This window comes from Chromobacterium sp. Rain0013, assembly GCF_015291765.1.
GTDB lineage: Bacteria > Pseudomonadota > Gammaproteobacteria > Burkholderiales > Chromobacteriaceae > Chromobacterium > Chromobacterium haemolyticum.
The window spans coordinates 338,481-396,151 of record NZ_CP031514.1; the positions used below are offsets into that span (position 1 = coordinate 338,481).

At 61.3% G+C, this 57,671-nt stretch carries 47 protein-coding genes, 2 tRNA genes, 3 rRNA genes, 1 other RNA gene and 1 riboswitch (2 of these 54 cut by a window edge); of the genes, 13 read left to right on the plus strand and 40 right to left on the minus strand.

The genetic code is table 11. From position 1 onward, the window contains the following. The 4 genes from DXT74_RS01695 to DXT74_RS01710 form a co-directional block, all read right to left on the minus strand. Positions 1–96: the 5' end (the start) of a hypothetical protein gene (locus DXT74_RS01695; protein ID WP_194427159.1), read on the minus strand. Its footprint begins 291 nt before the window's first position; 96 of the gene's 387 nt are visible here — the first part of the coding sequence; it begins with the start codon at positions 94–96; its stop codon lies off the left edge, out of view. 329 nt (positions 97–425) lie between these two features. Continuing rightward, positions 426–1,379: a prolyl aminopeptidase gene (gene pip / locus DXT74_RS01700; RefSeq protein WP_194427160.1), complete on the minus strand. Its 954-nt coding sequence runs from the start codon at positions 1,377–1,379 to the stop codon at positions 426–428. Between the two features lie 39 nt (positions 1,380–1,418). After that, on the minus strand, positions 1,419–2,228 hold the full coding sequence (locus DXT74_RS01705) for a sulfite exporter TauE/SafE family protein (RefSeq protein WP_194427161.1): 810 nt from the start codon (positions 2,226–2,228) through the stop codon (positions 1,419–1,421). Next, entirely contained in the window at positions 2,222–2,686 is a 465-nt protein-coding gene (locus tag DXT74_RS01710; protein ID WP_194427162.1) for an EVE domain-containing protein, read from the minus strand. Before DXT74_RS01710 ends, DXT74_RS01705 begins: the two co-directional genes overlap by 7 nt. 128 nt (positions 2,687–2,814) lie before the next feature. On the opposite strand from DXT74_RS01710, the gene DXT74_RS01715 reads away from it, so the two are divergent. Then, on the plus strand, positions 2,815–2,988 hold the full coding sequence (locus tag DXT74_RS01715; protein WP_162835138.1) for a hypothetical protein: 174 nt from the start codon (positions 2,815–2,817) through the stop codon (positions 2,986–2,988). Between the two features lie 4 nt (positions 2,989–2,992). Here the strand turns inward: DXT74_RS01715 and DXT74_RS01720 are convergent, their stop codons facing one another. The 8 genes from DXT74_RS01720 to DXT74_RS01755 form a co-directional block, all read right to left on the minus strand. Beyond that, on the minus strand, positions 2,993–3,325 hold the full coding sequence (locus DXT74_RS01720; RefSeq protein ID WP_194427163.1) for a DUF1294 domain-containing protein: 333 nt from the start codon (positions 3,323–3,325) through the stop codon (positions 2,993–2,995). Next, a complete protein-coding gene (locus DXT74_RS01725; protein ID WP_051002646.1) occupies positions 3,316–3,933 on the minus strand; it encodes a 5-formyltetrahydrofolate cyclo-ligase in 618 nt (205 codons plus the stop codon). The genes DXT74_RS01720 and DXT74_RS01725 overlap by 10 nt, the downstream gene beginning before the upstream one ends. A gap of 10 nt (positions 3,934–3,943) precedes the next feature. Next, positions 3,944–4,127: non-coding RNA, 6S RNA (gene ssrS, locus DXT74_RS01730), on the minus strand. A 31-nt stretch (positions 4,128–4,158) separates the two neighbouring features. Beyond that, positions 4,159–4,470: a cell division protein ZapA gene (locus DXT74_RS01735; protein ID WP_019101793.1), complete on the minus strand. Its 312-nt coding sequence runs from the start codon at positions 4,468–4,470 to the stop codon at positions 4,159–4,161. Then, a complete protein-coding gene (locus DXT74_RS01740) occupies positions 4,467–4,676 on the minus strand; it encodes a hypothetical protein (protein ID WP_043638301.1) in 210 nt (69 codons plus the stop codon). Before DXT74_RS01740 ends, DXT74_RS01735 begins: the two co-directional genes overlap by 4 nt. Positions 4,677–4,697: 21 nt before the next feature. After that, on the minus strand, positions 4,698–5,570 hold the full coding sequence (locus tag DXT74_RS01745) for a cobalamin-binding protein (protein ID WP_194427164.1): 873 nt from the start codon (positions 5,568–5,570) through the stop codon (positions 4,698–4,700). Next, positions 5,567–6,100, minus strand: a complete 534-nt coding sequence (gene cobU, locus DXT74_RS01750) for a bifunctional adenosylcobinamide kinase/adenosylcobinamide-phosphate guanylyltransferase (RefSeq protein ID WP_043638311.1) — start codon at positions 6,098–6,100, stop codon at positions 5,567–5,569. The genes DXT74_RS01745 and cobU overlap by 4 nt, the downstream gene beginning before the upstream one ends. 18 nt (positions 6,101–6,118) lie before the next feature. After that, on the minus strand, positions 6,119–7,960 hold the full coding sequence (locus tag DXT74_RS01755; RefSeq protein ID WP_194427165.1) for a TonB-dependent receptor domain-containing protein: 1,842 nt from the start codon (positions 7,958–7,960) through the stop codon (positions 6,119–6,121). 180 nt (positions 7,961–8,140) lie between these two features. Further along, positions 8,141–8,385, minus strand: a riboswitch (cobalamin riboswitch). A 149-nt stretch (positions 8,386–8,534) separates the two neighbouring features. Between DXT74_RS01755 and cobT the strand changes: the two genes are divergently transcribed. The 4 genes from cobT (at position 8,535) to DXT74_RS01775 (ending at position 11,447) form a co-directional block, all read left to right on the plus strand. After that, positions 8,535–9,578, plus strand: a complete 1,044-nt coding sequence (gene cobT / locus DXT74_RS01760) for a nicotinate-nucleotide--dimethylbenzimidazole phosphoribosyltransferase (RefSeq protein ID WP_194427166.1) — start codon at positions 8,535–8,537, stop codon at positions 9,576–9,578. Continuing rightward, on the plus strand, positions 9,575–10,177 hold the full coding sequence (locus DXT74_RS01765; protein ID WP_043638319.1) for a histidine phosphatase family protein: 603 nt from the start codon (positions 9,575–9,577) through the stop codon (positions 10,175–10,177). Before cobT ends, DXT74_RS01765 begins: the two co-directional genes overlap by 4 nt. Further along, on the plus strand, positions 10,165–10,893 hold the full coding sequence (gene cobS / locus DXT74_RS01770; RefSeq protein WP_081555241.1) for an adenosylcobinamide-GDP ribazoletransferase: 729 nt from the start codon (positions 10,165–10,167) through the stop codon (positions 10,891–10,893). The genes DXT74_RS01765 and cobS overlap by 13 nt, the downstream gene beginning before the upstream one ends. 89 nt (positions 10,894–10,982) lie before the next feature. Then, positions 10,983–11,447, plus strand: coding sequence for a GNAT family N-acetyltransferase (locus DXT74_RS01775; protein WP_114152665.1), 465 nt, complete (start codon positions 10,983–10,985; stop codon positions 11,445–11,447). A gap of 34 nt (positions 11,448–11,481) precedes the next feature. On the opposite strand, the gene speB is transcribed toward DXT74_RS01775, so the two are convergent. From speB to recQ, 19 genes are all read right to left on the minus strand, one after another. After that, positions 11,482–12,447, minus strand: a complete 966-nt coding sequence (gene speB / locus DXT74_RS01780; RefSeq protein ID WP_194427167.1) for an agmatinase — start codon at positions 12,445–12,447, stop codon at positions 11,482–11,484. A gap of 150 nt (positions 12,448–12,597) precedes the next feature. Beyond that, positions 12,598–13,377: a YoaK family protein gene (locus tag DXT74_RS01785; protein WP_043638328.1), complete on the minus strand. Its 780-nt coding sequence runs from the start codon at positions 13,375–13,377 to the stop codon at positions 12,598–12,600. Between the two features lie 146 nt (positions 13,378–13,523). Continuing rightward, positions 13,524–14,339 (minus strand): SPOR domain-containing protein, encoded by an 816-nt coding sequence (locus tag DXT74_RS01790; RefSeq protein WP_194427168.1) that lies wholly within the window; start codon positions 14,337–14,339, stop codon positions 13,524–13,526. After that, a complete protein-coding gene (locus tag DXT74_RS01795; RefSeq protein ID WP_194427169.1) occupies positions 14,336–15,052 on the minus strand; it encodes a type III pantothenate kinase in 717 nt (238 codons plus the stop codon). The genes DXT74_RS01790 and DXT74_RS01795 overlap by 4 nt, the downstream gene beginning before the upstream one ends. Next, positions 15,049–16,014 carry a biotin--[acetyl-CoA-carboxylase] ligase gene (locus tag DXT74_RS01800; protein ID WP_043638347.1) on the minus strand — a complete coding sequence of 322 codons (966 nt, stop codon included), beginning with the start codon at positions 16,012–16,014 and terminating at the stop codon, positions 15,049–15,051. Before DXT74_RS01800 ends, DXT74_RS01795 begins: the two co-directional genes overlap by 4 nt. Next, entirely contained in the window at positions 16,011–16,511 is a 501-nt protein-coding gene (gene rfaE2 / locus DXT74_RS01805) for a D-glycero-beta-D-manno-heptose 1-phosphate adenylyltransferase (RefSeq protein ID WP_194427170.1), read from the minus strand. The genes DXT74_RS01800 and rfaE2 overlap by 4 nt, the downstream gene beginning before the upstream one ends. A gap of 138 nt (positions 16,512–16,649) precedes the next feature. Next, entirely contained in the window at positions 16,650–17,054 is a 405-nt protein-coding gene (locus DXT74_RS01810) for a type IV pilin protein (RefSeq protein ID WP_194427171.1), read from the minus strand. Between the two features lie 11 nt (positions 17,055–17,065). Beyond that, positions 17,066–20,959, minus strand: a complete 3,894-nt coding sequence (locus tag DXT74_RS01815) for a pilus assembly protein (RefSeq protein ID WP_194427172.1) — start codon at positions 20,957–20,959, stop codon at positions 17,066–17,068. A 17-nt stretch (positions 20,960–20,976) separates the two neighbouring features. Then, entirely contained in the window at positions 20,977–21,531 is a 555-nt protein-coding gene (locus DXT74_RS01820; RefSeq protein WP_081862664.1) for a PilX N-terminal domain-containing pilus assembly protein, read from the minus strand. Further along, entirely contained in the window at positions 21,528–22,481 is a 954-nt protein-coding gene (locus tag DXT74_RS01825) for a PilW family protein (RefSeq protein WP_194428025.1), read from the minus strand. Before DXT74_RS01825 ends, DXT74_RS01820 begins: the two co-directional genes overlap by 4 nt. Further along, positions 22,481–22,972: a type IV pilus modification protein PilV gene (gene pilV, locus DXT74_RS01830; protein WP_194427173.1), complete on the minus strand. Its 492-nt coding sequence runs from the start codon at positions 22,970–22,972 to the stop codon at positions 22,481–22,483. The genes DXT74_RS01825 and pilV overlap by 1 nt, the downstream gene beginning before the upstream one ends. Then, complete coding sequence (locus DXT74_RS01835) at positions 22,969–23,568, minus strand: GspH/FimT family pseudopilin (RefSeq protein WP_081862667.1); 600 nt, start codon at positions 23,566–23,568, stop codon at positions 22,969–22,971. The genes pilV and DXT74_RS01835 overlap by 4 nt, the downstream gene beginning before the upstream one ends. A gap of 234 nt (positions 23,569–23,802) precedes the next feature. Continuing rightward, a 5S ribosomal RNA gene (gene rrf, locus DXT74_RS01840) occupies positions 23,803–23,917 on the minus strand. A gap of 122 nt (positions 23,918–24,039) precedes the next feature. After that, positions 24,040–26,928: ribosomal RNA gene (locus tag DXT74_RS01845) — 23S ribosomal RNA — on the minus strand. 257 nt (positions 26,929–27,185) lie between these two features. After that, positions 27,186–27,261 (minus strand) — tRNA-Ala (locus DXT74_RS01850). Between the two features lie 105 nt (positions 27,262–27,366). Further along, positions 27,367–27,443: transfer RNA gene (locus DXT74_RS01855), tRNA-Ile, on the minus strand. 87 nt (positions 27,444–27,530) lie between these two features. Continuing rightward, positions 27,531–29,066 (minus strand): 16S ribosomal RNA (locus DXT74_RS01860). The 16S, 23S and 5S rRNA genes sit together here with 2 tRNA genes alongside, the layout of an rRNA operon. 435 nt (positions 29,067–29,501) lie before the next feature. Continuing rightward, positions 29,502–30,719 carry a bifunctional glutamate N-acetyltransferase/amino-acid acetyltransferase ArgJ gene (argJ, locus tag DXT74_RS01865; RefSeq protein ID WP_194427174.1) on the minus strand — a complete coding sequence of 406 codons (1,218 nt, stop codon included), beginning with the start codon at positions 30,717–30,719 and terminating at the stop codon, positions 29,502–29,504. Positions 30,720–30,803: 84 nt separating this feature from the next. Further along, entirely contained in the window at positions 30,804–32,609 is a 1,806-nt protein-coding gene (recQ, locus tag DXT74_RS01870) for a DNA helicase RecQ (protein ID WP_043642320.1), read from the minus strand. Positions 32,610–32,768: 159 nt separating this feature from the next. Between recQ and DXT74_RS01875 the strand changes: the two genes are divergently transcribed. From DXT74_RS01875 to DXT74_RS01895, 5 genes are all read left to right on the plus strand, one after another. Continuing rightward, positions 32,769–32,999: a hypothetical protein gene (locus DXT74_RS01875; protein ID WP_194427175.1), complete on the plus strand. Its 231-nt coding sequence runs from the start codon at positions 32,769–32,771 to the stop codon at positions 32,997–32,999. Continuing rightward, the gene (locus DXT74_RS01880) at positions 32,992–33,474 is read left to right on the plus strand and encodes a surface-adhesin E family protein (protein ID WP_194427176.1); all 483 of its coding nucleotides are present in this window, start codon (positions 32,992–32,994) and stop codon (positions 33,472–33,474) included. Before DXT74_RS01875 ends, DXT74_RS01880 begins: the two co-directional genes overlap by 8 nt. A 125-nt stretch (positions 33,475–33,599) precedes the next feature. Next, positions 33,600–34,382: a ParA family protein gene (locus DXT74_RS01885; RefSeq protein WP_043642438.1), complete on the plus strand. Its 783-nt coding sequence runs from the start codon at positions 33,600–33,602 to the stop codon at positions 34,380–34,382. Between the two features lie 45 nt (positions 34,383–34,427). Then, positions 34,428–37,016, plus strand: a complete 2,589-nt coding sequence (locus DXT74_RS01890) for an ATP-binding protein (RefSeq protein ID WP_114153468.1) — start codon at positions 34,428–34,430, stop codon at positions 37,014–37,016. Continuing rightward, entirely contained in the window at positions 36,991–37,884 is an 894-nt protein-coding gene (locus DXT74_RS01895) for a response regulator (protein ID WP_081555956.1), read from the plus strand. The genes DXT74_RS01890 and DXT74_RS01895 overlap by 26 nt, the downstream gene beginning before the upstream one ends. 54 nt (positions 37,885–37,938) lie before the next feature. Here DXT74_RS01895 and DXT74_RS01900 read toward each other — a convergent pair whose 3' ends face one another. Next, on the minus strand, positions 37,939–40,209 hold the full coding sequence (locus DXT74_RS01900; protein ID WP_194427177.1) for a DNA internalization-related competence protein ComEC/Rec2: 2,271 nt from the start codon (positions 40,207–40,209) through the stop codon (positions 37,939–37,941). Positions 40,210–40,533: 324 nt separating this feature from the next. Here DXT74_RS01900 and DXT74_RS01905 point away from each other — a divergent pair, with 324 nt between their 5' ends. Beyond that, entirely contained in the window at positions 40,534–41,121 is a 588-nt protein-coding gene (locus DXT74_RS01905; RefSeq protein ID WP_019104296.1) for a phage tail protein, read from the plus strand. Positions 41,122–41,201: 80 nt separating this feature from the next. Then, the gene (locus DXT74_RS01910; protein WP_043642328.1) at positions 41,202–41,534 is read left to right on the plus strand and encodes a hypothetical protein; all 333 of its coding nucleotides are present in this window, start codon (positions 41,202–41,204) and stop codon (positions 41,532–41,534) included. 91 nt (positions 41,535–41,625) lie between these two features. Here the strand turns inward: DXT74_RS01910 and DXT74_RS01915 are convergent, their stop codons facing one another. The 6 genes from DXT74_RS01915 to DXT74_RS01940 all read right to left on the minus strand — a co-directional run bounded on the left by DXT74_RS01915 (position 41,626) and on the right by DXT74_RS01940 (position 55,277). Continuing rightward, complete coding sequence (locus tag DXT74_RS01915; protein ID WP_081555958.1) at positions 41,626–42,162, minus strand: GNAT family N-acetyltransferase; 537 nt, start codon at positions 42,160–42,162, stop codon at positions 41,626–41,628. A gap of 197 nt (positions 42,163–42,359) precedes the next feature. Next, positions 42,360–44,468 carry an HlyD family efflux transporter periplasmic adaptor subunit gene (locus tag DXT74_RS01920; protein ID WP_231138253.1) on the minus strand — a complete coding sequence of 703 codons (2,109 nt, stop codon included), beginning with the start codon at positions 44,466–44,468 and terminating at the stop codon, positions 42,360–42,362. A 2-nt stretch (positions 44,469–44,470) separates the two neighbouring features. Beyond that, entirely contained in the window at positions 44,471–45,802 is a 1,332-nt protein-coding gene (locus tag DXT74_RS01925) for an efflux RND transporter periplasmic adaptor subunit (protein WP_194427178.1), read from the minus strand. A gap of 7 nt (positions 45,803–45,809) precedes the next feature. Then, positions 45,810–46,571: an efflux RND transporter periplasmic adaptor subunit gene (locus DXT74_RS01930; RefSeq protein ID WP_194427179.1), complete on the minus strand. Its 762-nt coding sequence runs from the start codon at positions 46,569–46,571 to the stop codon at positions 45,810–45,812. Then, the gene (locus DXT74_RS01935) at positions 46,568–48,091 is read right to left on the minus strand and encodes a TolC family protein (protein WP_194427180.1); all 1,524 of its coding nucleotides are present in this window, start codon (positions 48,089–48,091) and stop codon (positions 46,568–46,570) included. Before DXT74_RS01935 ends, DXT74_RS01930 begins: the two co-directional genes overlap by 4 nt. Positions 48,092–48,143: 52 nt before the next feature. Continuing rightward, the gene (locus tag DXT74_RS01940) at positions 48,144–55,277 is read right to left on the minus strand and encodes an Ig-like domain-containing protein (protein ID WP_194427181.1); all 7,134 of its coding nucleotides are present in this window, start codon (positions 55,275–55,277) and stop codon (positions 48,144–48,146) included. A gap of 464 nt (positions 55,278–55,741) precedes the next feature. Between DXT74_RS01940 and DXT74_RS01945 the strand changes: the two genes are divergently transcribed. After that, complete coding sequence (locus tag DXT74_RS01945) at positions 55,742–56,524, plus strand: class I SAM-dependent methyltransferase (RefSeq protein WP_194427182.1); 783 nt, start codon at positions 55,742–55,744, stop codon at positions 56,522–56,524. Here DXT74_RS01945 and DXT74_RS01950 read toward each other — a convergent pair. Together DXT74_RS01950 and DXT74_RS01955 are read right to left on the minus strand one after the other, a co-directional pair. Next, positions 56,496–56,849: an antibiotic biosynthesis monooxygenase gene (locus tag DXT74_RS01950; protein ID WP_194427183.1), complete on the minus strand. Its 354-nt coding sequence runs from the start codon at positions 56,847–56,849 to the stop codon at positions 56,496–56,498. The two genes, DXT74_RS01945 and DXT74_RS01950, sit on opposite strands and share 29 nt — an antisense overlap. After that, positions 56,846–57,671, minus strand: the 3' portion of a protein-coding gene (locus DXT74_RS01955; RefSeq protein WP_194427184.1) for a cytochrome. Its footprint extends 281 nt past the window's final position; 826 of the gene's 1,107 nt are visible here — the last part of the coding sequence; its start codon lies off the right edge, out of view; its stop codon occupies positions 56,846–56,848. Before DXT74_RS01955 ends, DXT74_RS01950 begins: the two co-directional genes overlap by 4 nt.

Genomic DNA, 57,671 nt, shown 5'->3' on the forward strand with positions numbered 1-57,671 from the left:
CTGGCCGGCAAACGGCAAGCGCGCTTCGTCGCTGTAGGCAGAGGCGGCGGCGGGAATCGCGGCCAAGGCGGCGGCGCAGAGCATTATCGCTTTCATGTCCATCCTTGAGTTATCCGGGGAAAGTGGAAAGTTGGGTTCGACTCCTGCTGCGGCTAATTAGTTGCTCAGCTTAAGGGCCGCTCCCCTCCCTGATGCTGCATTGCGCCGACTCAAGCACGGCCTGAGTCGGCGTGGCTTGCCTCAGCCATGAAACTGAGTTGTGTTAGCCACTCCAAAAACCTGTTTACGATCTGCTGCGCGTCGGCGGGATGAATAGAAAGGGGCATTGAAAACCCCTTCGAAATACTCATGTACCCTATGTACACTCCGCTTTCTCAGCGGTTTTCGCCTTGTCTCACCTTAGCTCGGGAGATCGTAAACACACTCTAAACCCGGCCGGCCAGATGGGCGTCGCGGAAACGCTCCAGTTGCCGCAGCAGCGCGTCCAGGATGTCCGGCTCCCACAAAGAATGGCCGGCGGCCTCCACCAGTTCGTAGTGGGCTTGCGGCCAGGCCTGAGCCAACCGCAGCGCGGTGACCGGGGGGCAGACCACATCGTAACGGCCTTGCACAATGGCGGTGGGGATATGGCGAATGCGCGCAAGCCCGGCCAGCAAGGCGCCCTCCGGCAGAAAGACGCGGTTGACGAAGTAATGAGCTTCCAGCCGCGCCAGCGACAATGCCACGTATTCGCTGCCGGCGCGTTCGGCGGCCTCGGCGTTGGGGCGCAGCGCGACGCAAGCGCCCTCGTAACGTCCCCAGGCGCGACAAGCCGGCAGGTGCACCGCCGGGTCGGGATCGGTCAGACGCCGGTAGTACGCGGCCAGCAAGTCTCCGCGTTCAGCCTCCGGGATGGGCGCGACGAAACGCTGCCACTCCTCGGGAAAGAACTGGCCCATGCCGTGTAGGAACCAGTCGATCTCGCTGCGCTCGCCCAGGAAGATGCCGCGCAGGATCAGCCCGCTGACACGGTCCGGATGCGCCTGGGCGTAAGCCAGCGCCAGCGTGCTGCCCCAGGAGCCTCCGAACACCAGCCAGCGCTCAATGCCCAGATGCTCGCGCAGCCGTTCGATGTCCGCCACCAGATGGGCGGTGCTGTTGTCGCGCAACTCGCCGCGCGGCGTCGAACGGCCGCTGCCACGCTGATCGAACAGCACCGCGCGGTAAAAGCCGGGGTCGAACAACTGACGGCAGGCCGGCACGCAGCCGTCGCCCGGTCCGCCGTGAAGATAGAGCGCCGGATAGCCCTGCGGCAAACCGCATTGCTCCCAGTACATCGCATGCAAGCCATCCAGCGGCAACATGCCGCTGGCGAACGGTGCTATAGGCGGATACAACATGGCCTCTCCATACGGGGAACAAGGGAAAACGCGCCGCGCTCAACCGCGCAGCAGGTTGTATAGCATCTCGCTGGCCATTACCGCCATCAAGGCGGCGAACACCTGCTTCAAGCGGGTCACCGGCAGCTTGTGCGCGGCGCGCGCCCCCAAGGGGGCCATCAACACCGTCATCAGCATCAGCGCCAGCATGGCCGGCAGATAAACGAAGCCCAAGGCGCCAGCCGGCAAGCCGGTCGCGCCCCAGCCGCTATAAAGGTAGCCGACGGCGCCGGATACGGCGATGGGCCAGCCCAGCGCCGCGCTGGTGGCGATAGCGGTGTGCACCGGCACATTGCACCAACTCATGAAAGGGACGCTCATTGAGCCGCCGCCTATGCCCACCCAGCTGGAGATCATGCCGATCAACCCGCCAGCGCCCCATTGCCCGGCCGGGCTCGGCATTCCGCGGCTGGCTTGCGGCTTGAGGTTGAAGAACATTTGCACCGCGACCAGGTAGGCGTAACCCACAAAGAACCATTTCAGCGCCAGCCCGGAGATCGCACCGGCCACCAGGCTGCCCAGCAAGGTGCCGATCACCATCGCCGGCGCCATCGCCCTCACAATGCGCCAATCCACCGCGCCCTTCTTATGATGGGCGCGCACGCTAGACAGGCTGGTGAACACCATGACCGCCAGCGAAGTGCCCACCGCCAGATGCTGGGCATGATCGCCGCCCAACTGCGCGGCGGACAAGACGCCCAAAACTACCGGCACAATGACCAGGCCGCCGCCGACGCCGAGCAATCCGGCCAGGAAGCCGGCCACCGCGCCGCAGGCCAGCAGGGCCAGAATCAGCGGAACACTCAGCATGCCAGCAACTGTTCAGTGATATAGCGCCACTCGTCCTCGCTCAACGGGGTGATGGACAGCCGATTGCCGCGCTTCAGCACCATCATCTCAGCCAGGGGCGGGTGTTGACGCAGCTCCGCCGGCGACAGCAGCCGGGTCTTGCGCAGAAAACGCACGTCCACCGCCAGCCAACGCGGCGCGTCGGGTGAAGACTTGGGGTCGTAGTAAGGGCTTTCCGGATCAAACTGACTGGAGTCTGGATGAGCGGCGGCGGCGATTTCCGCCAGACCGGCCACCCCCGGTTCCGGACAAGACGAATGCCAGAACAGCAGCCGGTCCCCCACTTGCATGCCGTCGCGCATGAAATTGCGCGCCTGGTAATTGCGCACGCCGGTCCACTCGAACAAGCGTTCGGGCTCCGCGGCGAGATCGTCGATCGAAGTATCGTCCGGTTCGGACTTCATCAGCCAATATCGCATGGGCAATGTCTGTTAATTAGTCAGGGAAAGGGTTAACGCTTGCTCAATCTTACTGGAAAGATTGCCGTTTATGCTGACATTGGCATCCCAAGGGGATATGGCGATAACTGAAAGAAAGGATGAAGGCGATGAATACCCGTGCCAAACAATGTCTGCTGGGACTGGCGCTGGCCGCCGGCTTAAGCGCTTGCGTAGTAGAGCCGCCCAGGGTGGCCGTCAGGCCGGTGGTGGTCAGGCCGGCCCCGGTGGTGGTGACGCCGGTTTACGGCTATTACTACGGCGGCCGCCACGACTGGCGCTGATCGCTCAATGTGTCCGCAAATACAGCCAGCCGCCCAGCGCGGCCAGATTCAAGGCCGCGCCGCACCAGAACAAAAGCCGGAACGGCTGCTTGACGGTTTTATGGCGGAACAGCCTGCGCGCCATCAGCCCGCCCGGCCAGCCGCACAACACACCCAGCCACAACAGCCTGACCTCAGACGTGCGCGGCCCGCCGCGCTCCGCCGCCCGCTTGTCCCGCCAGTACAAAACAAAGCACAGCAGGCTCAGGCTCAGATACAGCCACGCCACCGCCCATTCCAAACGCCCCAGCAGAGCCAGCGCCGGCAAAACGGCCAGAAAGACGACGGCTAGGGGCATAAGGGCAGCCTGCGCAGGCCGGATTCGGTCAACAAATAATCGAGCCGGACGTCCCACGCTTCGCGCGGCACCCGCTCCACGCGTTGGCAATCATAGGCCACGCCCACCAGCAAGGGCTTGCCGAACTGGCGCGCGCGCTGGCGGAAGGCCAGCGTGGTGTCGTAGAACCCCCCGCCCTGGCCCATGCGATAGCCATCGTCGTCAATCGCCAGCAGCGGCACAAACAACACGTCCAGCCGTTCCGCGCGCAGCGCCGGGCCATCGTATTCGACGATCCGGTAACGCGGATGCAGATACCAGCGGTCCGCCGCGCCCAAGCGGCTGAACCAGAGCCGACGGCCGCGCCGCGGGATCTGCGGCAGATAGACTTCCGCGCCGCGCCACAGCGCGGCGCTCATCAGGACCTCCAGATCCAGCTCAGAACCGGCGGCCAGATAAGCGCCCACGCGCTTGCCGCGTTTGAGCAGCCGCGAGGCATGACGGGCGATCGCCCTCATCGCCTGCAAACGATAGCCAGGGCTCAGCGCCTGGCGCGCACGGCGAATCCGCCTGCGCAATGCGGGCTTGTCTAGGGAAACCGGATCGGAAACAAAGGAAAGTGCGGTCATGGCAGAGGGGGGAGCCCCCGCGAGTGTCGTTCGGGCAAAATTCGCTTGTACCCTGTTTCCAGGGAGGGCCGCCTGCCAGTCATTTCGGGCGCATCCTCAAGAGGACGCGGCACGCCCATGACTCACGCTAGCAGCCTGAAGCGAACGCATTGGTACAAAGGAATTGTGTGCCTTCACAAACACCGCAGGGGGTACTGACCTTGGTGTTCGCCAGCTGCTCTGCGTTTAAAACAGCGCTTGCTGGCTTTCGCGAAGCGCTTGGTCGGCGGCTTCGCTCATACTGCGTATTTTACGCTGAAACGCCGCCATCTCCAAGCCCTCTCCCACTTTTGTCTTCAACAAATCGTGGGCGATGTTCAGCGCGGCCATGATGGCTATCTTGTCGGCGTCCATTACCTTGCCATGCTGCTGAATCATTTCGATCTTGCCGGCCAGCAGACGCACCGCCTCTTGCAGCGTTTCCTTTTCTTCCGCCGGGGTGCCAATGGTGAAGGAACGCCCCAGCAGTTCGATTTCAACCTGAGCCACGTCGCTCATTCCGCATCCTCCGACGCCTTGGGCAGGCGCTCGACCAGAGCCGCCACCCGCGCGCGGGTTTCGTTGACTTTGAAGTTCAGCTCCGCATTTTCCCGCAGCGCTTCGGACAGCGCTTCGGCAAAACGGCCGTTTTGTGTTTCAAGTTCGCGAATGCGCGCCACCAACGCCGTCACCCTCGACTCGAGATATTCCAGTTCCTTGTCCATGGCGGCGAGGATAGCCGGCGCTCACTTGGCCGTCAAACCCAGCCGCTGCCGCGCTGTGTCCAGCGCGAGACACAAGGCCTCCGCGCCGTCCACCAGCCGCGGACCGGGCACGACCATGGCGTCGCCCGGCAGGGCGAACAGCGCGTCTTTGGCCACAGCCGGCAGCGTTTGCCAACGCCGCCACATCCGCAGGCTGGCTTCGTCTCCAGCCAGAATCACCTGCGGACGCGACGCCACCACAGTGGCGGCGGACACTTGCGGCGCGGGTTGCCGGACATCGCGAAACACATTGACCCCGCCGCACAGGCGGATCAGCGGGCCCATGAAGCTCTGATCGCTGACGGTGAAGATAGGCGTCTGACTAACTTGGTAGAACACCCTCACCGGGGCGCGCTCGCCGTAACGCCTGCGTAGATCCGCCAAGCGCTGGCGATATCCCCCCGCTGCCTTGGCGGCGCTCTCGTTAACGCCGGCCAGCCGTCCCAGCGCCAGCATTTCCTTGGCCACGTCGTCCGGCTGCAAGGGATGGCTCAGATAAACGGGAATGCCCAGGCCGCGCAAACGCTCCAGTTCACGCGGCGCTCCACCGTCGCGCCAGGCCACCACCAGGTCCGGCCGCTGACGCATGATCTCCTCCAGACTGAAGCCGGTGAAGCTGCCCACCCGCGGCAAGCGCTTGGCGGCGTCCGGGTGGTCGCTATACTCCACGGTGGCCACCAGCTTGTCGCCAGCGCCGATCGCGTACAACATTTCCGTGGCGTGCGGCACCAGGGTCAAAATCCTTTGCGCCGGCTGCGCCAACGTGATGGTCTGGCCGCTGCCGTCCTGAGCGCTGACCGCCGCCGTCGCCTGCAGCGCGCTCAACAGCAGCGTCAAACCCAACAACCGTCTCATGCCTCCCCTTTCAACACCAGCGGCAAGCCGCAGGCCACCAACGTCACCCGCCGACAGGCCGCCGCCACCGCTTGGTTCAAGCGCCCCAACTCGTCGACAAAGCAACGAGTCTGGGCATTGGCCGACACCACGCCCCAGCCGATTTCATTGCTGACCAGCAGCACCTCGCCCCTCGTCTGCTCCAACGCGGCCAGCAACTTAGCTCGCTCCTGCTCGAAACCGACTGCGTCGAAACCGCCGTCCTCATCGAAAAAACGCATCAGCCACATGCCCAGACAGTCGATCAGCAGCAGGCCGCCGACCGCGTCATGGCGCAACAACTCAGCGGCCAGCCCACGACCGGCCTCCGCTTGCGACCACTCGGCCGGACGCCGCCGGCGATGATGCTCGACGCGGGCGGCGAACTCGGCGTCGCCGCCGCGCAGCTCCGCCGTGGCCAGATAGCAAACCGGGCCTGGATGGGCCAGGGCCAAGGTTTCGGCGTAGCGGCTCTTGCCGCTGCGCGCGCCGCCGGAGATGAGGTGGGGCATACTCCCTACTTTTCTGCGCTATTGCGCCTGATATGTCACACCGATATAACCGCCCAAACCACTAGTGTTGTAACCATAAGCCGTGGTGTAACGCTTCTCGAAGATATTGCTCAGGCGCATTGTCGCCGTCCACTCCTTGGCCAAACGATAGTTGGCGAACAAATTGGTCAATGAGTAACCTCCCAAAGTGACAGGCGCAGATGGGAAAGGCCGGTAATCTACATCCGGCCGCTTAGCGCTAGCCTGCCATTCAAGCCCAGTAATCGCTTTACCCCAATCATAGGCAGCGCTCATCTGCGCAAATGCGCGCGCACGACGTTGCAATTGCAGATGGCTGCTCTCATCGATCGGGTCCTGATACGTGGCCGAACCGGCAAGATCCCATGAGCCGTATGTCGCAGCGCCAGACAAAGTGACGCCACGAATATGAGCATCACGATTGAGGGATTGCTTTTGCTGATAAACAATCAGATTTTCGATTCGATTATCAAACAAAGACAACTCCACGCGACGGCCTTTCCCAAGCCACTTCAGGCCCAGTTCGATATTGCGCGAAGTCTCGGGCTGCAGGAGCGGGTTGCCGTAGTTAGGCCAATACAAGTCATTGAAGGTGGGCGCCTTATAAGCTGTTCCGTAGCTTGCTCGTGCGGTCAGCTCATCGCTAAGGCGGTAACCATAAGCCAATTGCCCTGTGGTCTTGCCACCAAACTGGGAATCCTTATCATTGCGCAGATTAGCCTGCACTAAATGATGACCAAACTCTCCAGAGTAACCGATAAACCCGGCATTATTGGTACGTTGGGTCACAGAGTAACCATTCGGCAAATAAGTCGACTTACCATCAACATTCTGCTGGGTATGCACCGCACCAGCCAAGAACGTACCGATACTCGTCTTGATATCGTTCTGCCAGAACCATTCATTCTGGCGAGTCTCTATCAAGCTGTCTCGGTTCACCATATCACTGCCAATCCAAGTTTCCTGGCGATCAACCGTGTGGCTGAAACGTAAAGTACTGGCCCAATGGTCCATCAACGCATTTTTGGATTGGATGGTAAAACCATTTTGACGGCTTTTCTGCAAATCCTCGCCAACAAGCGATTGGTCATAATCGAACTTGCTAAAAGTCTGGAAAGCACGCACCGTCAGATCATGACCCGGCAACAGTGTTTGGGTGACATTGGCGCTATAAGAAAGGTTACGATACGGATCCCGGTCTGGGTTGTAGTTGGAACTGTCTCTGTTAGTGGCGGAAATCCCTTCATTCATTTCATGGTTTAGATTCAGGCTAAAAGCGGTATTCTCGACTTTACCGCTAACCCCAGCCCCAACCTTCACCAAACCATGATCGCCAATACCAAAACTGGCATTCAACTTGGGACTGCCTTTGCCCTCGCGGGTAAATATCTGGATCACCCCTCCAATCGCATCCGCGCCATACAGACTGGAACCCGACCCTCTCAAAATCTCTACTTTCTCGATCTGTTCGAGAGGAATGTTCTCAACTGCGCTGACGCCTGTTGTGGCCGAAACAATACGCACTCCGTCCACCAACACGACAGTCTGATTGGAATTGGCCCCACGCATGAAAATACTGGATGGCGCGCCACGCGCTCCTGTACTGACAATCTCCAAGCCCCCTTGACGCGATAACAATTGAGGCAAGCTGGTTGCAGCTGATTGTTCGATCTGTTCGCGCGTGATCACACTCACGTCGGACAAGGTCTTGGAAATCTCCTGCGGCTGGCGCGTGGCGGTCACCACTACCGGATCGCCGGCGAACTCGGGCACATTGGCGGCGTAGGCCTGGCCGGCGCAAGCCAGCGAGACCAGCAACGCGCATTGTTGGGGCTTGAACATGAAACACACTCCACTTTTATGATCTGGCCGCCGTGGCGGCATTGTTAGGAAGAGTGCGAAGAAGGCATGAAAAGGGGGACGCCGCGGCAGAGCGCCGGGCAGTCTGTCGGATCGCCTCCCCGCGATACTCCAGTGCGGCCGCCTTCCGGGCGGCCATAGCGCGCGCGAGCGTTGTCTCCATGATCGCGCATGCCAGCAGGCCGGTCTCCGGGCTGGGCCTTGCGGCGATGCGCCTTCCCATCCCATGGACAGTGGCCATTGCATCGCCTGGGCGTTTAGGTTCAAGAGCTCGCGAATCAAACGCGACGCTATTGAACAGCTTCATACGCCAGGCCTTACCGTTGCGGGGGCAGCGCCGGTTTTTCACCGGCTTCCCGTTTCATCCGCGCCATTGAGACGCGGACACCTGCTAGGCTCAGGATTATACCGGAGAGCATCCCGACGGGATGGTGCCAAAAGAAATATGTTTAGTTAGGATCAAATCGCCCATCGGCTGCGGGTTGCCCCCGTGCGCGGCTATCGCTTAAAGTCGCCGCTGAATCACTTTCTCACCCAGGCTGGAGCTGGCCATCTCATGACATTCACCGACACCTTTCGCGCACCCGACTTCGCCGCCTATCAAGCCGCCCGCGCCCGCCAGGCCACACTGACCAAGCCGGCGGGCAGCCTGGGCAGGCTGGAAGAGCTGGCCTGCCGCTTCGCCGCCTGGCAGGGCAAGACCTGCCCGGACGCGCTGCGGCCGGCCATCACGGTGTTCGCCGGCGATCACGGGGTAACGGCGGAAGGCGTATCCGCCTATCCATCGGTGGTCACCGGCGAGATGGTGCGCAATTTCGCCAATGGCGGCGCGGCCATCTGCGTGCTGGCGCAAAGTCTGGACGCGCGCCTGGAGGTGGTGGACGCCGGCGTGCTCAGCGACGTCTCCTCGCTGCCCATCGTCCACGCCAAAGTACGGGCCGGCACCGGCAATCTGGCCAGGGAGGCCGCGATGACGCCGGCTCAGGCCGAGGCCGCGCTGGAAGCGGGCCGGCTGGCCGCGCGCCGCGCCTTGGCCGGAGGCGCCAATCTGCTGATCGCCGGCGACATGGGCATAGGCAACACCACTGCGTCCGCCGCGCTAATCTGCCGGCTGGCCGGCTTGCCGCCGGAACGCATCGTCGGCCGCGGCACCGGCCTGAACGAGGCCGGCCTGGAAACCAAGCGCCAAGTGGTGCGCGCCGCGCTGGCCCGGGTCGCCGGCCGCGAGTTGTCCGCCCTGGAAACCCTGGCCGAGCTGGGCGGCCTGGAAATCGCCGCCATGGCCGGCTTCTACCTGGAAAGCGCCGCGCAAGGCGTGCCGGCGCTGGTGGACGGCTTCATTGCCAGCGCCGCCGCGCTGTACGCGCAGGCGCTGGAGCCGCGCGTGGGAGATTGGCTGCTGGCCAGCCACCGCTCGGAGGAAACCGGCCACCTGCTGGCGCTGCACGCGCTGAAACTGGAGCCGGTGCTGGATCTGGGCATGCATCTGGGCGAGGGCTCCGGTGCCGCGCTGTGCGTGCCCTTGCTGCAAATGGCCATCCGCCTGCATAACGAGATGGCCACCTTCGCCGAGGCGGGCATCACCGGGAAAGCGGAATGAACCCCTACACGCTGACCCTGCTGCGCCACGGCGAAATCGACCATGAGGGCCGCTTGATCGGCAGCAGCGATTTGCCGCTGAACGCTGCGGGGCACATGCAAATGGCGCAAAGCTGGCAACGCATTTGCGCGCTGGCGCCGGTCACGGCGATGGCCAGTTCACCCTTGCAGCGCTGCCGCGAATTCGCGGTCCGGCACGCCTTGCATGGCTCGTTGACGCTGAAAGTGGACCCTCGGTTCGCGGAAATGGACTTCGGCGACTGGGACGGCATGGACGTACAGGTTCTGGCGCAACGCTATCCGGACTGGCGCGCCAAGCTGGCCGCCGGCGAACTGACGCCGCCCGGAGGCGAGCCCTACGAAGCTTTCCGCACTCGGGTACTGGCCGGCCTGTCCGAATGGATGACGACGGCCAACGGCAGCCACCGGGTGCTGGTGACCCACGGCGGCGTCATCACCACCTTGCTGGCGGAACTGCTAGGCGCGGATTTCTCGGTGGCCAAGCTGATGACGGTGCAGCGCGGCGGCTTTGCCCAATTGTCCATCCTGGAAGGACATCCGGCCTACCTGATGCGTCTGGAAGCCCCGTGCGCGGACTGATTCTGGCGCTGCAATTCCTGACCCGCCTGCCCACGCCTCAACTGCGCGAATTCAAACAGGAATGGCTGGCAGACAGCGCGCGCTGGTTCGCCGCGGTGGGCCTGATCGTCGGCGCGCTGCTGCTGGCGGCGCTAAGCCTGGGCCGCCTGAGCGACCCCTGGCTGGCGGCGCTGTTGGCGCTGTTGATGTGGACCTGGGTCACTGGCGGCCTGCACTTGGATGGCCTGGGCGATCTCGCCGACGCGCTGGGCGCGGCGCACCGCTCGCGCGAGCGTTTCTTTGAAGTGCTGAAAGACCCTCACGTCGGCAGCTTCGGCGCGCTGGCGTTGATCCTGGCCATCGTCGCCAAACTGGTCTTGCTGATGCTGCTGGCCAAACAATCGGCGCCGGCTTGGGGCCTGCTGCTGATTCCCGCCTGGTGTCGCTGTTTCGCGGTGTACTGGTCGGCCAGTCTGCCGGCGATCGCACCCGGCAGTGGCGAACGCTTCGCCTGGCGCCGCCACTGGCCCAGCCTGGCCATCAACGCGACGCTGCTGGCAGGGCTGTCGGCCTGGCTGGCTCCATCCTTATTGCTGGCGCCGTTGGCGGCGCTGGCTTGGCGTCGCTTCCTATTGCGCAAGCTGGGCGGCATGACGGGCGATTGCCTGGGTGCGGGTATAGAGCTGTGCGAAATCGGCCTCTTGCTGCTGCTGACGGTCCGCTGGCCAACGCTCTAGCTACGCTGTAAAGATTCCGCCATTTCTCTGTCATCCGGCGGAGATTCCCCGCGTGGATACTGGCGGCGTCTTCATCGCACGGAGCCGCCATGGCCCACCTGGAGATCAGCTGCGAGCGCGGCCGGCTGGACCGCGACATGATTCTGCGCTTCCTGACCCAGACCCACTGGGCGCAAAACCTGACTCGGGCGCAGCTGGACAAGGCCATCGAGCACTCTCTGGTATTCGGCGCCTACAGCGGGCAGCGGCAACTGGGCTTTGCCCGCATCGTCACTGACTACGTTAGCTTCGCTTATCTGTCTGATGTGTTCGTGCTGGCCGAGGCCCGCCGTCTGGGCGTCGGGCGCGCTTTGATGGAGGCTGCGCTATCCCACCCCGATCTACAGCAACTGCGCCGATTCCTGCTGGTGTCGCGCGACGCGCGCCCCTTCTACCGCCGGCTGGGCTTCACCGAGCTACACGACGGGGAACGCTATATGGAACTGCGGCGCGAGCAGGGGACCATACCGACGCGCGCGTGGTCCTGGTGCCGTACAAGTAAAAACGCCGCTTGATGAGAGCGGCGTCCTTACATGCAGAAAAGCTTGCTTACAGCGTGCCGGCCAGCTTCTTGTTGCGCATCAGGCACAGCATGTCACAGGCCAAATGCGCGGCGGCGATGGCGGTCACTTCGCTGTTGTCATAAGCGGGCGCCACTTCCACCACATCCATGCCGACAATGTTCAAATCACCCAGATTGCGGACGATCTTCAAGGCCTGGGCGCTGCTGAGGCCGCCCGGAACCGGGGTACCGGTGCCCGGCGCAAACGCTGGGTCCAGACAGTCGATGTCAAACGTCAGGTAAACCGGGCTGTCGCCGATAACTTCCTTGATGCGCGCGATGGTGGCATCCACGCCTTTATCGTGTACCCAGGGCGCGTCCAGCACATTCATGCCCATGAAGTCGTCGTTCCAGGTACGGATGCCCACTTGCACCGATTTCTCAGGATCAACCAAACCCTCTTTCACCGCTTTGTAGAACATGGTGCCGTGGTTCAGGCTATCTGGTTCATCGTCCGGCCAAGTGTCGCAGTGAGCATCGAAATGCAGCAGCGCCAGCGGCTTGCCGTATTTCTCGGCGTGCGCGATCAGCAGCGGGTAGGTGATGAAGTGGTCGCCGCCGAAAGTCAGCATCTTGGCGCCGGAGGCCAGGATGGTGCGCGCGTGTTCTATGATGGAGGGCTTGATGGTCAACGGATTGTGCGCGTCGAACCAGCAATCGCCGTAGTCGATCACGGCCAGGTCGTCGAAGGGATTGAAGCCCCAGGGGAAGGGACTCAACTCGGCCAGCTGCACGCTGGCGGCGCGGATAGCCTGCGGGCCCAGCCGCGCGCCGGAGCGGAACGTGGTGGACAGGTCCAGCGGAATGCCGGACACCACCACGTCGGCGCCGGTCAGGTCGCGGCTATAGTTGCGGCGCATGAAGGACAGCACGCCGGCATAAGTGTTTTCAATGGAAGAGCCGTATAGGCCCTGACGGCGGATCGCGCCGTCGCCGAAAATGGTTTCGCTCATGAATACTCTCCGCGAGAGAGTACGCCGGGCTCAGGCGTCCCGACGATTACCGTCCATCTTGCACAGCCGACGGCTTGAGGCTGCCGCCCCCCTTGGGGCGGAACCCCGGAGTTTGCCGCGATGCGCGCGCCCGCACAAGAGCCAATCGAATCAATGGCTTTCCAGCTGGATGCGCCACAACCGGAAACGCAGCCGAACGTCGTACCAGACCGGGCGCAAGCCCAGCAAAAACAAGAGCAGCGCCAGCGGCAGGGTGAAACTGTATCCCATATGCTTGAAGCCCAGCGCGCCCACCACGCCGCCGCCGAAAAACGACAGCAGGATCAGCAAATAAGTGCGCAGTTTGACGCGGTTGGCGCGCACGTCCTTGACCTTGGGCATGCTTTCACGGCCGTAGTAGCTGAGCTTGGCCAGTTCTATGCCGATGTCGGTGGCGATGCCGGTCATGTGGGTACTGCGCAACAGGCCGCCGGATAGCTTGGTAACGATGGTGTTGTGCATGCCCATGATGAAGCAGAGTAGCATCACGGTTAATGGGGTGAAAAAGCCCTTGTGCAAAGAAAGCGCGGCCCCCAGCAAGCCAAACAACAGCAGCAGGCCGGCCTCCTCCATCATGGACACGCCGTAGCCGCCGCGCAGCCGCTGCCGGCGCGCCCAAAGGATCAGCCAGGAGCTGTGCATGGCGCCGGCGATGAAGCACAGCAGCATCACCAGCAGGGACAAGCCCAATGTCACCTCGCCCAGCGCAAACTCGTCGGCCATGCCGGACACGATCCCGGACATGTGCGAGGTGTAGCGGTGCACGGCGAGGAAGCCTCCGGCGTTGAGCGCGCCGGCGATGAAGGCCATGGACCATCCCAAATGCCGCAAGGTGTGGTCGTTGAAACGGCCCCGGTCCAACAGCCGGGTGATGTTGGTTCGTCTGGACATATCCTGCTGACAGAATGAACAACGGCGGCCAATGGCCGCCGCTATCTGAGAAATGAAGACACTGCGCCTGCGCCCTGCCGCGGGCGATGCTTGATAGTGCATCGCCGCGTCGGCGCTGGCAAGCAGTCAGATCAAGACTAGCCGCCTCATCCGCAGGATTTCAGGCCGATTCCCGGGGTCAGCCGCTTTTGCAGCGCCTTGAGCTTGTCGGCCTGCTGCGCGTCCAGCGTCTTGAAGCTCAGCGTGGTCTTGCTCGCCTTCTGCCCCTTTTGCTGCACCAGCGCCTTGTCGTAGCCCGCCGCCTTCAGTCGCGCGGCCAAGCCCTTGGCCGCCTCTTCCTTGCCGAACAGGCCCAGCGACAGGTGGCCTTTGAAATCGTCGCTTTTGACGATGTAGTTGTCAAAACCCTTGCCTTTCAGCTCCGACGACAGCGTCGAAGTCTCCGCCTGGGTCGCCAACGGCGGGTAATAGACCCAGAAGCGCCCGCCTCCGCCGGCCTCCTCCTTGCTGGCTTCGCTCAACTGGCCGGCCTTGAGTTTGAGTTGAGGCACGCCGCCCTTGACTCTGGCCAGCAGCTTTTCATCCAGCGGCCCCCATTGCAAGCAAGCCGCTGCGGTTTCCGCCGGCTTGGCCGCTTCGGGCTTGGCGTCCGCGTTGCCCGGTTCAGGCTTGGCGGCTTCCGCTTTGGCAGCCGCTGTTTTCGGCGCGGACGCTTCCTGAGCTTTCTTGGCCGCCGCGGGCTTGTCCGCTTTGGGCGCGGAGGATTCGCGCAAAGGCTCCGCCGCAGGAGCGGAGGCGGCCGGCGCGGAGACGGCGTTCGGCTTCCAGTTGGCCGGCAGCAGTTTGACCAACTCCGGGCTCACTTCCTGCGCCCGCACATCCGCCGGCGGACGCTGCTTGAACAAGCCATACATCGCCACCAACAAATTCAGCACCACGACCAAGGCTAGAAACCACTTCATTTTTTGTCGGCCACTCTTAATAAGCCCAATAACACCAGATTATCCACGATCTCGACCGGCCCGGCGAGCCAAGGCGCCAACTTCGCGGCGTCGCCGCCGGTCAGCAGCACCCGCACCGGGGCGCGTCCGGTGCGCGCTTGCAATTGCCGGCGCTGGGCTTCCACCGCGCCGGTCAGCGCGTATACCGCGCCGCTGGCCAAGGCGTCTTCGGTCCCTTGCGGGAACGGCGTCACCACACCGGCGGAGCGGTCCAAATTGGCGGTGTTCCGCGCCAGGCTGCTCAACATCAGATTCAACCCGGGCACAATCAACCCGCCCAGATATTCGCCCTCCGCCGTCAAGGCTTCCACGGTCAAAGCGGTGCCGGCGCAGGCAACGATCACATCACACTGATGCAGTTGCCGCGCGGCCAGCACCGCCAGCCAGCGGTCGGCCCCCTGCTCGGCCGGATTGCGGTAAGCATTGCGCACATCGCCGAAACCCGCCTCCGCGCGCACCCAGCGCAAGGGGCTGGGCGCCGCCACCGCCAAGGCTTTAGCCACCTCGTCGCGGGCCACCGACGCGCCCCAAGCTTCCGTAATCGGCCATTGCCGCCAGACTTCGGCCAGGCTGGCGATCTCGCCGTGCTCCACCGCGTCCTGCGCCAACCAGCCGCGTCCATCATGCACCGCCCATTTGACCCGGCTATTACCGGCGTCGATCAACAACTTCATGCCAGCTTCCTCAAACTGACCTCGCCGGCGTGATAGGTCTTCATCCCGTCGACGGTGTCCACCAGCAAGGCGCCGCTCTCAGCCACGCCTCGGGCTATGCCCTGTACCGGATCGCCATGGGAAAAACTCAAACAGACCGGCGCGTCCTGGTGCGCGGACAAACTCATCCACTCCTGGCGCAAGGGCATAAAACCATGGCGGTCGAAGTCGCTCAGCACGCGGTGCAATTCGTTCAGCAGCTCCGCCAGCAGCGCGCTGCGCGCCAGCTTGACGCCTGCCTCGGCCAAAAAGGCCACCGGCTGGTCCACTTCGCCCGGATCGCTCACATTCATGCCGACGCCGATCACCACCGCGGTCGGCCCCAGCGCATCGCCGGACAGCTCGATCAGGATGCCGGCCAGCTTGCGTTCGTCCAACAACACATCGTTCGGCCACTTCAAGGCCACCGGCGCGCCCAAGCGCCGCAACGTCCGCGCCAAGGCCACCCCCACTGCCAAGGAAAGCCCGGCCAACTGGGACAGACCGCGGTCGAAACGCCACAGCAGGGAGAAGGTCAGGCCCGAGCCCAGCCGAGCCTGCCAGCGTCGCCCCAGCCGGCCCCGGCCGGCTGTTTGCAGCTCCGTCGCCAACACCAAGCCATGCAAGCCGCCGCTGGCGGCGCGCGCCAACAGTTGGGAATTGGTGGAATCCGTACGCTCCGCCACCGCCAGCGTGAAGGTGTCGGCAGCCGCTTCGTCCAGGCCATCGCGGATAGCCGCCACGTCCAGCCATTCAAACGGCGCCGCCAAGCGATAGCCCTGGCCGCGCACGCTGAACACGGTGACGCCCAAATCCTGCTGAATGGCGTGCACCGCTTGCCAGACCAGGGTGCGGGAACATCCCAATTCGCCGGCGATGTCCTCGCCGGAATGGAAGCGACCGTCGGCGAGACGGCGCAACACCGCGAAAGCGTGCTCGCTCACTGCTTGGCCTCGTTGGCCCGGATCTTGTGCAAGGTAGCGGTGGTGGAAGTATCGAACAGGAAAGGTATGGAATGCACCGAGCCGCCTCGCGCCAGCGTCTCGGCGCTGCCGACGATTTTATCCGGTGTCCAGTCGCCGCCTTTGACCAGCACGTCGGGGCGCACCAGCTCGATCAGTTGCGCCGGGGTGTCTTCGTCGAAACAGATCACCAGGCTCACGCTTTCCAGCGCGGCCAATACCGCCGCTCGGTCGTCCTGATGATTGATGGGCCGGTCGTCGCCCTTGCCCAGGCGGCGCACCGAAGCATCGGTGTTCAGACCCAGCACCAGGCTGGCGCCCAAGGCGCGCGCCTGCGCCAGATAGGTCACATGCCCGCGGTGCAGGATATCGAAGCAGCCATTGGTAAAAACAATGGGGCGCGGCAAGGCCGCCAGCTTTTGTTGCAATTGCTCTGCACTGCAGATCTTATTTTCAAACAATGGGGCCGGATACGACATTCGTTTCCCTGAGACAATTTGGTGGGCCCGAGCAGCGTAGGTCAACACACACGCACACCCTGCGGACAGCATCCCTATAATTGAAATGCCACCAAGGATACCATTCGCGGCGCCACTTCCCCAACCGCAACACCTACTTTAACGCCAGCAATTGGCTACCGTGCCGCTGGCGGCCCCTCTATTGCCTAAATTATCTAATGTCAAATTCCCGCAAGAGTCATTTTGCAAAGTCGCGCTGGGTACTGCTGTAATGGTAAACGCAGTACCAGAAGACTGGAGGGCCGTACTGATAGTGTATGCAGAGACTCCGGACGAGATATCTACCGTTGCACTGGACTGTGAAGCGTTATAGCTATTGTTCATTGTGAACCAACGCTCCTGCTCCTGCGCCATCTGCAGCATGGTGGACTCAGCTTGTGCCCGCCTCCCGCGCATGACATAACTGCTATATGACGGATAGGCGATTGCCGCCACAATACCGAGAATAGCTACCACAATCATCATCTCAATCAAGGTAAACCCAGCCAAACGCCTCGTCGCCATCAAGAATACCCCTACCAAGTTTGAATGATTTCCCGCCAGGATAAACGGCCGAAAGAACCACTAAATGTATTGACTCGGACACAGCCGCCCTTGCCGCCTGAACCTGCTGTGCAAATCCACTCATAGCCGTTTTGATCGATCAATCTCAAAGGAGTCCCTCCCGTCACGCCACTGCTGTCTCCTGGCCGGAATCGGCCGGCAGCCTGATCACTGCTGTTGATCACGCCATCGCCATTGGTGTCGAACACAGGGGTCGAGCTCATACCTCCACTAAATATATTAACCTCGGTCACCCAGGATGTCCCGCCATTGGTACAACCGGTAGAATCCGGAATGATGCTATTAAAACGCACAGTCTTGGTACCCCTCAGCAGCGGCTTCGCCACCACTCTCTCATTGGCCGTCAATTGAATATACCAACCATTGCTACTACTACTCATTGCCGTGGACGAGGTAGCGTTGAAGGTCCCCCCTACCGTGCCGCTCAGTTGAGAGCCTATGGTCTGCTGCAACAGACTGCCGGTAATTGGATTAGTTAAGGCAAGCCCAGTATCGCGTACTCCATACAAAGCCTGAGTCCCCACAGTGCGATCGCTGTCGGATAAGAACTGGCCAGTACCAAACAACACCAAGTAGCCTTTCTGACTATCCCGGGTGACCACCGGGGCCGCCGTGATCGGCTGACGCACCCCCAATGCCTGAGTCGAACCGGAGGTGGTAACTGAATAAGCGGAGATCAGCGGCAGACATGCCGAGGAGCAGACACTGTTGTAGTTGCCCGCAGTTCCCCAAGCAGAGATGCCCCAGCTGGAAGGGGTGGCCGAATTCAGATTAAACTTCCATAAATTGCCGTTGATATCACCAGCATAAACAAAGTCCACCATGCCGTCGCCTGTAGTGTCCACTGCCGTCGGGCTGCCCATGGCATTTGGACTCACGCTCTGCCCTGACTGATTGGGAACATCAATGCGAAAATAATTGCTTCCTCTCGCCCAAGCTTCTCCTTGTGCTTTATCTAGATACAAAACGAAAATGGATGCCAAGCCACCGCTACCTGTCTGATTGTAGCCATTACCGAAGATTACCGCCGGGCGACCATTCTGTAGTTTGACGATTTGTGGATTTCCAATTGTCTGTCCCAGATTGGGATCATCTGCGCTCGTGAACTCCCACAATACGCTGGACGCCCCCATACTACCTGGCAGGGTAATATCAAGCGCATAGACACTATTGCCTCCCGCCCCAGTTGTGCCCACCACCACAGTGCGAGCCTCAGCAACAGTCAGCGCCGAGCCAGATGACGATAAAGTAAAACAGACATCCCTGGCATTTGGCGTGCCGTCGTTGTAATACTGATGCACATAAGATGGGGAGGTCAGGCTAGGTAGATTAGCGAAAATCCCACCAGGTAGATAAGCAAACCGTTCGTTGCCGCTCATATCGAAACCGTGCAAGAAGCCATCATTGGCTGCCACCATTACCATCGCTGGTCGCGAAAAGATGGCGGCACGGTCAGTCGCTTGCGTGCTGCTGTTTGCCGCAAACGCGCAGTCTGCGGGGTCCTGAGCGGGGGCAGCCATATAAACCGGGGATGAATTGACGATATCACCCAAGCGATAGTTTCGAGGACGAAACTGCGGTGATGAACCTGTCGCTTCATTCGTCTTGTCACCACGCAGGTAGCTGACTCGAGCAGCCCCTTGAGCGTCTGTGCTGTTCAATGCAAGCTTCTGTGCATTTGTCGCCGCCAAACCGCTAAACCAAGCACTGTTGAAAGTCGCACCCAAGCGTGCGGCAACGTCGTAGGTCAACACTGTGCGGCCAGCCAAATTACTGTTTAGCTGTGTCTCCAGAGTATTTTTCGCTCGCCAGCCATGACTCGAGTCCTGTACTAGAGTTGGGGCGGAAAACGCATTGGCCTGGACAATCTGATAAGCGATTAGATCGCCATGCCAGTCAGTCGAGTCAAATGATGACTGGAACACATAGGCAGAAGAAAATACTTGAGAGCCGCTGGAAGTAGTCGACAAACCAGCCAGCGTCGGATCAGTTGCCGCGGAAATCGAAGCAAACGCAGATTGCAAAGCCGTGGTCATCCGAGAGGGATCACTAGCTTGGGCAAAATTTTTAGGAACACCATTAGGGTACGCAGCGATACTGGTTGCCCCGCTAGGATCACTTGTCCATTCTGATCGGGTACCTGGTGTCTGCGTACCATCGGTGTCAGTAAAGCCACCATATTTTGCTGCCAGATAAAATGGGTTGGTAGTTTGGGTCTTTGCATTCCCATTTTCCACTACATCTATCATGAAAGCATTAACGGTTTGTTTGCCGGTCAGGTCCGGGCGCAAATCGGTGACATTTCCCCAATAGGCCAAGCCAGCGATAAATGGCGGCGAATTAGTCGAACCGGTATTGATACTGGACAGATTGCTCACACCCTCCTGATTGCCAATGGAGTTTGTCCACGCGGTAACCCCTGAGCCACTACCACTCACAGGCGGTGACCCCATATTGGACGCGGCATCGTCATTGGGTGGTCGCAAAGGTGACGTCTGATTACCACTCGGCACGGGCCAAGCGGAACCGGGCAAATCCACATCACCATGGGTATTGGTATCACCAATATAAATAATGAAATTCTGTTGACATGAATTGACAATAGGGTCATCCCAGTCCGTTATAACTGGAAAATTATCCTTCATCGCAGCAGTCAAGCTACCACTATAAGCAGAGTAATTACCTATTTTACGAAAATAACGCAAAGCAGCATAATAGAGCTCTGCGGCTGGGTCGTAGGTTTTATAGCCATTATTATCACCAAACTTATTCAAATAATTAATCACCCCGCTATTAGCAACACTACTGCCGGTAGCATCTGTAACATCAGGATTTACCGCAAACACCCCATTGACATTACTCCATTCAGCCCCTAAGGTGAAAATATTGGAGGAGGTCGTCGCAGACGTTGATGAGGAAGAAATGCCAGGATATTTCATTCGCGCTCGCAACACCCCACCATCACGATTGTAATTAGCATCAATCAAATAGCTAAATACACTAAAGCGCATATCCCCGCCGTACTGCTGAATTAAACCTTCCGGCTTATAATTACTTCCATACCCTGTGCAGTTATCTTCTATACCATTACCGTACTTCGAAGTCAGACCTAAGCTCGAGTATTGAGAATTGCTCACACCGCTAACTGTAGTGCACACCTTAGCCATCACATTGAACGTACCCAAAGTAGTCCAAGTGGTGCCATTGTTAGAGCCCTCCACCGTAGTGGACCAGTTAAGGCTGGTAAATCTCAGTTGCGAATAACTATATGGACTCAATGACGAAACATTGGTCGTTAGCTTGCGTACAGTATTGAAACCATAACCCTGGTTTTGTCCAGAAACAATCCGGGCGCCGCGCAACACGGTCAGGCTGGCCGTATCTCCCGCGGTATAATCTGTCGCTGTACCGCTGGTTCCTAAAGCTCGATTGCCCCCAGTCAAGGTCTGTCGAAAAACATCAATCGCCGACATCGTCGCCCAGTTCAAAAGGCTACCGCTCCAATTACTACCGCTACAGGTACGATTCGTCGCGTTATTCACCAGAGATACCGGATAAAAGTACCCCGGTGTAGAACCTGACCCCGCTTGATAGGCATAACACTTGTACTGATCAAAATACCCTTTATGGTCCTTGCTCAATTCCGTGCTATCAAAAGTCCGATTAGTATAAGCTTCCCCAGCTGTAGGAAACTCTACCGACAAGCCCAGCAATACATTGGGGCCATAGCGCCCCCCCACCCCCGCTAGAGGCACTTGTGACACACTAATAGCTGCGGCAGCAGGCCAAGCCAGCCAAAAACCGCAAAACCCCAGCCCTCTTAACAACTTGCCACTTAGCGCCATGCCTCATTACCCCACTATCAAAAGGGTCGGTACACGCTTTCAAGCGTGACATTAATTTGCGGGTTCATACCGAAACCGCGACTGGTAATTCGGTACTGCACACTTTGCCCACCCGTTTGAGCAGTCAGATCTTCGCCCGGCTTGATTGCGGGAAATACCTCAACCACATAACGTGGCGCCTGCAAGCTGGCACTGGGTGGGCTCCAACTACTGCTATCTATCGCCTTGGTCACCGTATCTGTCGCACTACTCAAACGGCTATTTAGCAGTACATGCATCGGGCCGCTTGCGGATGGAAGACATAGACCATTGGCGGAACTCGCCGTTGTGCAATCGACAAAACCATAACGTCCCCGGATCTGGCCTATCGTCACTTGATTTTCAGCAAACCGTAGCGCTGCCTCTGCTGATTCCGCTGCCAGAATAAAATCGCGTCCATTACGTGCAAAGCGCTCCTCCTGCACGGAAGAATAGGAGGCCGAAAGCGCCACTAACATCAGCGCGACCAAGAACACCAAAGTCACCACAAGGGTCACACCCCGTTGGGATTGAAGAGCTACTTGGTACTTCATGGTATTCGGTTCCGCAACGTAAAAGTCGACTCAAAAACTCGGCGCGACCAACAGGGTGTCGCAGCAACGCAAGCAACAGTAGAACTAGCCAAAGGATTAACAACAGAACCGGTATCGGTGCCCACTACATAGTTTGAACCAAACATATTAAATGCCGCGGGCTCTGCGCGCAGCTGACCATACACTGGATCGGTGCGCGCCAACAAAGCCACCCGCATGGCAACAACCTGAGTCATGTCGATACTTGCGCTTGGGGGAGAAAACTGATCCGCGACACCATCACCAGTACTGTCAACACCAAGCAGAATCTGAATACGCTCAATATTATCGGCGACCACGCCAGTCGCCAAATTACTTCCGGAGGGAGCAACTCCATTCCAAAGCACATCACACATCAGCGATGGACGAGTCACCCCACTAATCGTATTCACATCGATATAAAACCGATTCGACACTATTGTATTTTTTGATGTAACACTATTACCCAAACAATCAGGAGTAGCATTCCCTGTGCTGGCTTGAGGCCCCGTCATAAAGGTGATGGTAAATTGATCGGACTTGACGCCATTTAGAACCGACAAAGCATTTGACGCGTTGAATGAAGTCACGGTTACATCATTGCTGGCGGACAAAACTTGACTTGCTTGAAGGCTGGGTATAGCCCAATTGCCACTGGCATCCATTGAGACCGTCCATGTTCCGCTTGCGGAAAAAGTGCCGCCCAAAATATCATAGAAACCCGCTTGCCGAACTAGACGGCCAATCTGGGCCATAGCAAAACGACCGTTATCCTGCATTTGAGCATGACCGGCCTGAGCCTTGTTAGTCTGTTGATTAGACAAATACAAGCTGGCGACGGCCAATGACACCATCAAGCCAATCGTAATCGCAATCATCAGCTCAATCAGTGTCAGACCCAACTGTTTGGAACTTGGCACGCGGTTCGCCATTAATTTGGCCTCACAAACAATTGCAGCTGTGCCGCTTGCGCAGATGCCTGTGCTGCGCCCACCCCAGCGAAGCCGCCGCGCTCGCTCCAGCTAACTGTGATCGTAAAACCACTGGACGCTGCTGCCACCGAAACGGTCCCACTAGACAGTCCACCACGAGTCGGATCCACAGCCAATGCTTGTATCTCCGTCAAATCAAAATCTTTTCTCTGCGCTACGGTGCAGCTTGCCGTATAACAATTGGCCACAGTACCTGAGGCCGCAACACCATACGCCCCACTTGGATTGCTGCGAATGCGTTCCGCCATCTGCTCCGCCAGCAGGCTCGCCTGCGCCCGGCTAGCACTCAAGGCGGAATACCGGAGATTGTTCAATTGCAGACCCGCAATACCTAACAAACCAAAAGCCAGAATCACAATGGACACCAAAACTTCCAGCAACGTAAATCCGCGACAACGCAATCGAGACATCTCTCTTTTGGCATAATTCATGGGCAACTTTCACCACTATTCAGTGAGGCCACCATGGGGCGGCCTGACGTAGAGAAGACCAGCTTGCGAGCGATACTTGCATTTGCTGAATCATCACAGATGATCAAATTTCCCGGTGTTGTCCAACTAGCGTTGTACATCTGAACTCGGCCTGTAGGTACGTAGCGATAAGAAGTTACCGTAGAAGCACCTGACACGCTCAAGCGCAACAAAGAGCTGATATTAGATTGTCTTAATACAATCAAATCAGTCGTACCGGAAGCTGCCGTACTACCAAACGGTAATGCAGTACCGACAGCTAAAGCGTTATCTTGATTCAAGTCCACAAAAGCCACCCACCCCATATTCCAGCTACTTGCATTACAGCCACCATTGCTCTGACTAGCACAGATCACAACCGGAACCCCAGTTCTGACCGAGTTGCTCCGAGCAGAAAGAAAGGTCTGCATCAAATCGTTTGCCGCAGCAGAAATACGATTTGCGCGAACAAAATTGATAACGGACGGCACGGCGATAGCAAGCAGGATTGCGGCAACTGCAAATACCACAATCATTTCAATCAAGGTGAATCCCTTATGGGATTGGCGGGCTGACACTATCTCTCTCCTTTGCTTGTTTCATCCTACGACATCGCTATATCACCAGCAAACCCAAGCGACAAACGCATGTACAGCGGAGATGAGCGGCATGCTTACCGAAAGTTACGGGCTACCGATCTGGATCCTGAGCGCCTCGCAGACGCAAAAAAGCCTCCCATGGGGAGGCTTGGCAAGATCTGACAACACCAATGCAAAAGCCCAGCTCGTCTGAGCTGGGCTTCGCAATCGGGCGTCTGGCGGTGTCCTACTTTCACATGGCGAATGCCACACTATCATCGGCGCTAAGGCGTTTCACGGTCCTGTTCGGGATGGGAAGGCGTGGGACCACCTCGCTATGGCCACCAGACATAAACTGGTACAAACTAGAAGAAGCCTAGGCTGATCTTTGATCAGCCCACATATATTCGGTATTCAATTGTGTCGCACACCCACATCTCGTCGCTCAGTCTCCCAAGCCACTCAAATGATAGGATCAAGCCTCACGAGCAATTAGTATCGGTTAGCTTAACGCCTCACAGCGCTTCCACACCCGACCTATCAACGTCCTGGTCTCGAACGACTCTTCAGGAGGGTCAAGCCCTCAGGGAAGTCTCATCTTCAGGCGAGTTTCCCGCTTAGATGCTTTCAGCGGTTATCTCTTCCGCACTTAGCTACCCGGCAATGCGACTGGCGTCACAACCGGTACACCAGAGGTGCGTCCACTCCGGTCCTCTCGTACTAGGAGCAGCCCCCGTCAAACTTCCAACGCCCACTGCAGATAGGGACCAAACTGTCTCACGACGTTTTGAACCCAGCTCACGTACCACTTTAAATGGCGAACAGCCATACCCTTGGGACCGGCTACAGCCCCAGGATGTGATGAGCCGACATCGAGGTGCCAAACACCGCCGTCGATGTGAACTCTTGGGCGGTATCAGCCTGTTATCCCCGGAGTACCTTTTATCCGTTGAGCGATGGCCCTTCCATTCAGAACCACCGGATCACTATGTCCTGCTTTCGCACCTGCTCGACTTGTCGGTCTCGCAGTTAAGCTACCTTTTGCCATTGCACTATCAGCACGATTTCCGACCGTACCTAGGTAACCTTCGAACTCCTCCGTTACACTTTGGGAGGAGACCGCCCCAGTCAAACTGCCTACCATGCACTGTCCCCAATCCGGATCACGGACCAAGGTTAGAACCTCAAACACACCAGGGTGGTATTTCAAGGACGGCTCCATGAGAACTAGCGTTCCCACTTCATAGCCTCCCACCTATCCTACACAAGTCTGTTCAAAGTCCAATGCAAAGCTACAGTAAAGGTTCACGGGGTCTTTCCGTCTAGCAGCGGGGAGATTGCATCTTCACAAACACTTCAACTTCGCTGAGTCTCAGGAGGAGACAGTGTGGCCATCGTTACGCCATTCGTGCGGGTCGGAACTTACCCGACAAGGAATTTCGCTACCTTAGGACCGTTATAGTTACGGCCGCCGTTTACTGGGGCTTCGATCAAGAGCTTGCACCCCATCACTTAACCTTCCAGCACCGGGCAGGCGTCACACCGTATACGTCCACTTTCGTGTTGGCACAGTGCTGTGTTTTTGTTAAACAGTCGCAGCCACCGATTCTCTGCGACCTCTCAAAGCTCCTCCCGCAGGGGATTCACTCTAAGAGGCATACCTTCTCCCGAAGTTACGGTATCAATTTGCCGAGTTCCTTCTCCTGAGTTCTCTCAAGCGCCTTAGAATTCTCATCCTGCCCACCTGTGTCGGTTTGCGGTACGGTTCTTATGCAGCTGAAGCTTAGTGGCTTTTCCTGGAAGCGTGGTATCAGTCACTTCAGGTCCGTAGACCCTCGTCATCACGTCTCGGCCTTAAGGGAAGGCGGATTTGCCTACCTCCCCAGCCTACCGGCTTAAACAGACTATTCCAACAGTCTGATGACCTAACCTTCTCCGTCCCCACATCGCACTGCATAAAAGTACGGGAATTTTAACCCGTTTCCCATCGACTACGCTTTTCAGCCTCGCCTTAGGGGCCGACTCACCCTACGCCGATGAACGTTGCGTAGGAAACCTTGGGCTTTCGGCGAGCGGGCTTTTCACCCGCTTTATCGCTACTCATGTCAGCATTCGCACTTCTGATATCTCCAGCATCCCTTACGAGACACCTTCTCAGACCTACAGAACGCTCCCCTACCATCTGCACTTACGTGCAAATCCGCAGCTTCGGTTATCAGTTTGAGCCCCGTTACATCTTCCGCGCAGGACGACTCGACCAGTGAGCTATTACGCTTTCTTTAAATGATGGCTGCTTCTAAGCCAACATCCTGGCTGTCTAGGCCTTCCCACTTCGTTTACCACTTAACTGATCATTTGGGACCTTAGCTGGCGGTCTGGGTTGTTTCCCTCTTGACGATGGACGTTAGCACCCACCGTCTGTCTCCCATGCTCGCACTTTCCGGTATTCAGAGTTTGCCATGGTTTGGTAAATCGCAATGACCCCCTAGCCATAACAGTGCTTTACCCCCGGAAGTGATACATGAGGCACTACCTAAATAGTTTTCGGGGAGAACCAGCTATCTCCGAGTTTGTTTAGCCTTTCACCCCTATCCACAGCTCATCCCCTAGTTTTGCAACACTAGTGGGTTCGGACCTCCAGTGCGTGTTACCGCACCTTCATCCTGGCCATGGATAGATCACTCGGTTTCGGGTCTACGCCCAGCAACTAAATCGCCCTATTCGGACTCGGTTTCCCTACGCCTCCCCTATTCGGTTAAGCTCGCTACTGAACGTAAGTCGCTGACCCATTATACAAAAGGTACGCAGTCACGGAACAAGTCCGCTCCCACTGTTTGTATGCATCCGGTTTCAGGTTCTATTTCACTCCCCTCCCGGGGTTCTTTTCGCCTTTCCCTCACGGTACTGGTTCACTATCGGTCGATCATGAGTATTTAGCCTTGGAGGATGGTCCCCCCATCTTCAGACAGGATTTCTCGTGTCCCGCCCTACTTATCGTACGCCTAGTCCTTGGAATGCGTTTTCGTGTACGGGGCTATCACCCACTATGGCAGTCCTTTCCATGAACCTTCCACTAACACAATCCATAACACGTACAGGCTCTTCCGCGTTCGCTCGCCACTACTAACGGAATCTCGGTTGATTTCTTTTCCTGCAGCTACTTAGATGTTTCAGTTCGCTGCGTTCGCCTCCTCGTGCCTATGTATTCAGCACGGGATCTCCTTGCGGAGGGGTTTCCCCATTCGGACATCGCGGGATCAAAGCTCTATTGCCAGCTCCCCCGCGCTTTTCGCAGGCTTACACGTCCTTCTTCGCCTATGATCGCCAAGGCATCCACCAGATGCACTTAGTCGCTTGACCCTATCATTTCAGTAACCTGGATCACTAAAACAACAAGTTGTGTTTGTGCGACGACTACACCGCCCCTTTTGATATGGCGACGTAGCCTAGATACAATCAAATACCCAAGATGACGATCCAGCCAATGAAGACTTAACTCCATCGTCTTTCTCGCCGTCTTTATATATTCGGCTTCTTCAGTTTGTTAAAGATCGGGCGTTAAAAATACAACGCAAACACAACCAAGCTGTTTTGCAAACTCGCTTGTGTTTGAGTTGTGGTGGAGGATGACGGGATCGAACCGACGACCCCCTGCTTGCAAAGCAGGTGCTCTCCCAACTGAGCTAATCCCCCTCTTTTTGCCTTATGCAGCGTTGCTCAACAACTCATGTACAATTGTACATTTCGCTATTTCGCGCCTTGCCTAAGCCAAAAATTACGTATCGCTACGCAAATTCTTGGTGGGTCTGGTTGGACTCGAACCAACGACCCCCGCCTTATCAAGACGGTGCTCTAACCAGCTGAGCTACAAACCCATTTCTCGGTCAGCCATCGCTGGCTGACACGCCCTTAACTACAAATAACCGATAGGCTGTAAGTACTCGATCAACAACCTTCTCTAGAAAGGAGGTGATCCAGCCGCAGGTTCCCCTACGGCTACCTTGTTACGACTTCACCCCAGTCATGAATCCCACCGTGGTAAGCGGCCTCCTTACGGTTAGCCTACCCACTTCTGGTGAAACTCACTCCCATGGTGTGACGGGCGGTGTGTACAAGACCCGGGAACGTATTCACCGCAGCATGCTGATCTGCGATTACTAGCGATTCCGACTTCACGCACTCGAGTTGCAGAGTGCGATCCGGACTACGATCGGTTTTATGAGATTGGCTCCACCTCGCGGCTTCGCGACCCTCTGTACCGACCATTGTATGACGTGTGAAGCCCTGGTCATAAGGGCCATGAGGACTTGACGTCATCCCCACCTTCCTCCGGTTTGTCACCGGCAGTCCCATTAGAGTGCCCAACTTAATGATGGCAACTAATGGCAAGGGTTGCGCTCGTTGCGGGACTTAACCCAACATCTCACGACACGAGCTGACGACAGCCATGCAGCACCTGTGTTAACGCTCCCTTTCGGGCACCGCCACATCTCTGCAGCGTTCGTTACATGTCAAGACCAGGTAAGGTTTTTCGCGTTGCATCGAATTAATCCACATCATCCACCGCTTGTGCGGGTCCCCGTCAATTCCTTTGAGTTTTAACCTTGCGGCCGTACTCCCCAGGCGGTCAACTTCTCGCGTTAGCTTCGCTACCAAGGATTCAAACCCCCAACAGCTAGTTGACATCGTTTAGGGCGTGGACTACCAGGGTATCTAATCCTGTTTGCTCCCCACGCTTTCGTGCATGAGCGTCAGTGTCATCCCAGGGGGCTGCCTTCGCCATCGGTATTCCTCCGCATCTCTACGCATTTCACTGCTACACGCGGAATTCTACCCCCCTCTGACGCACTCTAGTCGTGCAGTCTCCAATGCCGTTCCCAGGTTAAGCCCGGGGCTTTCACATCAGACTTGCACAACCGCCTGCGCACGCTTTACGCCCAGTAATTCCGATTAACGCTTGCACCCTACGTATTACCGCGGCTGCTGGCACGTAGTTAGCCGGTGCTTATTCTTCCGGTACTCTCAGCCCCAGTAGGTATTAACCACTGGGATTTGCTCCCGGACAAAAGTCCTTTACAACCCGAAGGCCTTCTTCAGACACGCGGCATGGCTGGATCAGGCTTGCGCCCATTGTCCAAAATTCCCCACTGCTGCCTCCCGTAGGAGTCTGGGCCGTGTCTCAGTCCCAGTGTGGCGGATCATCCTCTCAGACCCGCTACTGATCGTCGCCTTGGTGAGCCTTTACCCCACCAACTAGCTAATCAGACATCGGCTGCTCGTATAACGTGAGGCCTTACGGTCCCCCACTTTCCCCCTCAGGGCGTATGCGGTATTAATCCGGCTTTCGCCGAGCTATCCCCCATTACACGGTACATTCCGATGCATTACTCACCCGTTCGCCACTCGTCAGCGGTGCAAGCACCCTGTTACCGTTCGACTTGCATGTGTAAAGCATGCCGCCAGCGTTCAATCTGAGCCAGGATCAAACTCTTCAGTTCAATTCCAAGCAAATTTTCTGGCACGCAAGATCAAAGAAACATCGAGACATTTCTCGTCTTGCAGTGCAAGTGTTTGGTCATCGACCGAGCACTTACACCTATCGGTTATTCGTTCTGTTAAAGATCGGTGCAGATCGCTGCGCTTCGTTTCCGTCGCTGCGTTGTCTGCTGAGGAGGCGAACTATACGTCACGACCCTAAACCCGTCAACACCTTTTTTGATAAAAACCGCCATTTCCGCAAGCAGCCTCTACAAACCGTTGATTTGTAAAGAATCGGTCATATCGGGCCGGAATGATTTATTCCGTGCGTCCTGCCTAACCTCGCTTCAAGGGGGAAGCTCATATGCGTCAAAGCCCCGCAAACCGGGGCTTTGACTGAAATGAGCGCCGGTTTTCAGGCCGGCGCCCACGCCAAGATGACTCAAAAGTTTTGCTCAGCTACGGTAGTCCGCATTGATTTTCACATAATCATAGGAGAAGTCGCAGGTCCAAACCGTAGCCTCCGCCGCGCCGCGCCCCAAGTTCACCCGCACCAGGATTTCCGGCTGGGCCATCACGCGCTGGCCGTCTTCCTCTTTATATAGAGGATTGCGCCCGCCGTTGACGGCGACCAGCACATCGTCCAGATACAGTTCCAGGCGATCGACATCCAGGTCCTGCACCCCAGCGTAGCCGATGGCGCACAGCAGACGCCCCAGGTTGGGATCGGAGGCGAAGAAAGCGGTTTTCACCAGCGGGGAGCGCGCGATGGCGTAAGCGACGTCCTTGCATTCTTCGAACGAGCGGCCGCCCTCGACTTTGACCGTGATGAACTTGGTGGCGCCCTCTCCGTCGCGGACGATGGCCTGGGCCAATGCCGTGGCGACTTGAACCAGTTCCGCCTTTAACGCTTGGTAGGCTGCCTGCTGCGGGGAATCGATCAACGGCCCCCCGCTCTGACCGGTGGAGATCAGGATGAAGCTGTCGTTGGTGGAGGTGTCACCGTCCACCGAGATGCAGTTAAAGGAAACATCGGCCACTTCCTTCACCAATTGACGCAGCACCGGACGGGTTACCGCGGCGTCGGTAGCGATGAAGCCCAGCATGGTGGCCATATTGGGATGGATCATGCCGGCGCCTTTGGAGATGCCGGTGATGTTGACCAGGTGGCCCTCCAGCGTCAGGCGGGCGCTAACCGCTTTGGGCGCGGTGTCCGTTGTCATGATGGCGCGGGCGGCATCGGCCCAGTCCGCGCCTTGTCGTCCCGGCAGCGCCGCGGCGATCTTGTCTACCGGCAGGGGTTCCAGAATCACGCCGGTGGAGAAGGGCAGAATCTGTTCGGGTTGGCAACCCAGCTCATCGGCCAGCGTCCGGCAGACTTGCAGCGCGTCGCTACGGCCTTGTTCGCCGGTGCCGGCGTTGGCGTTGCCTGTGTTGACGACCAGCGCGCGGATTTGCACACCGGCGTCCAGATGCTTTTTACAGACTTGCACCGGAGCGGCGCAAAAGCGGTTTTGGGTGAACACGCCGGCAACGGTGTTGCCCTTGTCCAGACGGATGACCAACACGTCGTTGCGGTCGGCTTTCTTGATGCCGGCGGCGGCGACGCTCAATTCCACGCCGGGAATGGGGAAGAGATGTTCGCCGCTGACGGGCTTGAGGTTTACTGCCATCTATCGCTCCAGATCAATCAATATTATTCGCATCGATTGTAGCGGATTTGTTCCGCCGGACTGGAAACTAAAACGGCAGACGGATCAGCCCGCCTCGGCCGCCGCCGCGTTCAATAATTCGAGCAGCGCCTCGCCGTAGCGCGCCAGCTTGAGCTCCCCCAATCCATAGACCTTGGCCAGGCCGGCACGCGAGGTAGGATGCTTTTCCACCAGGTCTCGCAAGGTGCGGTCGGAGAACACCGCGTAGGCCGGCACATTGTGTTCGTCCGCCATTTGTCGGCGCCAGCCGCGCAGCGCCTGCCACAGGCGTTCTTCGCGTTCGGTGCGCAGCCAGCGGTCGGCGCTGGCTGTGCTGCGCGACGCTTTGTCGTCGGCCACCGGCCGCAAATAGACTTTTTCCTGGCCTTTGAGCACGCTGCGGCATTCATCGCTCAACACCAGCGATTGGCCGCGGGCGATGTCGACATGCAACAGCTTGCGCGCCACCAGTTGGCGAACGATGGAGCGCCAGACACGTTGGTTGTAATCTCGACCGATGCCGAAGGTGGACAGCTTATCGTGGCCGTAATGGCCAACGCTTTGATTGGCGCGGCCCAGCAGCACGTCGATCACGTGGCCGGCGGAGAAGCGCTGCTCCACCCGGTAAATGCAGGACAGCAGCTTTTGTACCGCCACGGTGGCGTCGAAGGTGATGGGCGGATGCAGGCAGTTGTCGCAATGGCCGCAAGGGCTGCTCTGTTCGCCGAAATGCGCCAGGATGTGCTGACGGCGGCAGGACGCGGCTTCGCAAAAGGCCAGCATGGCTTCGAGCTTTCCTAGCTCCACCTGCTTTTGCAGTTCGGCCATTTCCCCGCCCTCTATCATTTGCCGCAGCTGCACCACGTCGTTGAGTCCATAGCACAACCAACTGGCGGCGGGCAGCCCGTCGCGGCCGGCGCGGCCGGACTCCTGATAGAAGTTCTCCGGGCTCTTGGGCATGTCGATATGAGCGACGAAGCGCACGTCCGGCTTGTCTATGCCCATGCCGAAAGCAACGGTGGCCACCATGACCACGCCCTCGTCGCGCAGGAATTCGCGCTGATTCGCCTCACGCTGCTGATGGCTGAGGCCGGCGTGGTAGGGCAGCGCGTGAATGCCGTTGTCGCATAACCATTGCGCGGTGTCTTCCACGCGCTTGCGCGACAGGCAATAGACGATGCCGGCGCTGCCCGGGTATTCGTTGCGGATGAAATCAAGCAGTTGCTTCTTGGCGTTGTGCTTTTCCACCACTTGGTAGAACAAGTTGGGCCGGTCGAAGCTGGACAGAAAAACGCGCGCGTCCTGCAGCTTCAAGTAATCAATGATGTCCGCGCGGGTTTGTTCGTCGGCGGTGGCGGTCAGGGCAATGCGCGGCACTTGCGGGAAACGTTCGGCCAGGAAGCCCAATTGCTGGTATTCCGGACGGAAGTCATGACCCCAGTGGCTGACGCAATGCGCTTCGTCGATGGCGAACAGGCTGATGTTCAGCTGAGATACGAACTCTTGGAAGCGCGGCGTCAGCAAACGTTCCGGCGCCACGTACAAGAGGTCCAGCGAGCCGGCCCGCGCCTGGCGCGCGATGTCGCGGGCTTCGTCCAGCGGGGTGGCGGAATTGAGGCAGGCCGCGGCCACGCCCTGTTCCACCAGAGTGGCCACCTGGTCCTGCATCAGCGCGATCAGCGGCGACACCACGATGGCGACGCCTGGACGCATCAGCGCGGGGATCTGGAAACAGAGGCTTTTGCCGCCGCCAGTGGGCATCAGCACCAGCGCGTGGCCGCCCTGGGCGACATGATCGACAATCTCCCCTTGCTGCCCGCGGAATTCGGGATAGCCGAAGATATTATTGAGTAGGGAGAGCGCGTCCTGCATAAGCCGTCTTCTTGCGAGAAGGGGACTATTGTACGGCAAGTGGCCGGCAGCGTCCTGTCTCGGGCGCAATGGGCAAAAAAAAGGGCCGCTGGAGTGCAGCGGCCATAAAGTTGGATGGAGACAATGTGAAACGAAGAGGAAAAATGCTCTCGCACTACCATGGACCTGTGGGACACTCGCGAAGTTCCGTTTTTTACATTTATTTTTGGTGTTCTCTCGCAAAAAAATACTTACATGGCATTGAGGATTTTTCGCGGCGCGGCGCTGTCGAAGGCTTCCGGCAGTCAACCTCTGCCCGGCGCCGCTCGAACCGCCCCGCGCGCCAGGCTTGGAGCCTTTCTTCCGCTGTGCGACACTGACCGACGATTTCGTGGAGGCATCAATGCGTAATATTTGGCCCGTCCTGTTGGCGGCCGCAGTGATCAGCGGCTGCGCCAGCGCCCCTAGCAAAGCACCCAGCCCGTCGACCGTCGGCAAGCCTGTTCAATCCGGCGCCAGCCCAGCCAACGCCGATTGGCAAAACCTGGGGGTGTCCCCCAACGGCAACATTCTGAACGAGCTGGACAAGTTGTCGGTCCGCAAACAGGGCCAGCTGGTCAGTTTCCGAGACCGTAAAACCATCTTCAACCTGAAGAAGGAAAACTTCCTGTCCACGCCGCGCCACAAGGTGTCGATCAATACTTGGCAGATAGACTGCTCGCAACGCACTTTCCGCCTGCTGGACATGGTGTTGTTCGATGAGAACGGCCGCCAGATCGCCAGCTTCACCTATAATGACGCTCAGATAAAACCTATGCCGGTGGTGCAGAATTCGGCCAGCTATCAACAAATGTTGCTGGTATGCAAGGGCGACCCAGGGTTCTGAACCCGATTCGCCCTACCCGCTCGCGCGCGGCCCGGCCCCGCGTCGCGCCAAAACGCGAGCGGGCCTCTTCTGCGTAGCGGCCACGCCGCCCAACCGGCCTCATGCCTGGAGCACCCATGCAAGCGATTAGACGAGTGGTCTTCAATCAAAAAGGGGGGGTGGGCAAGTCCACCATTACCGTCAACCTGGCCGCCGTCGCCGCCAAGCAGGGAAAACGGGTGCTGTTGGTGGACCTGGACCCGCAAGGCAACGCCAGCCATTATCTGATGGGTTCCGCCGCTAGGGACGAGGCGCCGTCGCTGGCCGGCCTGTTCGAGCAGATGCTGAATATCTCCATGTTCAGCAAGGAGCCCTCTGACTTCGTCCGCGCCACGCCGCTGCCCGGGCTCAGCCTGCTGGCCTCGCACCCGGACCTTGCCGAGCTGATGGGCAAACTGGAGGCGCGCTACAAAATGTTCAAGCTCAAGGAAGCGCTGGACAGTTTGAGCGGCCAGTTCGACGAAATCTGGATCGACACTCCGCCGGCTTTAAACTTCTTCACCCGCTCGGCCTTGATCGCCGCGGACCGCTGCCTGATTCCCTTCGACTGCGATGCCTTTTCCCGCCAGGCCCTCTATAACCTGAAAGTGAACACCGAGGAAATTCGCGCCGACCACAACCCCGAGCTGTTCATTGAAGGCATCGTGGTCAACCAGTTCCAGGCCCGGGCCAGCTTGCCGGTGCGCCTGGTGGAGGAACTTAAGCAAGAAGGCCTGCCGGTGCTGTCCTCTCCGTTGTCTTCATCCGTGAAAATCCGGGAGTCACACGATGCGGCGCTTCCCATGGTGTACCTGGACCCACGCCACAAACTGTCGCGCGAGTTCGAGGCCCTTTACCAGGAGCTGGCGCAGGATGGACGGCGAACCTAAGCGCCCCGGATCGCCGTCTGCCGGCTTGCGCGGAGGCGGCTTTCCTTGAATCGCCTGAGCTCGCTGGTGATTAGCGGCCTGCTGAGCGTCGGCCTGCTGTCCGCCGAATATTGGCTGATGATCAACGATGAACGCGCCGAGCTCATCGACCGTCAGCATTACTGGGGCGAGCTGAGCGCCGAATTGCTGCGCGTGCGAGTGCAAGCGATGCTGGACCACTCCGCCGTGCTGGCGCAAAGCCTGGCCAACAGCCCCCAGCCACGCTCTCTGGCCGTGCTCGCGCGCAGCACCATACGCGACGATACGCCGTTCGGCGGACTGGGCATCATCGAATATGTGCGCCCGGAGCAGCGCGAGGCATTCGAAAGCCGCATCGCCAATAGTATTCGCGTGCTCCAGGACCGGCATCTGGCGCCCAGCCCGCGCCGCCCGCTGTACTATCCGATCTCCAGTTATCTGCCTGACGACAGCAACGCCTTGCCGCAAGGCCTGGACCTGGGCGGCGTCGGCAATGCCCGCCGCAAAATGGACCTGGCGCGCCACAGCACCCAACCGGTGCTGATGCCAACCACGCTGCCCGGCAGCAATGGCAGCCGTCTGGACATCGTGGTGCGGCTAAACGATGACAACACGCTGCTGCTGTTGAATCTGCGCAAGGACAAGCTGATTCAGGACAGCCAGCGCGAACCCGGCACCGCCAGCCCCTTGCGCCATGTGCGCATTGTCGCCTGGACCCAGGAGCAGCCCGACGCGCCCTTGCTGGACTCTCAGCCCACCCGGCCGTTGCCGTCCATGCCGCCCTTGTACACCATTCGCCACAACCTGGGCGGCAACGAGATCTTGTTCGGCGCTTATCCTCAAGGCGTGGCCAATCCCGGCATGCGTCTGACCCACTGGGCCATCCTGGCCACTACCGCCGGCTTTTTGCTGGCGATGTTCTGGTTCCAGCAACAACAGGCCCAATCCCGCCGCCGGATGCAGGATCAGCTCAAGCGCAGCCAGCAGCAGCTGGAAATGAATACGCGCACGCTGCGCGAGCAAATCAACGACAGGGTGATGTCCGAGCAAGCGCTGGCGCAGAGCGAGGCGCGCCAACGCGCCATTCTGCAGGCCAGTTCCGACGCCATCATCCTGATAGACCACCAAGGCCTGGTCTTGCAGATCAACCCGGCGGCGGTTCGCTTGATCGGCCAGTCGGCGGACATGGTGCGCCAACTGCCGATAGGCAAACTGCTGGACGAGTTGTACGACCGCAATCCGGCGCGCAGCTTCGAACACATCGCCCAAGAGCATGAAGGCCGGCCCTTCGAAGCCAGCTTGCGCCGCAGCGACGAGCATCTGCTGCCGGTGGAGCTCTCGCTCAGCCGGGTCACCCTGCCGGACGATTGGTTCTACGTGGTGGTCTGCCGCGACATTTCCATCCGCAAGGAACAAGAAGCGGCGCTGATCGAGCTGAAAAACAGTCTGGCCGAGCAGGTGGAAGTGCAAAGCCGCCAGCTGTCCGCGCTGCTGGACGCCAGCCCGATGGCGATGGCCTACATCGTGGACCGCAACCTGCTCCAGGTGAACCGCGCCTTCCTCGATCTGTTCGAGCAGCGTGAGGAAGCCATCCTGGGCCAAAGCACGATGCCCTTCTTCGAATCGCCGGAACAATGGGAGCGCACCGGCAAAGCGTTGTACAGCCTGCTCAACGACGGCAAGGTGGTGCAAACCGAACAAAGACTGCGCACCGGCACCGGCAAGCTGTTCTGGTGCCGGCTGTACGGCAAGGCCATCAACCCCTCGGTGCCCAAGCTCGGCACCATCTGGCTGTACCAGGATTTCTCCGCTCAGCGCGCGCTGGAGGAAACCCTGCGCCACGCCAAAGTGCTGGCCGAGGAAAACAGCCGCGCCAAAACCGAATTCCTGGCCAATATGTCCCATGAGCTGCGCACGCCGCTGCACGCCATCCTCGGTTTTACCGAGATGGGTCAGGCCCGCTCGCGCGGGCAGAACGACGACAAGATGGCGCAATACTTCAGCCGCATCCAGAGCAGCGGCAACCGGCTGCTGACGCTGCTCAACGATTTGCTTGACCTGGCCAAGATGGAAGTGGGCCGCATGGAATACACCATGAGCCGCAACAATCTGTGCCAATGCCTGCGCGATATCTGCGACGAAATGACGCCGCTGGCCGCGCTCAACGAGATCCGCATCGATCTGAACTGCTCGCCAGAACCGCTGAACGCCGACATCGATCCCTTCCGTATCGGCCAAGTGATGCGCAACCTGTTGTCCAATGCCATCAAGTTCAGCCCCCGCGGCGGTGAAATCGGCGTCAACGCCTGCCTGCGCCAGGACGCCGACGGCGAGAACATTCTCGTCACCGTGGAAGACGCCGGCCCCGGCGTGCCGGAGTCCGAGCTGGAAAGCATTTTCGACAAATTCATCCAGAGCAGCAGCACCAAGACCGGCGCCGGCGGCACCGGCCTGGGGCTGGCCATTTGCCGCGAAATCATCACCGCCCACCATGGACGCATCTTCGCCAGCAATTTGCCGACGCACGGCGCGCTGTTCACCTTCATCATTCCGCGCACCCGGCCAGCCGGCGCCACGGAGGACACCAACCATGCCCCACAAACTACTACTCGTTGACGACGAACCCTTCAATCTGGAGCTGATGGCAGAGCTGCTGCAGGACGCCGGCCACGAAGTCGTCCAGGCGGAGGACGGCGAAACCGCGCTGGCCATCCTGCAACGCGAAGGCGAAACTTTCTCCACCGTTCTGCTGGACAAGATGATGCCCGGCATCAGCGGTTTCGATGTGCTCAGACGCATCAAAAGCGAGCCGCGGCTTGAGTTTTTGCCGGTTATCATGCAAACCGCCATGGGGGCGGCCTCCAGCGTGCAGGAAGGGCTGGCCGCAGGCGCCTTCTACTACCTGACCAAACCGTTTTCCCGTGACATGCTGCTCGCCATCGTCGAAGCGGCGATAGGCCACTGGGACCGCTACGCCCATTTCCGCGAGCTGGCCAACCTGCACGTCGATGCCTTGCGTCATCTGAACAAGGCCTCCTTCACCTGCCGCAGCCACAAGGAAGCGCAAACCATCACCGCCTTGTTGGCCAAAACCTGTGCCCATCCGGAGCGAGTGGCCACCGGTCTGTTCGAACTACTGGTCAACGCCATCGAGCACGGCAACCTGGACATCAGCTTCGACGAAAAAAGCCACTACATGGCCGAAGGGCAGTGGGAAGCCGAGCTGGCTCGCCGCATGCAGGACCCGGTGCTGGGACTGCGCCAGGTCTCCGTGGATTTCAGCCGCGAACCGGAACAGATGCGTTTCACTATCAGCGACATGGGCTCGGGCTTTGATTGGGAACGCTACCAGAACGCCGAACCCGCCTCGCTGATGTCCAGCCACGGTCGCGGCATCCTGATCGCGCGCAAACTCTCCTTTGACGGCTTGCACTACCAGGGGCAGGGCAATATCGTGGTGGCCCACGTCAACAGCGGGGAATGAGAATCGGCGCCATGCCTGCCGCGGCGTCCCCCATGTGTCCGCCAAGCTCTAGGTTCAAGGCGGCTCGCCGCAATCGCCGCGCTCGCGCCAATAACGGCGCTGGCTGTCGCGCAGGCAGCTCCACTCCACCCCGTCGCCGAACTCCAAAGTCAGCGCGCCGTCCAGATCGGTGCGCAACACGGCGATCCCAGCCTCCTCCACCCGCCTCAGCACCGACGGATGCGGATGGCGGTAACGGTTCAGGTACCCGGCGCTGATCAAGACCACTTCCGGCTGCGCCGCCGCCAACCAGGCGGCCCCGGTGGAGGTGCGGCTGCCATGGTGGCCGGCGGCCAACACCGTGCTGCGCAGGCGCAGCCCAGGCTGAGCGGCCAACATGCGCTCCACCGCCTCCGGCGCATCGCCGCTGAGCAAGAGCGCGTGTTTCATGCCGGCCACTCGCAAAATACAGCTCTGCGCGTTCTCGTCGTTGGCCGGCGCCGTGTCCGGCGGGCCCAGCACATCGAAACGCACCCCGTCCCATGCCCAGCTCTGTCCAGGACGGCAGCCCTCGCCGCTCAACCCCAGCTCCGGCAAGGACTCCGGCTGGCCGGCCAGCACTCGCCCCACCGGCAAGGCCGTAGCCAGCTCGGCAGCGGCGCCGTCGTGATCGCTATGGTGATGCGACAGCACCAGGCTATCCAATGCCTTGACGCCCAAACCGCGCAACTGCGGCAACAGGATTCTCTCTGCCCCGCCAAGTCCCGTATCGAACAACAAGGAACGGTTCCGAGTTTGCACCAGCACCGCCAGGCCCTGGCCCACATCCATCATGGTGGCGCGGAATTCCCCCTGTGCCGGCGGCGGGGGCTGATAAGCCAACATCGGCAGCAACATCAAAGCCGCCAACCCTCGTCCCGGCACGCCTCGCGGGGCGATCAGCCACACCGACCCAAGCAAGGCCAGCAAGAACAGCGGCAGAGGCGTTCCGGCCAAGGACATGCCCGGCGCTTGCGCCAACCACTCCACCCCCCAGTAAAAGCCGCGCACCAGCCAAGCGGCCAAATGCAGCGGCCACTCCAACGGCAACAAGGCGGCGGCCAAAGCCAGCGGCGTCAGCAACACCGACACATAGGGGATGCCCAGCGCGTTGGCCAGCGGCGACACCAGCGGAATGCCGCCGAACCACCAAGCCAGCGGCGCCAGCGTGCATACGCCCGCCGCCCACTGTCCCGCCAACGCCGCCCGCCATTTGCCCGGCGCGCGGCGTCTGGCGACGGAACTGGCCATCAAGGCGGCTACCAGGCCGAAAGACAGCCAGACGCCAGGCGCCAGCACGCAGAAAGGATCCATTAGCAAGACCACCGCCAAGGCCAGCCACCAGATGCGAAACGGCGACAAGCCGCGCCTCAGGCACAGGGAGGCCAGTCCGACGCCCAACATGAACAGCGTGCGCTGGGTCGGCACCGAAAAACCAGCCAGCAAGGCATAGGCCGCCGCCGTCAGAAAGGCCCCGCCGGCGATCAGCAAGCGCGGCGGAAAGCCTAAGACCGGCAGCCTTCGCGACAACCAGGCCAGCGCCGTCGCCGCCAAACCCGCCAGCATGGTGATGTGCAGGCCGGAGATCGAAACCAGATGCGTCAGGCCAGTGGCGGCGAACAAACCCCAATCCTCTCGCGCCACACGCTGCTGCGCGCCCACCGTCAACGCGGCGATCAGGGCCGCTTCGCGCGACTCGCCCAACACCCGCTCTATGCGCGCCACCAGAGCGGCGCGCGCGCGATCCACCCAGGCCAGAGGCGCGCGGCTGTCCTCCAGCCGGCGCTCGCCCGGTCTCAACGAACCGCTGGCTAACACGCCTTCCGACCACTGCCATTGTTCAACGTCGAAACCGAATGGATTGGCCGTGCCGCGGCTGCGCTTGAAGCGCGCTTCCGCCCGCCAGCGGCTGCCTGTTGGCCAATCGCGCTGAAGAAAATCCGTAAGCCGCACGGTTTGCGGCAGCTTGACGCCCGGTGTCAGCGTGCGTTCCACCTCCATGATCAGCCGCGTCCCATACTCCCCGGCCTGCGGCAGGCCGCGCACCTCGCCGACGAAAACGATGGACCGCTGCTGCCAATCGGCCGGCAGTTGCTGCGCCATGCGGTAGTCGGCGCGCCAGGCAGCATAGCCTAGCCCCAGCAGGAAGGCGGGAATCAGGGCGGCCCAAGGCCGCGCCCGCAACGGCAGGCAAGCCGCCAGCGCCGCAGCGCCCACAGCCAGGCCCAAGCACCCCGTGGCAGCGGGCAAGGCCGGCAAGGCGGCGCAAATAGCAATGCCGCATAGCAGTGCGATCAAGACAAGCATGCCGGCATCTTAGACAGCGATGCCGCGCCATCGCAATCTATTAAACACATTCACTAAACCACTAGCCAATCATCATGCTATATGTATTTTTTTCACGCCAAAACCCAACACGTAGCAGATAAATATCAAAAAAATAAGCAGTGGAAATGCGTATTGCATTAACAGGGCGCTGGGCTACACCTAGGACAAGCGCTTTCAAAAACGCCCGGTCGCCGCGAAGCCCCGCTTGGCTCCAAGCGGTCTCAAGCGCGGCAGCCGGCTTCACTTTGAAACACGGTTTTCCCATCTGGCAACCGCCAGGCGGATCACTCGCAGGAGGAACACATGGACGCATACATGGGCACTATTACGGTCTACGGCTTCAATTACGCGCCGCAAGACTGGGCGCTGTGCCAGGGCCAGACCTATCAGGTATCGCAGTACGAAGCCTTGTACTCGCTGCTGGGCACGCTCTACGGCGGCACCGCGTCGCAAAACTTCAAGCTGCCCAACCTGACCGGCCGCATGGCCATTGGCACCGGCCCCGCCCAGCCCGCCTATAATCTGCCTGCCTACAACCCCGGCCAGTTCGGCGGCACTCAAAACGTGGCGCTCAGCGTGGCCAACTTGCCGGCTCACTCCCATACCGCCACCTCCATGGCAGTAACCTTCCACGCCGCCGGCACGCCGACGCCGGCCACCCCGGCCAGCGCGCCCAGCGCCAGCAACCCCTACTTGGGCGCTTCCGGCGCCGGCACCGGCTTGGCCACCATCTGGTCCACGGCGCTCAACAATCCGGTTTCGGTGCAGGGCTTGTCCGCCACCGGCAATACCGATCTGACCGGCGGCAACGCTCCGGTCAGCGTGCTCAACCCCTTCCTGGCGCTGAATTTCTGTATCGCCATCAACGGCCTGTATCCGGTTCGTCCATAATCACAATACGCGGCGTTGCGCCGCTTCCGGCCGCCTCTCCGCGCAGGGGCGGCGGCCTTTGTCTTCAGGGGGATCTCGCCATGCTCGCCACCGTCCAAGCCGAAGATTTCATGCATCTGCTCGGCAAACACTGCATCTTCCGCAACCCGCAACATCCCGATATTTCGCTGCAGGTGCAGGCCGTGAAGCTACGGCCGCAGGCTCAATCGCCGCACCAGACCGCGCGGCGCACGCCTTTTGTGGTGGAACTGGCCGCCGAAGGCGCCACCAACCTAGAGGACGCAGTGGGTCAACTGGAGCTGCCCGCCACCGAACACAGCGACGCCATCCGCCTGGATCTGGTATGGATAGGTCGGGTGATTCCCGCCGGACGCGACCCGGCGCTGGCCTACTTCCAGCTGCCTTTCAACTGAGCAGCCGCTTCAAGGCGCGCGCGCGATCAAGATCGTAAACAGGCTCTAAGCCGGCCCGCCGGGAGTGGCCGCTCCCGTCAGGCCGCCGACGCTACAACCCGACCCGAACCTCGCCCCGCGGCGAGTGGCGCTCGGGTCGCCACACCAGCTTGTCCGCCATGTCGCCGGCTTCTTCCAGCACAAAACCCAATTGGTGATAGAGCCGGCGCGCTTGCACATTGCTGTGCCAAACCACGACCGCCAGCGGCGCGCGCACTTGCCAGGCCGCCTGCTGCAAGCCCATCAGCACTTCCTTGCCGTAACCCAGGCCGCGCGCTTCCGGCACCATGGCCAGGAAGATGATGCGAACTTCGTTATGGCCGAAATCCACCATCACCACGCCGACGCTAGTCCCGGTTTTTTCGATGACGAAGTGCATCGCATCCGGATAGTTGTCGCCTGCGCCGCGTTGCAGCACCTGGTATTGCTGTTCCTGTACGGTGCGGATCAGTTCCTCCTCTCCGTCTATCAGTTGCAGGTCCGGGCGCGCGCTGCGGTAGAGGCCGGCAATGAAGGCCTCGTCGAGATGCCGCGCCGGGCGTAGATGCAAGCCTTCGGCCAGCGAGGAAGTGTTCAAGAATGAGGACATGATGAACGGCTCCTTTCCAAAACCTGTTGCGGGACGCGCCGGCGGCGCGCCCGTTTCGTTCTACGCGCCAGCGCGCGCAAGATCTTGCAAATCAGGCGAAAACGGCTGAGAAAGCGGAGTGCGCGCACGGTGCATGAGCATTTTGAGCTCATTTTTAACGCCGTATCGCCGAAGCGCAGCAAGCTTTGAGCAGGTTCTTACAACCCCGCTTCCCGGCGAAACACCGCCAGCAACTGACGCGCCCCGCGTTCCAGCAAGCTGTAACGCTCGCCTTGCAGCCTCGCTACGCCGGCCAGTTCCCGCAGCGGCGCGCCGCGTCGGTCGCAGCGCTCCAGGCGCACGCGGAAGGTGGCCGCCAGCGGCACCAGGCCGCGGTCCCGTTGCTCAGTGGGAACCGGCCCGCCATAGGTAGAGGCCAGCAAGGGCTGATCCAGCAAGGGCAGATTAAGCCTGTCGATCTGGCCCAGCCTGCATTCCACGCTCCAAAACTCCCCGCCGTCGGCGACGAAGCGGGCGACATGCCCCGGCTTGAGTCCGTTCAGCGCCGCCTCCTCGACAAAGGCTTCGCCCTTGACCCCTTCGGGCCCCACCACATCCAGCAGGTGCTCGCCCTCGGCCAGCGCGGTGCCGGCGCGCAGCGCGTCGCTGACGTCCACGACCCGACCGGCGAAAGGCGCCGCCAGGGTGAGCCTGGCCATTTGCTGGCGCAAAGCGGCCACTTGTTCCTGCGCCACCTGCCATTGCTTGTGCAAGACGGGGCCACGCTGTTGCAGCTCCAGGTTGAACGGTTGCTGCGCGGTCTGCCAGGCCAGATCTCGCTCGCGGGCGCCGGCCAGCGCCAGTTGCGCCTCCAGCATCGGCGAGCTGAGCCTGGCCATGACCTGCCCCGCCTTGACCAGTTGGCCGTCGCGCACCAACACTTCGGCCACTTCGCCCGCCGCCGGCGCGTACAAACCCTGGGACTGCAAGGCGCCCAGCACGGCCGGGCTGGCCACCTCGCGCTGCCACGGCAGAATCAGCGCCAGCATCAGGACTAGCAAGGCCGCGGCGCTGCGGCGGGTTGCGCGGCCCCAGCGCAGATCGGTTCGGCGCTGCCACCACACCATCAGTTCGCCCACCACCGGGCGGGCGATGAACCATCCCAGCTCCACCGCCAGCAACAGCATGCCCAAGGCCTTGAAGAACAAGTGATAGACCAGGAAGGCGATGGAAAGAAACAACACCAGCCGGTACAGCCAAGTGGCCCACGCGAACAGAATCAGCCCGCGTCGGCGCGCGGCCGGGAAGTGCTCCGGCACCGGGTCGTCCAGCCCCAACAGCGTTTTGCGCAACTGCCAGCGCGCCAGCGCGAAAGCGCGGTTATGCAGGTTGGGCAGGCCAAGATAGTCCGCCAGCAAAAAATAACCGTCAAAGCGCATGAAGGGGCTGGCGTTGATCGCCAACGTCGCCAGCCAAGTGGTAGTGGCCAACAGGAAAACCCCGGCTCGCAATGGGCCGTCCGGCAAGAAGCTCCATAACAAGGTGGCCCAAGCGGCCAGAACCAGCTCCGCCAGCATGCCGGCGCCGCCGATCAGCAGCCGTTGACGGCGCGAGTTCAGCTTCCACGCGTCGTTGGTGTCGGTGTAGAGCACCGGCATCATCACCAAAAACGCCACCCCCATGGCCGGCACCCGGCAACCGAAGTGGCGCGCGGTCAGCGCATGCCCCATTTCGTGCAGGATTTTGGCCACGCTCAGCGACAAGCCGATGCCAATGGCGGCGCTGACCCCGCCATAGGCGGAAAAAGTATGGGTGAACTCGTCCCAGCGCCGGGATACCAAGGCCAACGCCAGCAGCAGCACCGCTCCCATCGCCAGCCAGAAACGCGGATGGAACAGCCAGCCGGTCCACGGCAGCAGGCGATTGAGCAGAGCCTCCGGCCTCAACAGCGGCACCCGGAAGAACAGGTAGTTTTTCAACAGCCACATCGCGCGGCTGGGGCGGTTGGCCTCGCGCAACTGCCACAGCCAGCCGTTCTGCTCGACGCTGGCGGCCTGCAGCAGTTGATGGCGGGACAAGAACAACAGCACAGCTTCAATGTCTTCAGCGCCAAGTTGCAGCGTGGTTTCGGCATTGACGGCTTGCAGCACCGCCTCGGCGGTGCCCAGCCGCCAGCGCGACAGGATTTCGAAACTGGCCCAGCCCAGTTGATAAAAGCGGTGGGCGCAGGGATCGTGCAAGGTCCAGCTGGGCGCGCCGTCGGCCAGCACCGGGCCGGGATGCAGCGTCAGCTCCTGACGCAGCGCGGGCAAGGCGGGAGATGGCATGCTCACCACCCCAGCCATTGCCGCGCGGCGGTCAGCGGCCTGCGCAAAGCGTAATAAATCAGCGGCACCCAGTCGCCGTAGACGCGGGCGGTGCCCATCTGCCCCAACCGCGGCTTGTCGCCGTCAACGAAGCGGGCTTGCAGCCGGTAGGCAAGCAGGCCGCCCTCCACCGCCTCGGCCTTATAGGCGACGCGGATGATTTCGGCGTCATAGGACTCGGTGGGCGAGGCATTGGGGTAGAGGGTGATCTTGCCGCCGGGGGCCACGTCTATGGCCTCCGCCGCCGGCAGCCAGGCGGCCAGTTCCACATGGGCGGGGTCCGCCAGGGTCATCACTTTTTCACCTACCGTCACCGCCTTGCCCTGCCAGTCGTTGCGATCGGAAAACACCACTACGCCGGCGCTGGGCGCGGTGACGTGCAATCTTTGCAGCTCCAGGCCGGTGTATTCGGCGGCGATGCTTTTTTCTTCGAGCTTGGCGCGGTCCTGCGCCATGGCCAGCTTGCCCTTGTCGTCGGTGACCGCCAGTTGGGCGCTGGCCCGAAAGCTTTCCTGCGCGGCGTCTCGCTCGCGCGCGGCCATGGCGAACTGACCGGCCAGCGAGGTGGCGTCCAGATCAAACAAGGGATCGCCGGCTTTGACGCGCTGATTGGGTTGCACCTGGATGCGGTCTATCACCCCGCTGAGAGGCGCGCGCAGCAGCACCGGGTTTTGCGGCGTCACCTCTCCGCGCGCCAACACGCTGAGGCGTATCGGCATGCAGGCCAGCAACAACGCCGCGATGAGCAATCTCCTCTGCTTGCGGCCGGGCCTCAGCCATTGCCCCGCCAGCTCCCGCCAGTTGCGTCTGGGCGCGAAGCGCAGCAGCGCATGGCCATAGCCATGAGCCAACTCTTCCGCCAGCTTGCGCTCGTAATCGCTCCACGGCATTTCCCGCGCCAGCAGCCAGGCGCCCTGCTCGCCCAGGGGCAGCCACAGCGCGTGGGCCGGTAGCCAGGAAGACCAATCTTCGGCCAGCGCCGTCGGCAGGTCGCCGGCTTCGAGCAAGCGGCTGTCCTGTCCGGCTTCCTGCCCGCCGACCTCCGCCAAATGGCGGAAGACGCGGGACAGCCATTGCATGTAAGGCGCGGTGGGGTCCAGCTCCGCAAGGCCGGACAATGCGGTCACATGGCGATGCAGGCCCTCGCACCATACCGCCGCCTGGCGGTATGGCAGCAATTGCTGGCTTTCGTTGACGATGATGAAACCCAGCTGCTCTGCGCTGACCGCGTCGCGCGCGCGATGCAGCAACTGCAGCAGGCCGGCCAGTTCCCGGCTTCTATCGGCGTGCCCCATGCACCGCCTACTTGAAGCTGGCCCAGCCGCTCATCCCCGGCAACAGGCTGGCGCCGTTGCCCTCGATGATGCCCACCGCGAGGATGGACTGGCTGACCGGGTCTATCTGCGCGCCCAGGCGTTCTATCCTGGCCGGGAAGCTGGCGCCCAACTCGTCCACCGCCACGGTGAACTTGCTGCCGGGCTTGAGCTTGGCCAGCCATTTGGACGGCACCAGCATGCGTAGTTCCAGCGAGCCGGAATCGACGATGTCCAACACCGGATTGCCCGGGCTGACGTATTGGTGCACGGCGGCGATGCGGCGCGCCACGCGGCCGTTGAACGGCGCGCTGATCACGCATTTGCCTACGATGGTCTGCATATAGCTGGCGTCCGCGGCCGCTTCCTTGGCTTTGCCCTGGGCCTGGGCCACGTCCAACGCGCCGGCGGAATTGAGCTTGGCCAGTTGGTTGTTCACCTTGAGCAACTGGCTGGCGGCCTCCAGCGAGGCCTGGGATTTGCGCAGCTGGGCGCGATAACTGCCGCAGTCGAATTGCACCAGAGCCTGGCCCTTGCTGAAACTGGCGCCCTCAGGCACCGGCAAGGCCGCGATTTTGGCCGCCACCTCGCCGGAGAGGGTCACGGCGTTGCGCGCCATCAACTGCACGCGGATGCGGCCGTCGCTGGCGTTGGTCACCGGCGTCGGCAACGGTTTGGCCGGCGGCGTCGCCGCCTGAGCCCAGCCGGCCGCCAGCAGGCAAACCGCGGTCCGAAATACCGTCAACTTCATGGCTTGCTCCCCGCCACCTGCCCCTGCCAACGCGTTTCCGCGCCTTTGAAGGCGGCGGACAAAGCCGGCAGATCATAGCTGGCGGTGCTTTCCGGCAGCGGGTCCATCCCCAGGCTGGAGCCCATCTGGCCGTAGGCGTTTTGCAGATCGCCGTAGCTTTGGTACAAGCGCAGCGTAGAGAATACCGCGTTGGCGTCGGCCAGGATCGCCGGCAGGCGGCCCTGCACGCCGCTGTCGGTGGCGTTGCGGTTCTGCACGTAGATGCGTTGTTCCACGTCGTTGAGCTCTTGCTCCAGCGAGAACTGGCGTGAACGGCCCTTGAGGTCCAGATAAGCCACGTGCACCTGGGTCAACACCGCCATGTTCAGCGCCATGCGCTGGGTCTTGGCCACTTGCAGCTGGGCGTCGGCGGCTTTGGTGATCGGCCCGGCGCTGAACAGATTGAGCAGGTTCCAGCTGATGCGCAGGCCGGCGTCGCTCCAAGAGTTGTTGACCAGGAATTTATTGCTGTCGTAGTTCTGTCCGATGCTGAATTCCAGGCCCGGCAGCAGTTTGGCGATGGCCTTGCGGGTTTCGGTGACGCCGATGCGCTCGTTGTAACGCGCCTCGTTCAATTCCGGTCGGTTCAGCAGGGCCATTTCCTCCATCTGCTCCAGGTTCAGCCCCAAGGTCGGCGTGGGCAGCCCTTCCGGCACCGCCACCTTGAAATCGGTGCCCGGGGGCACGTTCATGATGGCGGCCAGCTTGGGTTTGGCCTGGGCCAGCGCGTTGCGGATCATGCCCATCTGACGGATCACGTCCAGCAGTTGGCGGCGGTAGTTCAGCGCTTCCAGCGGCGCGCGCAGCTTCTGCCTCTCCACCTGTCTCGCGTCTTCCAACGCGCGGTTGGTTTCGGCCAGCAGCGAATCGATGCGGCCCTCCAGCTGTTGCGCGCCCACTGCCTGCCACCAGGCTTCACGCACTTGCTGCATCAATTGCTGCGCCACTTTGCGCTTGCGCTGCTGCAGGATCAGCATGCGGTCGGACTGCTGCTGCGCGGTGTAGTAGCTGACGCCGAAGTCCAGCACGTTCCAGCTCAAGTTGAGGTCCGCGGTATGGCTGCGCTTCTCCGAGGAGATGGACGGCACCAGCGATTGCTCGCCGGTGGCGACGTTCTGCGACGAGGAGGCGTTGTCCTTGTTGCGCGCGGTGTAGCCGGCGGCCAGCGCCAGCTTGGGCAGCATGTCCAGGCTGGACAGGTCCAGCTGGCGCTGCGCCATCGCCTCTTCCATCAACTTGACCCGGTAATCCAGGTTGTACTTCAACGCGCGCGCCATCGCCTCTTGCAAGGTTACCGGCCCGGCCAGCGGCTCCTGGCTGCCGAACATGGCCTGGCGGTCCGCCGCCAGCGTGGCTTGGCGATCTCCCAGGCTCATCGGCGTGGGCGTGACCGCGCAACCGGTCAAAGCCAACGCGGTCAGCGCGGCCAGCGTTCGAAGAACGCCGAGGCCGGCCCCTCCCCCCTGTGTTTGTTGCTTCATATCGTCCCCTGCGCGTTTGTTTGTTTAGTGAAGTTATGGATGAAACCCGCGGTCAAACCACGTCCTCCGCCTGCAGCCATTCGGCGATCTGCTGGTCGAACGCGGGTCTGCCGTGCTGGCGGAATTGCTCATGCAAAGCCGGCTTGCCAGCCGCTGCGACCTTCTCCGTTGCCGTTGCCGCGGCCGCCCGTTCGCCCGCGCCGGTTTTCAACTGCATATGCGTAACGCCGCGATGGCCGTTTTGGTCGCTGACCGTCACTTCCAAAGACAGGGATCGGTTCCAGCCCGCCGGCGGCGTGCCGCTGAAACGGCCGGTCTGAGGATCGAACTTCAGCCAGGCCGGCAGCGGCTGACCATTGCTCTGACGCACCTGAATATTCAGCACCGCGTCCGGGTTGCGGGTAATCACGGTGCCGGGAGGCAGGCTGAAGTTGAAGCCCTGCCCGGCCACCAGCGGCCTTACGCCCAAATCCGGCATTACTTGCAGCGGCGCGCCCGAGGTGCCGCCCAGATTGGAAACAAAGGGTAGACCGGCGTTGCCGCGTCCAAACGGCTCGCTGGGCGTCGGGGCAAAACGGTCCTGACCAAAGGAAACCTGGACGGGATTGCTCGTCAGAGGCCCGACAGGGCCTTGCGGCGTCTGCGCGGGGCCGTTGCCCACGCCGCTCACCGCGGCCAGCACGATATTGGGCGTAATGGGCGCGATGTTGATGACCGGCGCCGTGTTGGGCTGCGGCGTCGCTTCCGCCGGCTGCAGCGGCGGCAGCACCACCGTGGTGGCGGAGCTCAATTGATAGGCTGGAGCCACCGTCTGCTGCTGGGTCACATTGCCGGCCAGATCAGCCGCCGCGCCGGACTTGAGCGCCAGCGCCACTGAGCCTACGCCGCCCACCCCGGTCAACTGCACCACATAGTGGCTATCGCTGATGCGGATGATATTGCCGATGCTGGCGCGAGCGCCGCCGCTGGTGATCACGCTCAGATCGCTGGCATTCAGGCCGACAATGGGTTTGTTCAGCACCAGGTCGTAGCGCAGGCTGCTGGCGGAGCTGGAAACCGGGTCCAACTGGGTGAAGGACTGCGGCGCCGGCGCGACGGTATCCACGGTGAACGTGAACGACGCCGACTGCGCGCTGATGTTGCCGGCCACGTCGGTAGCCGTGGCGCGCACGCTATGGTTGCCGTCCGCCAACGCCTGACTCAGATTAAACAACCAGACGCCGCTGCCGTCGGCGGTGGCAGTGCCTACCTGCACGCCGTCGATAAACACAGCCACCTTGCTGCCAGCCTCGGCCAAGCCAGTGACGCTGGGGCGGTTGACGTTGGTGATGCCGTCCCGGTTGCTGGAGCCGGAGTCCGTGGCCTGGGTCAGACCAGTATTCGCCGGGCGGTTCGGCGCGGTGGTGTCCACCGTGATGACGTAGGTCGTCGATTGACCGCTGGCGTTGCCCGCCAAATCGGTGGCGGTGGTGCGGATGCTGTGATTGCCATCCGTCAGAGCACTGCTCAGGTTGTAGCTCCATACCCCGCTGCCGTCCGCCGTCGCCGTGCCCACCGCCGTGCCGTCCACATAGACCGTCACCGTGCTATTGGCTTCCGCCGTGCCAGTGACCGTGGGCTGGTTGTTGCCGGTGATGCCGTCGCTGTGGCTGGACCCGGTATCAGTCGCGCTGCTCAGGCCAACGCCGCTAGGCGCGGCAGGCGCACTGGTGTCCACTGTGATGCTGCGCGAGGTGGACTGGCCGCTGGCATTGCCGGCCAGGTCGGTGGCGGTGGCGCGGATACTGTGATTGCCGTCGCTCAGCGGCGTGGCAATGTTAAAGTTCCAGGTCCCGCTCCCATCCGCCGTCGCCGTGCCCACCGCCATGCCATCCACGTACACCGTCACCGTGCTATTGGCTTCCGCCGTGCCGGTAATCGTCGGCTGGTTGTTGCCGGTGATGCCGTCGCTGTGGCTGGACCCGGTATCAGTCGCGCTGCTCAGGCCAACGCCGCTAGGTGCCGCAGGCGCTGCGGTATCCACGGTAATGCTGTAAGCCGTCGACTGGCCGCTGGCGTTGCCGGCCAGGTCGGTGGCGGTGGTGCGGATGCTGTGATTGCCGTCGCTCAGCGGCGTGGCGATGTTATAGCTCCAGGCCCCGCTGCCGTCCGCCGTCGTCGTGCCCACCGCAGTACCGTCCACATAGACTGTCACCGTGCTATTGGCCTCCGCCGTGCCGGTAATCGTCGGCTGGTTGTTGCCGGTGATGCCATCGCTGTGGCTGGAGCCGGTATCAGTCGCGCTGCTCAGGCCAACGCCGCTGGGCGCCGCAGGCGCTGCGGTATCCACGGTAATGCTGTAAGCCGTCGACTGGCCGCTGGCGTTGCCGGCCAGGTCGGTGGCGGTGGTGCGGATGCTGTGATTGCCGTCGCTCAGGGGCGTGGCGATGTTATAGCTCCAGGCCCCGCTGCCGTCCGCCGTCGTCGTGCCCACCGCCGTCCCGTCCACGTACACCGTCACAGTGCTATTGGCCTCCGCCGTGCCGGTGACCGTGGGCTGGTTGTTGCCGGTGATGCCATCGCTGTGGCTGGACCCGGTATCAGTGGCGCTATTCAGCGCCACACCGGACGGCGTGGACGGCGCGCTGGTGTCGATCACCACGTTATAGGCGCTGGATTGACCACTGCTGACCCCGCCGCTGCTAACCACGGCGGTAATAGCGTGCGAGCCGGACGTCAGGCTGGAGACGAAGCTGTAGCTCCATGCTCCGCTCCCATCCGCGGTGACCCCGTCGATCGGCACCCCATCGACATAGATGGTGACGAGGCTGTTGGCGATCGCGGTACCGGTGACCGTGGGCGTGGTGTTACTGGTGATGCCATCGCTATGGCTGCTGCCGGTATCGGTGCCGGCGGTCAAGCCGCTGACGCTAGGCGGCACTAGCTGCACCGCTATCGCCCGGCTCGCCGTCGCGCTGGTTTTGATGCCGTCGCTAACGCTGAAACCGATAGTGCGAGTGGCGGTGTTGGGAGAACCCGCAGTGTCGTTGTAAGTGACCGCGCGCAAGGCCGCCTGCCATTGCGCCAAGGTGGCCGTCGCGCCGCTGGACGTCAGCGTCAGTACCCCGGTGCCAGCGTTATAACTGGCCGTGATATTGCCAAAGGCGCTGCTACTGGTGTTGCTGAAGGCCAGCACGTCCTCGCCGCTATGGAAGTTGCCGGTAATCGCCACCATGGCGCTGGCCAGCGTGGTGTTGTCCCGATCGGAAACGGTGAGGCCGCCGTCCACCGGCGTGGCTCCGCCGCCAACGACATAAGCCCCAGCGCTGCCAGTGGTGGTGGCGATCGGCGTTTGGTCCGTCGCCGCCACCGTCACCGTGCGTGTTACCGCGGCACTATCCTTGCTACCGTCGTTGACACTGAAGCTGACGGTGCGGGTGGCGGTATTGGGCGTCACCGCGGTGTCGGTGTAAGTCACCGCGCGCAGTGCAGCCTGCCATTGCGCCAGCGTCGCCGTGGCGCCGCTGGACGTCAGCGTCAGCACTCCGGTGCCGGCGTTATAACTGGCCGTGATGTTGCCGTAGGTGCTGCTATTGCTGTTGTTGAAGGCCAGCACATCCTCGCCGCTATGGAAGTTGCCGGTGATGGACACTCGGGCGCTGGCCAGCGTGGTGTTGTCCAGGTCGCTGACCGTAATGCCCGTGTCCACCGCCACCGGCGTGGACGTCGTATTGTCCCCGGCGGTGAAGGCCGCGCTGCCGCCGCTCGCGGTGGCGATCGGGGTTTGATCGGTGGCGGCCACCGTCACGCTGCGAGTCACCGCCACGCTGTTCTTGCTGCCGTCGTTGACCTGGAAGCTGACGGTGCGGGTGGCAGTGTTGGGCGTCACAGCGCTGTCGGTGTAGGTCACCGCGCGCAGTGCGGCCTGCCATTGCGCCAGCGTCGCCGTGGCGCCGCTGGAGGTCAACGTCAACACCCCGGTACCGCTGTTGTAGCTGGCGGTGATGTTGCCGAAGGTGATGGCGCTGGTGTTGCTGAAAGCCAACACGTCCTGACCGCTCTGGAAGTTGCCGCTGATGGACACCGTGGCGCTGGCCAGCGTGGTGTTGTCCAGATCGCTGACTGTAATACCTGGGTCCACCGCCACCGGGGTGGACGTCGTATTGTCCCCGGCGGTGAAGGCTGCGCTGCCGCCGCTGGCGGTGGCGATCGGGGTTTGATCGGTGGCGGTCACCGTCACCGTGCGCGTCACGGCACTGCTGCTGGCGTTGCCGTCGTTGACCTGGAAGCTGATGGTGCGAGTGGCGGTGTTGGGACTGACCGCGCTGTCGGTGTAGGTCACCGCGCGCAAAGCCGCCTGCCACTGCGCCAGCGTGGCGGTGCCCCCGCTGGACGTCAGCGTCAGCACCCCGGTGCCGCTGTTGTAGCTGGCGGTGATGTTGCCCATGGTGCTGCCGTCGTTACTGAAAGCCAGCACGTCCTCGCCGCTATGGAAGTTGCCGGAGATGGAAACGGTGGCGCTGACCAGGGTGGGGCTGGCGCTGTCGGCGACGGTGAGACCACTGTCTACCGCCACCGGGGTGGAGGCAGTGTTGTCGCCGGAGGTGAAGGCGGCGCTGCCGCCGCTGGTGGTCACTACCGGCACCACGGCGACGTTCACGGTAGAAGCCAGCGCCAGCGTGGTGGTGTCGACGCCGCCATTGCTGGTGCCGCCGTTGTCCTTGACGCTGGTCAGCGTCACCACCCGGTTGCCGGCGGTGGGGCTGCCGTTGCTGTCTCGATAGGTGATGCCGTTGACCACGCTGGCCGCGGTGCTGCCGGATATGCCGCTGCTGCTGATGGATACGGTAGCGGTGCCACCGGAGAGCGAGACGGTGACGCTCAGGCCGTTGCCGCTGGTGGTGACCGAGTTACCGTTGGTCAGCGCCACATTGCTGCCGTCTATGGATAGGATTTCGCTACTGCCATCATGCAAACCGGACACAGTCAGGGTCAGCAGGATGATGCTCTGGCTGGACTCCACCGCGCTTACGCTGGCGCCGCTGAACACCGCCACCGCGGAGCCGCCCATGGCGAAGGTGGGGTTGCTCGCCGTGGCGCTGGTGGTAGGCGCGTCGTTGACCGCCGCCACCGCCACCGTCACATTGCTGGAGCCCGTACCGCCGCGGCCGTCGTTGACGCTGACGTTGACTGTGCGGGTGGCGGTGTTGGGGTCGTTGCTGGTGTTGTTGTAAGTCAGCGCCGCCACCAGCGTGGCCACCCGCGACGGGGTGGCGTTGCTGTTGAAGGTGACGATCAGGTCGTGACCGCCGACACCATCGCCATTGCTTGCGATCACCCCTATGCTCACCCCGCCCACCGTCACCACGCTGCCCACGCTGGTGCCGCTGGACAAGGTCACCGTGCCGCTGGTGTCGATGCCCAGCACATCCTGGCCGCTTTGTCCGTTGGCGGAAATGTGCACGGTCAGATTGCCGCTGTTGAAGTTGGGCGTGTCGCTATCCGTCACCGTGACCGCGGTGCCGGTATCCAGTTTCACCGCGCCGCCTTTCTCGGTGAAAGTGGGATTGTCGCCGTTGAGGTTGCCTATCACCGGCGCGGCGTCCGCCGCCACCGTCACCGTCTTGGTCACCGCGCTGCTGTTGATCGCGCCGTCGTTGATGGCGAAGCTGATGGTGCGGGAACTGGTGTTGGGCGACAGCGAACTGTCGGAATAGGTCACCGCGCGCAAGGCGGCCTGCCATTGGGCCAGGGTGGCCGTCGCACCACTGGAGGTCAGCGTCAGCACCCCGGTGCCGGCGTTATAACTGGCCGTGATGTTGCCCATGGTGCTGCCATTGTTGGTGAAGGCCAGCACATCCTCGCCGCTGTGGAAGTTGCCGGTAATGGACACTGTGGCGCTGGCCTGGGTGGTGCTGTCGGAATCGGACAGAGTGATGCCGCTGTCCACCGTCACAGCGGTGCCGGTGCCGCTGCTGTAAGCGCTGGAGCCGCCGCTGGCGGTCAGCGCCGGCGCAAAACCGAAATTGATGGCGTTGATGGCGCCGATGCCTATCATGCCGGTCACATTGTGACCGTTGGCCGCCAGTACCCGGAAGGAATCAATGCCCTGGAAAGCGCTGTTGCCGGATACGTTGAAAGTCACCAACCCGCCGCTGCCTTGCAACACGTCGCCCACGTTCTGCGCCAGCGTCGCGCCGCTGACCGCGGAACCGTTGATATAGCCGACCAGTTGCAGATTGCCGCCGGCGGTTCCGGAGTCGAAGCCGTTCAGCACCACGCCGATGGAGTTCAAGGTAAAGCGGCTGCTGTCGTTGGACTTGACGCTGAAATAGGAGATGGGGATGTTGCCGTCGCTATAGCCGTCCACCGTTTCCGTGGTGACCGAACCGGCTTTTTCGACAATGATCGTCTGGCCGCCGTTATTGGTGGCGCCCAGTTGCAACGTGAAATCCCAGCCTTGCAAAGGACTGGCGTTCACCACGCTGCCGGATGGGTTATAGGTGTTGCCGTCCGATGTGGTGAAATCGGTGGTGCCGGTTACCGGCCGCGCCAGCAGAGCGTCGTAACTGAAATGCAATGCATCCACGTCGATATGGCCGCTGTTGCGCTCCAGCGTCCAGTCGCCGCCCAGCCTTGCCGCGCCGGTGGCGTCGGTGGACGCGGCCACATCGGCATGGGTATAGCGGGACAAGGCGTTAACGAAGGCCGCGCCGCTGCTGCCGGCGGCGATATCGCAGCCGTAGAGCAGAATATCGCCGTCCGGCCGCAAGGATTGACCTATGGTTTTCAGGTCCGCCTGGCGGCTATCCAGCTTGGCGGTGGTCAGCTCCACGCTGCCCAACATCAGATCTCCGCTCTGTCCATGGGAAATCACGTGGATGGCGGCGTAGCCGTGATGGGTTTTGGCCCACTCGGCAATCTGGCTCAGGCCGTCCTTGCCGGCGTCCAACACCACCACCTCCATGCCGGCCGGCATTTGCGACAACAGGCTCTGGTAATTGACGACATTGGACTCGACAAATACCACCTGCTTGGCCGGCGCGACCGGCGCCAAGGCCGCGGCGAACTTCTCCGCCAGCCGCTCCACCGCGGCGGACCGCGGCGCGGCGGGCGCCTCCGCCGGAGCCGGGCGCTCCACGGGGTGCGGCGCGTCCGCATGCGCCGAGGCGGCGGCGGCCGTGGCCGCCGCCGCGCCGTCAAACATCAACCTGGGCTCCAAAGCCTGCAATAACAGGCGGGAGCGTTTGAGAACCGGTGTCTTCTTATGACTGCCTTGCGATTGCCCCGCTGATTTCCACCAACCCATCACGCTCTCCCCGATCATTTCGGCTTAAAGCACCGGTCGAACCACGCCAATGACTGCATCCCAAAAGCTGCTCAGCGGATTAGAACCTGTATCAAAGCAAAAATAAATGACAATTAAATAAATTCAAATCAGAACAACTGCGACAACGTAACAAACCTGGCCGCCCGCAAGCTGACAAAAGCTGTCAAGCACAATGAAGAAGAGCCCTCTTTAAAAATAGTTGTTCCTCACGCGAAGTAAGCTAAGTGCAAATACGTAGCGCGCACGATATTTGATCAACATATGCAGAATGCCGCGGCTTGCCCTCGCCCGCGCCATCCCGTATCGTTCGTCCGCCGTCCGCTCCATCCAAGGATTTCTCCATGCCCGCCACTCCCCTGTACTGCGCTTGTCCTCACCGCCTGGACGCCGCCCGTCTGCTGAGCCAGCGTTTCGCTTTGCCGCTGCTGGAGCAAAGACCGCAACAAGGCTATTGGCTGGAACTAGGGGAGGAACGACTGGAACTGCTGACCACCGGCAAACACGGCGCGGTGTATGCGGAATTCGTCGAAGGCGCGGCCAAACATCGCCGCGAGCAGGGAGGCGGCCGCGGCCAGCCGGTAGCCAAGGCCATCGGTCTGAAAGGCGCCAAGGAGCTGCCCTATGTGGTGGACGCCACCGCCGGCCTGGGCCGCGATAGCTTTGTGCTGGCCGGTCTGGGCTGCCGCGTCACCCTGGTGGAGCGCTCGCCGGTGGCCGCCGCGCTGCTGGCCGACGCGCTGGAACGCGCCGCCGGCCACCCGGACACCGCCGACATCGCCGCTCGCATGCAACTGGTTCACGCCAGCTCCATCGCCTGGCTGGCCGCGTTGGACGAGGCCGAACGGCCGGATGTGGTCTTCGTCGACCCGATGTTCCCGGATACCGACAAGAAAAGCGCGGCCGCCAAAAAGGACATGCAAGCCTTTCAGCAGGTGATAGGCGACGACCAGGACAGCGCCGCGCTGTTGCAAGCCGCCATCGCCGCGGCCAAGAACCGCGTGGTGGTGAAACGGCCGCGGCTGGGCGCGGCCATCGAAGGCGTGAAACCGTCCGCGGTACTGGACGGCAAGTCCACCCGCTTTGATCTCTACGTGATCAAGGCCTTGAACCCGGCTCTGGGCTAACGCCATCAGGGACCTGTTCCCGCTCGTTCATCCCATAGTCCCGCAACACCGTCGCCACCCTTAGCCGGTAATCGGCGAACAAAGCCTCCCGGCCCTGCCGCTGCGCCGCGCGATGCGGCTCCAACCGCCGCCAGGCCGCCACCGCTTCTTCATCGCGCCAGAACGACAACGACAGCATCTTGTCCGGTCGGTTCAGGCTGACGAACCGCTCGATGGACAGGAAACCGTCCGCCGTCGCCAACTCCCGCCCCAGGCGCTCCGCCCAGCCCAGATACCCATCCCGGCCGCCCTCGGCCAGTTCCACCTCGAAAATCACCGCAATCATTCCGCACTCCCTTCCTCGTCGTAGATGCGCACGCGCGCATTGGGCAGCCGGCGAAAACGCGCCGCCGCCGTCAAGGTTTTCCAATCCGGCCGCACCGCCGCCAAGGCGGCCAAGCCGCCGCGGGCAATCTCCAGCGCCAGCGCCTGGCCTGGACACGCATGCCTACCCGCGCCAAACATCAAACCTTCGCCCGGCCCTGCCGGGTCAAGCGCCGCCGCAGCCAACACCACCAGCACGGAAGCGCCGGCCGGCACCGTCTGCCCGCCGTGGGACCACTCCCCCGCGGTAAAGCGACGGGTGTTGTGCAAGACCGGATCATGCAAGGCCAGCCAGGCCCAAGCCGCCGCCGCGCCCGCCGCCAGCGGACGGCCATGGGCCTGATGCCAGACCGCGGCGGCGAACAGGCCGGCGCCGGCGTCCAGGCTCTGGAACAGCAGGCCGATCACGTTCGCCGTCAGCGCCGCTTCCTCCTCCGTCCACTCGCGTCGCAATACCGCCAATAGGCCGCCGGACCGCGGCAAAGCCTTGACCACCCGAGCCTGCAACGCCGCCAAAGCCCGTTCCCCGCTCGCCAGCGCCTCGGCGTCGGCATCCGCCGCCAACGCCCGCGCCAAAGCCACCACCTCCGCGACCAAACCCGGCGCGTCCTCCATCGGCAGCCCCAGCAAACTCGCCAGCGTCAGCACCGGCAAACCCTGCGCCATCCGGTCCAGCAAGCCTCCATTCAATGGTTCGCGCGCCAGCCAGTCTCGCGCCAGAGTTTCCGCCAAACCTCCGGCCTCCGCGCCCGCCACCGTCGCCAAGGCCCGGTTCAAGGCCGCC

Coding starts and splice junctions, on each gene's coding strand:
- pip (WP_194427160.1), bottom strand. CDS start 1,379: ATGTTGTATCCGCCTATAGCACCGTTCGCCAGCGGCATGTTGCCGCTG.
- DXT74_RS01705 (WP_194427161.1), bottom strand. CDS start 2,228: ATGCTGAGTGTTCCGCTGATTCTGGCCCTGCTGGCCTGCGGCGCGGTG.
- DXT74_RS01710 (WP_194427162.1), bottom strand. CDS start 2,686: ATGCGATATTGGCTGATGAAGTCCGAACCGGACGATACTTCGATCGAC.
- DXT74_RS01715 (WP_162835138.1), top strand. CDS start 2,815: ATGAATACCCGTGCCAAACAATGTCTGCTGGGACTGGCGCTGGCCGCC.
- DXT74_RS01720 (WP_194427163.1), bottom strand. CDS start 3,325: ATGCCCCTAGCCGTCGTCTTTCTGGCCGTTTTGCCGGCGCTGGCTCTG.
- DXT74_RS01725 (WP_051002646.1), bottom strand. CDS start 3,933: ATGACCGCACTTTCCTTTGTTTCCGATCCGGTTTCCCTAGACAAGCCC.
- DXT74_RS01735 (WP_019101793.1), bottom strand. CDS start 4,470: ATGAGCGACGTGGCTCAGGTTGAAATCGAACTGCTGGGGCGTTCCTTC.
- DXT74_RS01740 (WP_043638301.1), bottom strand. CDS start 4,676: ATGGACAAGGAACTGGAATATCTCGAGTCGAGGGTGACGGCGTTGGTG.
- DXT74_RS01745 (WP_194427164.1), bottom strand. CDS start 5,570: ATGAGACGGTTGTTGGGTTTGACGCTGCTGTTGAGCGCGCTGCAGGCG.
- cobU (WP_043638311.1), bottom strand. CDS start 6,100: ATGCCCCACCTCATCTCCGGCGGCGCGCGCAGCGGCAAGAGCCGCTAC.
- DXT74_RS01755 (WP_194427165.1), bottom strand. CDS start 7,960: ATGTTCAAGCCCCAACAATGCGCGTTGCTGGTCTCGCTGGCTTGCGCC.
- cobT (WP_194427166.1), top strand. CDS start 8,535: ATGACATTCACCGACACCTTTCGCGCACCCGACTTCGCCGCCTATCAA.
- DXT74_RS01765 (WP_043638319.1), top strand. CDS start 9,575: ATGAACCCCTACACGCTGACCCTGCTGCGCCACGGCGAAATCGACCAT.
- DXT74_RS01775 (WP_114152665.1), top strand. CDS start 10,983: ATGGCCCACCTGGAGATCAGCTGCGAGCGCGGCCGGCTGGACCGCGAC.
- speB (WP_194427167.1), bottom strand. CDS start 12,447: ATGAGCGAAACCATTTTCGGCGACGGCGCGATCCGCCGTCAGGGCCTA.
- DXT74_RS01785 (WP_043638328.1), bottom strand. CDS start 13,377: ATGTCCAGACGAACCAACATCACCCGGCTGTTGGACCGGGGCCGTTTC.
- DXT74_RS01790 (WP_194427168.1), bottom strand. CDS start 14,339: ATGAAGTGGTTTCTAGCCTTGGTCGTGGTGCTGAATTTGTTGGTGGCG.
- DXT74_RS01795 (WP_194427169.1), bottom strand. CDS start 15,052: ATGAAGTTGTTGATCGACGCCGGTAATAGCCGGGTCAAATGGGCGGTG.
- rfaE2 (WP_194427170.1), bottom strand. CDS start 16,511: ATGTCGTATCCGGCCCCATTGTTTGAAAATAAGATCTGCAGTGCAGAG.
- DXT74_RS01810 (WP_194427171.1), bottom strand. CDS start 17,054: ATGGCGACGAGGCGTTTGGCTGGGTTTACCTTGATTGAGATGATGATT.
- DXT74_RS01815 (WP_194427172.1), bottom strand. CDS start 20,959: ATGGCGCTAAGTGGCAAGTTGTTAAGAGGGCTGGGGTTTTGCGGTTTT.
- DXT74_RS01820 (WP_081862664.1), bottom strand. CDS start 21,531: ATGAAGTACCAAGTAGCTCTTCAATCCCAACGGGGTGTGACCCTTGTG.
- DXT74_RS01825 (WP_194428025.1), bottom strand. CDS start 22,481: ATGGCGAACCGCGTGCCAAGTTCCAAACAGTTGGGTCTGACACTGATT.
- pilV (WP_194427173.1), bottom strand. CDS start 22,972: ATGAATTATGCCAAAAGAGAGATGTCTCGATTGCGTTGTCGCGGATTT.
- argJ (WP_194427174.1), bottom strand. CDS start 30,719: ATGGCAGTAAACCTCAAGCCCGTCAGCGGCGAACATCTCTTCCCCATT.
- recQ (WP_043642320.1), bottom strand. CDS start 32,609: ATGCAGGACGCGCTCTCCCTACTCAATAATATCTTCGGCTATCCCGAA.
- DXT74_RS01875 (WP_194427175.1), top strand. CDS start 32,769: ATGGACCTGTGGGACACTCGCGAAGTTCCGTTTTTTACATTTATTTTT.
- DXT74_RS01880 (WP_194427176.1), top strand. CDS start 32,992: ATGCGTAATATTTGGCCCGTCCTGTTGGCGGCCGCAGTGATCAGCGGC.
- DXT74_RS01895 (WP_081555956.1), top strand. CDS start 36,991: ATGCCCCACAAACTACTACTCGTTGACGACGAACCCTTCAATCTGGAG.
- DXT74_RS01900 (WP_194427177.1), bottom strand. CDS start 40,209: ATGCTTGTCTTGATCGCACTGCTATGCGGCATTGCTATTTGCGCCGCC.
- DXT74_RS01905 (WP_019104296.1), top strand. CDS start 40,534: ATGGACGCATACATGGGCACTATTACGGTCTACGGCTTCAATTACGCG.
- DXT74_RS01910 (WP_043642328.1), top strand. CDS start 41,202: ATGCTCGCCACCGTCCAAGCCGAAGATTTCATGCATCTGCTCGGCAAA.
- DXT74_RS01915 (WP_081555958.1), bottom strand. CDS start 42,162: ATGTCCTCATTCTTGAACACTTCCTCGCTGGCCGAAGGCTTGCATCTA.
- DXT74_RS01920 (WP_231138253.1), bottom strand. CDS start 44,468: ATGCCATCTCCCGCCTTGCCCGCGCTGCGTCAGGAGCTGACGCTGCAT.
- DXT74_RS01925 (WP_194427178.1), bottom strand. CDS start 45,802: ATGGGGCACGCCGATAGAAGCCGGGAACTGGCCGGCCTGCTGCAGTTG.
- DXT74_RS01930 (WP_194427179.1), bottom strand. CDS start 46,571: ATGAAGTTGACGGTATTTCGGACCGCGGTTTGCCTGCTGGCGGCCGGC.
- DXT74_RS01935 (WP_194427180.1), bottom strand. CDS start 48,091: ATGAAGCAACAAACACAGGGGGGAGGGGCCGGCCTCGGCGTTCTTCGA.
- DXT74_RS01940 (WP_194427181.1), bottom strand. CDS start 55,277: ATGTTTGACGGCGCGGCGGCGGCCACGGCCGCCGCCGCCTCGGCGCAT.
- DXT74_RS01945 (WP_194427182.1), top strand. CDS start 55,742: ATGCCCGCCACTCCCCTGTACTGCGCTTGTCCTCACCGCCTGGACGCC.
- DXT74_RS01950 (WP_194427183.1), bottom strand. CDS start 56,849: ATGATTGCGGTGATTTTCGAGGTGGAACTGGCCGAGGGCGGCCGGGAT.